This is a genomic window from Maribacter chungangensis (assembly GCF_042676845.1).
Taxonomy (GTDB): Bacteria; Bacteroidota; Bacteroidia; order Flavobacteriales; family Flavobacteriaceae; genus Maribacter; species Maribacter chungangensis.
The window spans coordinates 230686-288356 of sequence record NZ_JBHTHY010000003.1 but is presented as its reverse complement, the minus strand read 5'-3'; the positions used below and the strand labels follow the sequence as shown (position 1 = coordinate 288356).

Here is a 57671-nt window from a genome sequence, read left to right as displayed (position 1 = left end):
TGCTGGGAAAATTAAAAAAGAAACCCAAATGAGAGAAGGCTTCATCATTACCCATATCGATGGTAAAAAAGTGAAGGATATAGAAGATGTAGCGAATTTTCTTGAAGATAAACGTGGAGGCGTAATGTTAGAAGGGACCTATGAGGACAGGCCCGGTAAATACTACTACGCATTTGGAATGGACTCTTAATAAAAATGGGGCGAAAGCCCCTTTTTTATTTGTCATAGACAGGACTGAAAACGCAACAAAAATCAAAATCAATAGGTTTGACCATCCAACTGTTAATTTCTTCTCTTATCAAAAAACCGACGCAACAGATCGGCCGCTTCGTTTTCCAAAACCCCACCGGTGATGGTAGTCTTCGGATGTAGTTGCGTGCCCATTGCGCCATAGCCACGTTTGGTATCACTTGCTGCAAATACTATTTTATCTATCTGGCTCCAGTATAAAGCACCTGCACACATTTGACAAGGCTCTAGCGTAACGTACAAGGTACAGCCTTTTAAGTATTTGCCACCTAAGAAATTAGAGGCAGCGGTAATGGCCTGCATTTCTGCATGCGCGGTAACATCATTTAACTGCTCCGTTAGATTATGGCCTCTGGCGATAACACGGTCTTGGATTACGATAACGGCGCCCACCGGTATTTCGCCACGCTCAAAAGCGTACTCCGCTTCCTGCAAGGCTTTTTTCATAAAATAGGTATCGTCGTAAGGAAGTATCATAGACCCAATTTGGGCACAATACTAAGGTTTTTTGAAACTAGGCACAAAAAAACCCTCTAACAATAGAGGGTTTTAGGATTGAGTATGGTTTCGATTTAATTTTTCTCAAAAAAGATTTTGAAAAATTCATCAATAGTGCCGTCCAGATCATAGTCCTCTTCCTCGGAAATAACCATGGTCGTATCTGTTAGTTGAATTACCCCGTCAAAAATTAATTCTCCCTCTCCGTTTTCCAATAATTCGGTTTCTGTCTCACCTGCTTCGGTATAAGTGTTCTCATAAGCTACCAAAGTTAATTTTGACGTTGTTGAGCTATAGGCCCAAAATCCTTTGTATGCCTCCTTATACTCCTCATCTTCTTCAAAAACTTCTTGGCATTGCGTTGAAGAAGCCTCATAATCAATTTCCGTATCCACACCTCTAAAGTCTGTTGTAAAGCTACCATCGGACTTAAAGGTAATGTTACCCAACTCGGTCGTATAACACTCCTGATACTCAAAAGAGTCGTTATTGGAACAAAATACGCTCTCGGTAAAACAGGATTCTTCCCCTAGAACTTCAATGGTTGTTTCGCCATCTTCGGTATACTCTTGTTTTGTCATATCCCAACTTCCAACTAAATCGGCATTTCCGCCCCAGCTCCCAACAATGGCGCATACTTCTTGCGGAGCACTAATGTTTCCGTTAGCGTCATATACACATATTTCATAGCAAAACGTACCCGGTTCTATGAGCGTACTAAAGTCAATATCTAAAACCGTTACATCATTTTTGGCAGAAACCAAATTTGCACCCTTCTTTTTCGCCTTGGAAATAGTTAAACTTTTACCGTTAATGGTATTGGCAGACAGGTCAATATCATAATAAGAATCGGCCACGGTACCGTCCGCCTCCTTAAATCTTAAGTATGCCCCGGTGATGGTGGCATTCGAATTTAAGGAAATTTCAAATCCTTCGTTCAAAAACGCCGTTTTACCGGTATCACCTATATCTAGCGTAATAGCGCCATTTGGTGTTGGCGGGGCACCCATTTCCTTGCTTCCGCCTTCGATAATAACGTTATCTGAAACACTGTTTGCCTCCAAAGGGGTGTTTTCCAATTGTTCCGCCTGCTCTTCGGCTTGCTCCGCCGTGTTGTCTTTGTCGTCCTTACTACATGCAGCTGTAATTAACAAGGCTGCCATAATAGCACTTCTAAAAATAATTTTCATGACTGGTTTGTATAAATTAATGTCCAAACAAAACGCCCAAACCTTCAATATAGTACCTACACTCTCCTATTTTTAAACAATGAAGAAGGATACGCGGCCAAAAAGTAAAATCCGTAGCTTTGCAGTTCCAATACTTTCAGCATTGAAACCTATTCTAGACAGCATCTCCTCCCCAGAACTCTTGCGCAAGCTGCAGTTGGCGGATTTACCGCATTTGGCAAAGGAACTAAGGGAGTTTATCATTGGGGTCATTGCTACCAAAGAAGGGCACTTAGGAGCCAGTTTGGGTGTCGTGGAACTTACCATTGCACTCCATTATGTATTCAATACACCTGAAGACCGATTGATATGGGACGTAGGCCACCAAGCTTACGGACATAAAATACTAACGGGCCGTAAAGCGGTTTTTGAAACGAACAGACAGTTAAACGGACTTAGCGGTTTCCCCAAACGCGAAGAAAGTGAATACGATACGTTTGGAACGGGACATAGTTCTACTTCTATCTCGGCTATTTTGGGCATGGCCATAGCTTCCAAATTAAAAGGGGATGTTACAAGACAACATGTGGCGGTCATAGGCGATGCTTCCATTGCCAGCGGTATGGCTTTTGAAGGCCTAAACCATGCCGGTGTAACCGATGCGAATATCCTCATTATCCTAAACGATAATGCCATTGGTATTGACCCAAGTGTAGGTGCGTTAAAGAGATACCTGACCAATGTTAAAAAAGGAACGGCCAAGGACGAGAATATTTTTGAATGCCTGAACATGGCATATTCAGGACCCATAGACGGTCACGATATGGAAGGTCTGGTGAAGGAACTGGAACGGTTAAAGTCTGTTTCCGGGCCTAAACTGCTCCACATCATCACTACCAAAGGTAAGGGACTTAAAAAAGCGGAGGAAAACCAGGTAGCCTACCATGCCCCGGGAAAATTTAATAGTGTAACAGGGGAACTGATTAAAAAATCCGACAAGCCCCAACCCCCAAAATTTCAAGATGTATTTGGACACACTATTGTAGATCTGGCCCGTAATAATGATAAAATCATAGGCATTACCCCTGCAATGCCCACGGGAAGCTCGTTGCGCTACATGATGGACACCTTCCCCGACCGCGCTTTTGATGTGGGCATTGCGGAACAACACGCCGTAACCCTTGCCGCCGGAATGGCAACCGAAGGGATGATACCGTTTTGTAACATTTACTCTACCTTTTTGCAAAGGGCTTATGACCAGGTAATCCATGATGTAGCGCTGCAAAACCTACCTGTCATCTTCTGTTTGGACCGTGCCGGACTTGTGGGCGAAGACGGACCAACGCATCACGGTGTTTTTGACATCGCTTATTTACGCTGCATTCCCAACCTTATTATTTTTGCTCCCAAAAACGAAATTCAGCTGCGGAATATTATGTACACCGCACAACTTGGCCTGGACCAACCTATTGCCATAAGATATCCTAGAGGTCGAGGCGTTTTGTTGGATTGGAAAAAACCCTATTCAACCTTGAAAATTGGCATGTCTTTTGAGCTCAAACAAGGAAATAAAATTGCCGTATTGAGCACTGGGCCCGTAGCAATTATGATTTCTGAAATTATAAACGAACTTAATGATACCACCAGCATAGGACATTACGATTTTCCTTTTATAAAACCTTTGGATAAAAATAGGTTAAGGAGTATTTTCGCAAGTTATGACCAGATCATCACCATAGAGGACGGTTGTATTACAGGAGGTTTTGGAAGTGCGGTGCTCGAGTTCGTTAACGCGGAGAACATCACAAAAAATAGCAAGATGTTTGGTATTCCAGACGAATTTATAACACATGGCCCTGTTAAGGATCTGTACAAAATAGCCGGTATGGACAAAGAAACGGTAAAATCGTATATAGAAGAAATTTTATGAAAAGACCGCTTGTATTTAAGAAGTTTGCCACGAGTCTTGTGCTTATCATGGTTTCGACCATAGCTTTTGGCCAAGATTCCATTCCTACTCCGGTAGTTAGGGATACCATGGTATTGGATACTACGGTTACGGACACTATTGTAATCAGAAAGACCCTGACCAAAATAAAACACATACCAAGGGGGGTAAACCTCACGAACCCCGTTGTTTCCTTTAATAAAACAAAACCCCTAAAAGACAAATACAAAAGGTTTCGGGTTCCTTCGTTTTGGACCAAGGAGAATACTTTTGGAATAAACCTAAGCGAGGCGGCCTTTGTAAACTGGAATGCGGGTGGTGATAATGCCGTTAGTGGATTGGGTTTCCTGCGCTTTGTACGCAACTATAAATTCAGGTATTTTCAATGGGACAACGACCTTAATATGCGTTATGGCCTAAACGCCCAAGAAGGCAGGAGAGTACGAAAAACAGAGGATGTGTTTAGACTTAGTTCCAATTTGGGCTACCGTAGGGATACCATAAGCAATTGGTACTATTCCGCCCAACTGAACTTTAACACACAATTTTCCAATGGTTATAAATATCCCGATAGGGAAACCCCTATATCACGTTTTATGGCACCCGGCTACTTTTTCTTGGGAGCGGGAACCTCTTACATTAGTGAAAATCAAAAATTTAATTTGTATTTATCGCCCATTACCCAAAAGTCGACTTTTGTTTTGGACCAACGATTGGCCGACAGAGGTGCCTTTGGTGTAAAAAAAGCTGTGCGGGATGCCGATGGCAACATCATACGCGATGGCGAAAACCATTTTATAGAGCTAGGTTTCCTGATTACCAATAATTTTGACTGGGACGTTGCCAAAAATGTGAATATAAGGAGTAGACTGAATCTCTATACCGATTATTTGGCAAGCTTTGGAAATATTGACGTGGACTGGGAACTCAACGTTCGCTTTCGTGTAAACAAATATATATTGACCACTATTGGCACCCATCTTATTTATGATGACGATATCTTGTTTGACGAGGTAAAAGGCGACAACGGAAACGTTATAGACCCCGGAGAACCCAGGCTCCAATTTAAACAAGTACTGGGCATTGGTATCGCCTATGATTTTTAGAGCTGCCTTCCCTTGATTTTATTGTGGATATGCACTGCCGAACTATCCGACAGGCTGGCAACGTAACAACAGGTATTCAATAATATTTCATAAAGCGATAAACTCGTGCGCCTGTAGAATTCCGGTAGGGTCCGTAAGATCAAATTATGGTAATTGGACGCCTTGTTTTCTTTCTTTTTCACCAAAGCATGTACATACACGTCCAAAATATCGGCAATGATGGTATAGCCGGCAATTTCTTTTTCAACTACCTCTTGTGCCTGGTACACGTTCTGTACACTTAAAGCGATGATATCCTTGATTTGCGCATCATATTTACTTTTATCCATAAGGGAAACATGAAAATCACCGTTAAGAATAGCGGTCTCGTTCTCCATAAATATAGCTACAGCGTCTTGTATAAGCGTATTTATGGCCAATGCCCGTAGATAGCTCAATCTATCTTCTTTATAGGCCAAAGAGTGATATTTTTTTGTGTTAATGGTATCCTTTACCAACTTAATAAGATACTCCAGGGCATAATCTTCGGAGATAAGTCCAAGATTTATACCGTCCTCAAAATCGATAATGGTATAACAAATATCATCGGCCGCCTCTACCAAAAAAGTAAGTGGATGTCGTGCAAAGGAAATGGAATTCCCGTCCGAAGTTTGCTTTAGTCCCAAATCTGTTGCTACTGCGCTAAAGGTATTTTTTTCGGTCTGAAAAAACCCGAACTTTTTATCGGCAATGTGTTTCGTTGGTTTCTTGGGCAAGGACTCCTTTGGATATTTCATAAAGGCCCCAAGGGTAGCATAGCTTAGGCGGAGTCCGCCGTAAACACCTTCCCTATCTTGGGTCATCAACTTAAATCCGTTGGCATTTCCCTCAAAATCTACAATGTCCTGATACTCCTTTTCCGAGAGATGGTCTTTAAAAACCCTGCCCTTTCCAGATTTAAAATACTCGCCAATAGACTTTTCCCCACTGTGTCCAAAAGGTGGGTTTCCAATATCGTGGGACAGCGCAGCGGCAGCTACAATGGCCCCAAAATCATTGAATTGATAGCCATGTACCTCTTTAAGATAGGGGTGCTTTTCCAAAATTTTCTTTCCGGCCAATCTTCCCAAACTTCTACCAACGACGGATACTTCCAAACTATGGGTAAGCCGTGTGTGTACAAAATCTGTCTTGGAAAGCGGAATCACCTGTGTCTTGTCCTGTAGGCTCCTAAAGGCGGATGAAAAGATGATGCGGTCATAATCCACATCAAAACCCAACCGTGTTTCGTCCTGTTCGTTTCGTAGTCGTTTATTGGTATCTCCTCTTCTGCGTAAAGATAGTAATCGCTCCCAGTTCATGGTATCTATTTAAGGTTTGCAAGATACATTTTTTGACCTTTATAGCTAAGTCTATACGAATTTGTCAAAAACCTGGAAACCTAGTGTTAACGGTTACGATATATACAAATAACCCTTGGTTAACTTTAACTTAACCTTGTACATGTTTCTTTGTGGCATATTAATGTTTGCAAGTATGAAACACCTGTTTATCATTGTCTCACTACTCCTGTCCTTCCTCTTAAAAGCGCAGGAAGGCGGTTCTATAAAAGGTAAAATTCTAGACGCGGAACAATATAACGAACCCTTACTAATGGCCAATGTGGTGTTAAAAGGCACCACATGGAGCACGTGGACCAATTTTAACGGAAACTTTGAAATCGTAGACATTATCCCAGGAGAATATGTCTTGAAAGTTAGTTTTTTAGGATACGAAGATTTAGAGTTCCCCATAGTTGTACGCAATAACGGCAACACCCAAATCAATCGCAGATTGCAAGCCAAAAACATAAGCCTAACAGATGTGGCGGAGACCAATTTGGTTTCTACCAAAAATGGCACACAACCAAGTGGATTGAAATAACACCCAAAATTTTGAGATCCAATACCAAAACCGACTAAAGACTATCGGTCTTTAAATAGTTTAAAGGTGACCATAAATTCATGTCCTACTGAGGAAGTTCGAATAACACCTATAGCCAAATAATAAACCACCGTTCTATAAAACACTCAAAACAAGGTTTTAAGCGTGGATTATGTTTGTGATATTCAGTATTGAATTCCAATTTTTTATCGAACCTATTCCTGTTACAGAACGAGCTACTTAAATTCTCACCCCAACCCTACTTTAAACGAGTCATGAGCAGATGTTCGTTTTTTGTATCCCATACCAAAATCACAATCTATGAAAATCGAAATACTCGAGCATCATCGTATGATGGCCAAATCAGTGTTCGTAAAATTAAAGATTACTTAATATTGACGTTACATAAAGATCAAGCCTAAGGGCGAACTTCGTTACTGTCTTAAGACGACCGTGATTTCATTTTACTATTAGTTTTTGTCGACTGGTTTTTTTTGAAATCCGATAGCTACCTCTGGCCAAGGTAGCTTTTTTATATGCTACATCCTCGTCGGCGTTTGGCAAATCGACTTCAGCACCTATTCCATCGTTGTATCAATAGCCATTAAAAAAAGTATTTGCGACAAGACTTAATGTTTAGCCAACATTAACTTAACACTGATTTTAGTTCTTTGTGGCCGACAAAAACTAAGTACAATGAAAATAAATCATGTAGCCCTTTGGCTGTTGATTACTCTTCCACTCCTGGGTTTAACTCAAGAAACCAATGCACCCGCCTTTGGAAAAGGACTGTTTAATCTTGTAGGAAAAGATAGTTCTTGGACAATGAAGGTGGGTACCCGAATGCAAATTTTAACAATTGCAAATTGGGATGAAAATACGAACGGAAGTTTGGCAAATCCTGAACAAAATTTCCTTGTACGAAGGGCCAGGCTTAAATTCGACGGTTTTGCCTACTCCCCAAAATTGGAATACAAAATAGAGCTGGGGCTCTCCAACCGAGATCTTTCAGGAGGTTCGCAGTTTACAGGTAATGCTCCTAGATACATACTGGATGCCGTTCTAAAATGGAATTTTTATAAAAACTTTGTCCTCTGGTTTGGCCAAACAAAACTGCCGGGCAATATAGAAAGGGTCATTTCATCCGGTAATATGCAACAGGTAGACCGTTCCCTATTAAACCGTAGATTTAACATAGATCGCGATATGGGTTTTCAATTAAGGCACCACTTTAACCTTTCAAAGAAATTTGTTGTACGTGAAATTTTTGCCCTATCCCAAGGCGAAGGACGTAACATTACAACTGGAAACTTGGGAGGACACCAATATACCTCGCGGTTAGAGCTTTTACCGTTCGGCACTTTTCTCAAAAAAGGAGACTACTCGGGGTCCGATCTGGTACGGGAACAAAAACCAAAACTAATGCTGGCGGCTACGTATGACATTAACCATAATGCCGTAAAAACCAGAAGCAACCAAGGGTCGCACATGGTCAACGATACCGGATTTTACGAAACTACTATAAATACTGTATTTATTGACGCCATGTTCAAATACAATGGTTTTTCGTTTATGGGAGAATATGCATATAGATCCGCAAAAGATGCCTTGGCAAAAAACTCGGATGGCAGCCTTACCGGAGATGTGGTTCAGGTAGGAAACGGACTCAACCTTCAAACCGGTTATTTGTTCGACACCAATTGGGAGGTTTCGGGCAGATACACCAATATTATGTTGGACGAGGCGATAACAGGCAGAAACCCACGGGCGCAGTATACCTTAGGGCTTTCAAAATATATTGTAGGCCACAAATTAAAAGTACAGACAGATATGAGTTACCTTGCCGAGAACAAGGGCTCAAATGCTTTAATGTATAGGCTACAAGTAGATATTCATTTCTAAAAAAATAACATTTAGCTAACATTACAGCCGGTCGCGATAATGATATTTGCAAATTGATACTATAGATTATGGACAATATTTATTTATTAATGATTATAGCCTTGGCCGTTCTAGCGATAGCTGATCTTGTTGTGGGCGTTAGTAATGATGCGGTAAATTTTTTAAATTCCGCCATTGGGTCAAAAGCGATTTCGTTCAGAACCATTATGATCGTTGCAAGTCTGGGAATAGCCGCTGGCGCGGTATTTTCGAGCGGGATGATGGAAGTTGCCCGAAAAGGAATCTTTAACCCCAGTGAGTTCTATTTCAACGAAATCATGTTCATTTTTATGGCCGTAATGATTACGGACATCTTATTGTTGGATTTCTTTAATACCCTTGGAATGCCAACATCTACAACGGTTTCTATTGTATTTGAACTTTTGGGCGCCGCCGTAGCCATGTCATTGATAAAAATCGCCGCAGACAGTGGTAGTTTTACAGACGTGGTAAACTACATTAACAACGAAAAGGCGATTGAGATCATACTAGGCATATTGCTGTCCGTGGTTGTTGCATTTACCATAGGCGCTATCGTGCAGTGGGTGTCAAGATTGTTATTATCCTATCAATATGAAAAGAAAGCGCAATGGGTAGGAGCACTCTTTGGCGGTGTTGCATTATCTGCCATTACCTATTTCATCTTAATGAAAGGAATAAAAGGAACGGCGTTTGCCAGCAATAGTTACGCCATTACCGAGGGGCTTACTATTGCAAATTTCCTAGAGATCCACTGGCTAAGTATTGCTGCTGCCAATTTTGTGGTATGGTCGGTTCTATCCTATATCCTTACGACTTTCTTCAAGACCAACATCTACGTCCTCATTATCGGTGCCGGAACATTCGCCCTTGCATTGGCATTCGCAGGAAACGATTTGGTTAATTTCATTGGCGTACCCATTGCTGCGTGGCAATCCTATGAAGCCTGGGTAGCATCTGGCGTGCCGGCATCGGAGTTTAGCATGGAGGTTTTGGCCACAAAAGTAGCGACGCCGACCTTGCTTTTGTTCATAGCGGGAATGGTGATGGTACTTACGCTATGGTTCTCCAGCAAGGCCAAGAGCGTTGTTAAGACTTCTATAGATCTTTCTAGTCAAGAAGCCACCAAAGAACGTTTTCAGCCCAATTTCCTATCTCGAGGTTTTGTGCGCTTGGCAATTTCGATGGCACAAATGTCAAATCACATTTTACCGGACTCATGGCAGAAAAAAATTGACAAGCAGTTTGAAAAACCCGTAATCGCCTTGTCCAAGAATCGTGTCCACGAGCTACCGGCTTTTGACATGGTACGCGCGGCCGTAAACTTAATGGTAGCCGGCATATTAATATCTATTGCAACTTCTTATAAACTACCCTTATCCACCACGTACGTTACGTTTATGGTGGCAATGGGAACCTCGCTTGCAGATAGGGCCTGGGGTGCGGAAAGTGCCGTTTACCGTGTGGCAGGTGTTTTAAACGTAATCGGTGGATGGTTCGGCACTGCCATCATAGCCTTTATCGTTTCGGGCACCATACTCGCAATTATTAGTTTTGGCAAAGGGGCAGCAATAGGTGTCTTGTTGTTTGCCGCCATACTATTGCTTTCAAGAAGTTACATTTCGCACAATAAAAAAACCAAGGAACTCCGAGCCGAGGATTCCTTGAACAAAGCTGAAAGCAGCTCTATCCAAGGGGTCATCATAGAGAGTGCCAAAAACATTTCTAACGTATTAAAAAGAACCAATAAGATCTACACCAACTCTATTAACGGACTTGCAAAACAAGATCTTAATTTATTAAAGAAAAACAAAAAACAAGGAGAAAAGCTATCTAATGAAATAGACGACCTCAGAGACCATATTTTCTATTTTATCAAAAATTTGGATGAAAACAGCGTTGGCGCCAGTAACTTCTATATCAATACCTTGGGCTATCTAACCGATATCTCACAATCCTTGGATTATATAGGAAAAGTGAGCCTTAAACATGTAAACAACAATCATAAAAAATTAAAATACAACCAGATAAAAGAACTGAAGGAAATTGATCTAAAATTAGATGAAGTATTGAACCAAACCCAGAATGCGTTTACCAACCAGTCTTTTGAGGAAATTGGACTTGTACTAAACCATAAACAAGAGCTGTTCGATATGGTTTCCGATAAGATACAGACCCAAATCGCAAGAACACGTAATGAGGAATCCAGTCCAAAAAATACTACCTTGTATTTTTCATTGTTGCTTGAAACAAAAGACCTTATGACCGCAACCATGAACCTGCTGCAACAATACCATGATGAGCATGATAGCTCCGTTGCTCCCGCTACCATAGAAACACCAAAAGACGAATAAGTCCTCTTAGCGTAAAAAATATAGCTGTATCTTGTGATACCAAAAATTAAGTATGACAAGATACATTTGTATTTTATTTGCATTACAGCTACAGTTATGTGCCATAGGCCAAGAACTAAGCGGTTCGGAACTTTTGGCCAAGGCCATAGCACATCATGACCCCAACGGGAATTGGAGTACCTTTAAGGGCGCTTTAACGGTTACGATGACCACGCCAAATTCCAGTGAACGTACCACAAAAATTATTTTGGATTTTCCCGGGCAATTTTATAGTGCTACCGTAGAAAAAAATGGCAACACCATCATTTCTACACTTAAAAAAGACTCCTGCTCCTTAATGCTGAACGGTAGTGCGGAAATTCCCAAAGTGGCACAGGATAGCTTAAGAATAAGCTGTGACAGGGCCAAAATGATGCGGGACTACTACAGTTATCTTTATGGCCTGCCCATGAAACTACAAGACGCGGGCACAAACATTTACGAAACCGTTCAAAAGAAGACCTTTAAAAACAAAGAGTACCTCGTATTAAAGGTAGATTACGATGAAACGGTAGGAAAGGACACCTGGTATTTTTATTTTGACCCTAAGACTTATGCCATGGAAGTCTATCAATTTTACAAGGACGAATCCCAAAACGATGGCGAGTATATTTTATTGACCGATACAATGGATATAAACGGTATAAAAATGCCGAAAGTACGAGCATGGTATTACAACAAGGATGATGGCTATTTGGGAACGGACACCCTTACCGAAGTCAAGAAACTCGAGTAAGCACTACCTGTAAAAATTCATTTCGTCCATGTATTTCCAAACGGCATCTGGCAATAAGGGCCTTATATTTTTACCGTTCTTGTATTCTTTTCTGATGAAGGTAGAAGATATCTCTATAATTGGCGCATTGACCTTATGCACGCGCGGGTGGTCCTTAAATCGATGTTCTATTTCCCCTTTTGAAATTCTTGGATAGACAAAAAGCTCATAGTGCTCCAAAATTACCTCGTAATTCCTCCATTTATGAAAGCCCTTTAAATTATCCTCTCCCATGATGAGACAAAACTGATGTCCCTTTGGGTATTTCTCCGATAAATGCACTAAGGTATTTATAGTATAATTGGGCTGGGGAAGGTTGAACTCTATGGTACTAGGCTTTAGCTTTGGATAGTCCGTAGTAGCTTCGAATACCATTTGGTACCTATGATTATTATCCAATAAGGATTTTTTTGCCTTGAACGGACTTTGGGGCGTAACAACAAACCAAACTTCATCTAGATCGGAGAACTCTACTACATGGTTTGCAATAATCAGATGGCCAATATGAATGGGGTTAAAGGTTCCAAAATATAGCCCTACTTTTTTCATCGTTATTCCTTATTTGAATCCTGTACAAAATCTGCGACCAATTGCTCGGCTTCCTTTAAGGCTACATCCAAATCATAATTTTTGATAATCTTATCGAATTGAGGCGCGGTAGCCAACTCTACGGAGGCCTTTGCAATACGCATATTTATTTTATCGTCACTTTCCGTGCTGCGTTTCTTTAAGCGTATTTTCAGCTCATCTACACTGGGCGGTTTTACGAATACGGCCAAGGTCTGCTCTGGAAATTTCTTTTTAATGCGCAACCCGCCCACAACATCAATATCGAAAATAACATTTTTACCCTCGGACCACAGGCGCTCTACCTCACTTTTTAGCGTACCATAAAAATTATCACGGTATACCTCCTCCCATTCCAAGAAATCGTCGTTTTTTATATGTTGCTTAAACTCCGAAACAGACATGAAGTAATAATGTTCCTTGTTCTTTTCCTTTCCCCGTCTTGGTCTGGACGTGGCGGATACCGAAAACGCCAGATTAAGCTCCGGCCGCTCTAAAAGATGCCTAACAATAGTTGTTTTACCACTACCGGACGGTGCCGAAAATATGATGAGTTTACCACCTTTCATTTGTAAAGCTTCTAAATTTAACTGATTATTGTTTCTTGACCGTATACCCCTATTGCGAACCTAAAGTACGTTTAACATCTGTTCCTTTATTTTTTCCAACTCGTCCTTCATCTGCACCACCAACTGCTGCATGGGCGCATAGTTCGCCTTGGAGCCAATAGTATTGATTTCCCTACCTATTTCCTGGGCGATGAACGCCAACTTTTTACCGTTACTATCATCGGATTTCAAGGTTTTTTGAAAATAATCCAAATGGTTCTCCAACCGGACTTTCTCCTCCGTTATGTCGTATTTTTCCAAGTAATAAATAAGCTCTTGTTCAAATCGGTTGGCATCTACATCTGCCTTTATATCCTGCACTGCTTTTTCCAACCGTTCCCGAATGGTGGACTGCCTGTCCGGATCCATTTCCAATACCTGTACCAACAAACCTTTCAAGGCTACAATTCGATCTAAAAAGTCCTTCTCGAGCACACTGCCCTCTTCGGACCTAAATAAATTTATTTCTTTAAGGGCGGCATCCAAAGCTTTTAGAATGGCGGAGAACTCCTCCTCGTCTATATCTTCTTTTTCGGTTTTCATGGCATCGGGAAAACGCAAGGCCATTTCCAACAACTTAAGATCGTCCCCGTCCGCAATGCTCTTCAACTGTTTCATATACTGGCGTACCGCTGTCTCGTTAACCTGCGCCGAGGTTTCGTCACCAGTAACCTCAATGTACAGATTAAAATCTACCTTACCGCGCTGAAGCGAATTGGCAATGATCTTACGTACTTCCAGTTCCTTTTCTCGGTAACTGGATGGCATACGCGCATTTAAATCTATGCTCTTGCTGTTGAGCGATTTTATCTCAATTGTAATTTTTTTAGCTGGAAGCTGTATTACGCTCTTCCCGAATCCGGTCATGGATTGAATCATAGGTGTATTTTAAATCGCAGCAAAGATAGCCAAATTAAAAGGCGCTATTTTTGGGGTTTCCATTTTTATCGTAACGTTTGTTCAGTTGTTTTTCGCACCACCACATACCATCACCCAAACCTATGCGCAATACAAAAGTAGTACACATTAAAAACAGTATCAACAGGGTAGCGAAAAATACAGCAATGTACCCAGGAACAAAAGAACAAGCCCTAGGTTAAACACCATTTTGCCCCCTGATGGGTTAGCCACCTCCCAAATGTCTTGGTTTGCAAAACCTCTTACCGTCTTATAACCGTACTATTGGTTAATTCTTTTTTTGGGTGTTTATTACACGTATACCAAGCGGATACCCGTAATCAAGATGCCATTTACATGCGCCAAAAAGAACTGCCCAGAGTCCGTTATTAAAGTTCCCTGACCCAGATATTCCTAAAACTCACCCTACTGTTATCTTGATGGTCCTGCAGCATTAGCGGGCCTTTTCCATGTGCCGGGTTCTTGGGCCAACCAATATAAGGGGTAGTTCCCTTAATTTCAGTATGGTCCTGTATCAAGATACCATTGTGCAGCACGGTCATGGTTCCGGATTTTATCTTTTCGCCGGCCTCGTTAAACTCGGGAGAATGGTAGATGATATCATAGGTATTCCACTCCCCGGAGGGAACGGATGCCATGGCCAAAGGGGGCCCCTGCTTGTAGATAGAGCCTACCTGTCCGTTTACATAGGTTGGATTATCGTTATTGTCCAATACCTGTATCTCGTAGATTCCATTAATAAAAACACCGCTATTTGCCCTATTTTGGCCTTCGCGTTCTACTGCCGCGGGCGACCTCCATTCTATATGCAATTGCACATCTCCAAAATGTTGCTTGGTCTGTATATTACCGGTTTTGTCCTTTACCGTCATACTACCATCGTCATTTAGATGCCATTTGACCGCGGTGCTATCCTGTGTATGTATCCATCCATCAAAAGATGTCCCATCGAACAACACAATGGCATCACTGGGGGCGGACCCGTTAACGCTTGGTTTTACCACTGGTACCTTAGGTTCATAAAACTCGGTTTCCTCGGGTGTTGTAGGCTCTTCTCCCGTATACTCCTTATGCACGATTACTTTAGGGACATCAACTTGGTTATCTTGGGTAGGTTCTAACTTTTGTGCCTCGTTACAAGAACCTAAGCTAAAGGCCACTGCGGCCACTATCAATCTCTTCATGTTATAATTCCTTTATTTTAATATTACGGAAAGACACAACATCACCATGGTCCTGCAAAGCAATTTTTCCTGTCTTATACAACCCAAACCCGTCCCAATTTTCAAACTTCGAACCCTTTAAAAGTGTTTGCAGGGCTTCTCCGTTTACAGGGAACTTTGCCACCTCTACCCCGTTCAAAACCGAAGTACCTTCATTGGTTTCATGATTTATGGTGATTATAGCAGTGTTCCATTCACCCACAGGTTTGGTAACGTCGCTTGGAGGTGGTACCAAATCATAAAGGGCACCCGCTTGGCGCGTAGGACCGTTCTTGGCATCGGGATGCTTGTCGTTGTCCAATAATTGTATTTCCAAACCTGTTTGGTAAGGTTCTCCAAATTTATCGTCCTCGCTCACGCCCCACATAATGCCGCTATTGCCTTTTTCGGACATCTTCCACTCCAAAGAAAGTACAAAGTTCGTGTATTCCTTTTTGGTTACGATATTGAACGAAGCGCGCCCTCCATCCGGTTTTTCCCTTTCTTCCGCCGTTGGCGGATGAAAAACAATGGCATCGTCCTCTACCTTCCAAAACTTGGGTACCTCCCCGCCCTTGAAAGCTTGCCAATGGTCTATGGATAAGGCCGTCCATTCATTCTCGGGAACTACATCGTTTGTCGCTTCGGCCATATCGGCAGTGTCAGATTTTGCGACCTCCTTTGGACTTTCCTTACAGCTAAACGCCAGTAGCGCAACTATAGCTAAAATTGGTATTCTTTTCATTCTTCTCATTTTAAAGTCCTAATATTTTTTTTAATACGTCCTTGTCAATATCCGCACCTGCAAAATCGTCGAAGGTTTTTTCGGTAGCCTCTATGATATGGTCCTGGATAAAAATAGCTCCTTCGCGAGCACCCTGTTCCGGACTCTTAATACAGCATTCCCATTCCATTACCGCCCACACGTCACATCCGTACTGGGTGAGCTTGGAAAAAATCGTTTTAAAATCTATTTGTCCATCACCTAAAGAACGGTAACGTCCTGCCCTATCGCCCCAATCGTTATAGCCACCAAATGCACCTTTTTTACCGGTTGGGTTAAATTCCGAATCCTTTACATGGAAAGACTTTATAAACTCGTGGTAATGGTCTATGTACGCGATATAATCCAATTGTTGCAGTACAAAGTGACTTGGATCGTACAGAATATTTACTCTTTTGTGATTTCCTGTCGCTTTTAAAAAGCGTTCAAAAGTATCCCCATCGTGTAGGTCCTCCCCGGGATGGATTTCATAACAAACGTCTACCCCTTCTTTGTCAAAATGATTTAATATCGGAAGCCATCTTTTTGCCAGTTCCTCAAAACCCATTTCTACCAAGCCCGCTGGTCGCTGTGGCCAAGGGTGCATGGTGTGCCATAGAAAGGCCCCCGAAAATGTTGCGTGTGCGGAAATACCTAGGCGCCTACTCGCAGTAGCCGCTTTTTTTACGGTTTCTACCGCCCATTCTGTCCTAGCTTTTGGGTTGTTTTTTACCTTGTCCGGCGCAAAATTATCGAACATAAGATCATACGCTGGGTTTACCGCAACAAGCTGCCCTTGCAAATGTGTGGAAAGCTCCGTAATCTCAAGACCATAGGAATTTACCTTGCCTTTGAGCTCATCACAATAGGTCTGACTCTCGGCAGCCTTGTCCAAGTCTATTAAAAAATGTTCCCACGTAGGAATCTGTATACCTTTATAGCCAAGATCAGATGCCCATTTGCACATGCCGTCCAAAGAATTGAACGGTGCCTTACTATCTACGAATTGCGCCAAAAAAACGGCGGGTCCTTTTATTGTCCTCATCTTAAATACGTTACTTTGAAGTTATTGGGTTTATATCGATTTAAAGAATTTAATACTATATTTATGATTCAAAATATTCCTTTTGTTTTCTTCTCCACATGGGTTATAAATATAGGGAATACCTTAAGAAAACCACAAGAAATTTAAAATGAATACGAACGAACAATTTGATGCCATTGTTGTTGGCACCGGAATAAGCGGTGGTTGGGCGGCCAAGGAGCTATGTGAAAAAGGCCTTAAGACCTTGGTTCTGGAAAGAGGCAGAATGGTAAAACATATTGAGGATTACCCTACAATGAACGATGACCCTTGGGATATGCCTTTAAAAGGAGAGCTCTCTGTTGAAGAAAAAAAACAACAGCATGTACAGACCCGAGTGAATTGGGCGCCAAAGGCGGACAATAAGCATTTCTTCGTAAACGATTTGGAACACCCCTACGTAGAAAAAAAACGTTTCGATTGGATTCGCGGCTACCAAGTAGGCGGGCGTTCCCTTACTTGGGGCAGGCAAAGCTACAGATGGGGCAATATAGATTTTGAAGCAAACAAAAAAGACGGTTATGGTGTAGATTGGCCCGTTAGATACAAAGACATTGCCCCATGGTACGACAAAGTGGAGGAGTATATTGGCGTTAGTGGCGAGAACTTAGGTTTGTCCCAATTACCGGACGGTAAGTTTCAGCCCCCTATGGCGCTGAATTGTGTAGAGGAGGACTTTAAAAAAGCGACCGCCAAAAAGTTTGAAGATGGCCGCTTAATAACGATTGGTCGTGCCGCCCATATTACCGACCCCAACCATAATTTTGAAGGTCGCGGGGTTTGCCAAAACAGAAACCGGTGTTCCAGGGGATGCCCGTTCGGCGGGTACTTTAGCAGCAACTCCGTTACCTTGCCCGCCGCAGAACGTACAGGGAACATGACCCTAAGGGCCAATTCCATAGTGCATGAAATAATGTATGACGACACCACCAAGATGGCCACCGGCGTACAGGTAATAGATGCGGAAACAAACGAAAAACTAGAGTTTAAGGCCAAGGTTATTTTCCTTTGTGCATCGGCAATGGCATCCGTAGGGATACTATTACAGTCCCGATCGGAGCGTTTTCCCAACGGCGTGGGCAACGATTCCGATGCTCTGGGACGCGGCATTATGGACCACCACTATAAATTGGGCGCAAGTGCCAAGGTAGACGGGTATTTAGATAAATATTATAAAGGACGACGGGCCAATGGATTTTACATTCCAAGGTTCGTGAATCTAGACGAAAAAACAAAACGAAAAAACTACCTGCGCGGGTTTGGTTACCAAGGTACCGCCAGTCGCGGCGACTGGTCTTCCGGTATTGCCGAAATGGGGTACGGAAAAGGACTAAAGGATGAAATCCTGAAACCGGGATCTTGGCAAATTGGTGTAACCGGTTTTGGTGAATTTTTACCGTATGACGACAATAGGGTGCTCCTTAGCAAAACGGAAAAAGACAAATGGGGACTGCCACAACTGGAATTCGATGTAGAGTTTAAAGAGAACGAATACAATATGCGCAAGGATATAAAAGCTGAAATCGTAGCCATGTTCAAAGCGGCAGGCTTTAGAGATGTACAGCCTTATGAAGAATCCTCCGGACCCGGGCTGGGCATACACGAAATGGGCGGCGCCAGAATGGGACGCGACCCCATGACTTCGGTTGTGAACAAAAATAACCAAGTACACGCCGTACCTAATGTATATGTTACGGACGGTGCCTTTATGAGCTCCTCTAGCTGTGTAAACCCGTCCCTTACCTATATGGCCTTTACCGCAAGGGCGGCGAACCATGCAGCGGAGCAACTAAAGAAGGGACGCTTTTCTTAAACGCACTTATTTAAGCATGAATAACACGTCATATACCGAGTTTTTATTTGTAGCGGTCGCTACCCTATTTTTTTGTACTATATTTTAAGATTGAACTTGTAACGAAAAAACCGTATGGAGAATGCTTCTGCCAGAAATATGTGGGGAGACTATTTGGATAAACATTTAGAACATGCCTTTCACGAAGCACCAAAAACAGATTTTTTTGGAGATAACGAAAAAGATGCCAACGAGTTGGTTTCCTTGATACTAAGAGGTGAAAAAAAAGCGACTTCCCATTCACTTTTAGGCTTGCAGTACAGAAAGGAAGCCCTACCAAAAATCGGGGATTTTTTAGTGGTCACCAATTGGGAAAAAGAAGCAAAATGTATTATACGCACTACTGCGGTAGAACTTATCCCCTACTTCAACATTAACGAAACACATGCCGCTTTGGAAGGTGAAGGAGACAAATCCCTGGCCTATTGGAAAAAAGTGCATTGGGACTACTACACAAGGGAACTGAAAGCATTTGAACGTGTGCCCAGGGAAAGCATGATCATCGTTTTTGAGGAGTTTGAGAGGGTTTTTTAGCCGGATAACCCAAACCTTATTACTAATTTTATAAATTAAACAACTAGACCCTACTTTAAGCAGGCTAGAATTCATAGGAGTCTATCCCAGCCCGCACCCAGTGTTTAGGCTTTCGCCAGTTTAATAAGATTACCCCCGTATCCCGCAAGGCCAACTTGGAGCTTTCTTGGTAAACCGGTAATAAAAGGATTAAAGTTTTTACTCAATTTCACCGTATCGGAAACGAGCATAACAACCGCTAATGTGAGATACTATTTCCGCTAAAGCAAAGATACCCTAAAAACCGAGCACCTTTCACCAGTATTACTTGCCACACTTGTCGTTCATGTGAAGTACACCCATAAGAATCCGATAGCTTCCAAAATGAACGTTAGCGTATATTTGAAACCATTGGTATACCCGCACGGGTTATAGCAGTGCTAGCACAACAACATTTCATTAATACGGTTTTCCTGTCACCTTGGTCGAAAATGGCCCATTACCAACTATATAAGACCAAATATTCCAACTGTTCTACCAACTTAAAGACACAAACAAGGGCTACCGAAAGGGACCTTGTTCCGGCCCTATTAAACTCCCAGTAACATTTCTTTTGTTCTTCCGTAATTGTATACATCCCCAAAACCACTACGTGTATTCTAAGCACTTAAATAATGCTATATTTATTCCGGCTAACAATAAAAAAATGAAAAAACTATTCTTTACGTCCGTCCTCCTTCTACTTTTAGCATGCAATTCAGAGGATGAAAATCCAATCGTTGATCGGCCAACTGAATTTGAATATTATGATTCTATTGAGTTCGATGGCTTAGAGCGTAGCTACTATGTTCATTTACCAAAAAATTATACCAAATCGGTTTCATATCCCTTACTTTTTGCAATGCACGGAGGCGGATTATTAGGTTATGAAGGAATTGAAGCACAATCACAACTATCCGAACTTTCAGATAAGGAAAGCTTTATCGTTGTCTACCCCGAGGGAGTAAAAACACTAGGGTTTCGCACTTGGAACGCCGGCGATTGTTGCCCATCTGCCACTTTATTGAAAACCGATGACATTGGTTTTATCCATGAACTGCTTCAAAAACTTACTTCAGAACTTTCGGTAAATAGCAAAAAAGTCTATGCAACAGGCTTCTCCAATGGGGGACAATTAGCCTATACCTTAGCAAATCGCTATCCAGATAAATTTGCCGCCGTATCCGCTGTTGCAGGAGTCCTTCAAGACTTTCCGTTCAATCCTGAGCGGAATGTTCCGATTATACATTTTCATTCGTATCAAGACCAAACTGCACCGTACAATGGTGGACTTTCCGATGCCCCGAACATCACCAACAATTTTCCATCCGTAGATGCGACCCTACAATCGATAGCCAACAGCTATAACTGCAATGTTTTAAAAGAAACAATCTTTAGCGACTCCAATACTTTCGATTTTTTCAGATATTCGGATTGTAACGAGAATGTAGTAATTGAACTCTATGTAAGTCAAGATGGCGGCCATACCTGGCCTGGTGGAAAAGCTTTACCAAATATGGAAATAAGCAACCATTTTAATGCAAGCGCCCTAATGTGGGAATTCTTTAAAGAATATGAAATTCCTTAAAATTAATATCGATCAAGCATCTTAAAAACCTACAGCAATCACAAACTAAACTACCATCGGCTAAAGACCGATGGGTTTTATTTAACCTAAAAGCAACTAAAGAACCGAAACACCAAATTTTACGACCTAATAACAAATAACTATTAACCAATAACTATTCTGGGGGCTACTAAAGTCGTCGCCTGAAGGCGAGGGATTTTCCCCCAGAACGATACATTAAATGTTACCTAAAAGGCTCCTGAAAACCATGATAACCATTCCAAGGTACCAAATACTTCTCTCGTAGATTACTACCGCTAAAAAATTTATACAACCCGTTTTCCTGCCGCTTTTTAACGGGATTTCTATCTTAAATACCTGGCTGAAAGGGTAGTCTAGCTGTCAGTGAATTTCGGGAAAAATTGTAATAAGGCGCTAGCTACCCTTTTACCTGAAAACATAAGCTTTCCGTAAAAAAAAGTTTGAAACTCAAAAATTAATCGTAATATTGCAATAAACAAATTAATATGTCATGGGCGTAACCAAATCGGAAATTTTTAGCGATGAACAAAATGAAATCTCCCTTTTCGCGAAGGCTTTTGGACATCCCGCAAGGGTAGCCATATTGCAACATTTGTTCAAGATAAACGCATGTGTATGTGGCGACCTTGTAAACGAGATCGGACTTGCCCAACCTACCATTTCCCAACACCTGAAAGAACTAAAACAACTAGGCTTAATTAAAGGTAGCATAGAAGGCACCAGTGTTTGTTACTGTATAGATACCGACAATTGGGCTCAAATGAAGGCATTGTTATTACAGTTTTTACATCAAGACACATCCAAAGAAAATAGCTGCTGTTAAAGACATGAACAGATCAAACCTATAAACAAATCAAAATGAAAAACGAACAAGAATTAAAGCAGGTAGTAAAAGAACGTTACACCAAGATAGCGGAACAGGGCAAAGCTGAAAACGCGTCTTCCTGTTGCGGTGCCACCACCCCTTCCAATAAGGTCTACAATATTATGATGGACGATTACTCGGAAACCAAGGGTTATATTGAAGATGCGGACTTAGGCCTAGGATGCGGACTTCCAACACAATTTGCACAAATCAAGAAAGGGGATACCGTAATTGATCTGGGCTCCGGTGCCGGAAACGATTGCTTTATAGCCAGACACGAAACGGGAGCGGAAGGAAAGGTTCTAGGCATAGATTTTACTCCTATAATGATCGAAAAGGCACGTATAAATGCTGAAAAATTGGGGTATAACAATGTAGAATTTAGGGAAGGGGATATTGACGCCATGCCTGTAAGCGATGCTGTTGCAGATGTAATCGTGAGTAACTGCGTATTGAACCTGGTACCTAACAAACATAAGGTAATAGAAGAAATTTTTAGGGTATTAAAGCCAGGCGGCCATTTTAGTATTTCGGATATCGTGCTTATTGGGGATCTCCCCACGGCGTTAAAAAATGATGCCGAAATGTATGCCGGGTGCGTTGCAGGCGCAATTCAGAAAACGGAGTATTTACAACTGATAGAAAAACAGGGATTTGAACACATAACCATCCAAAAAGAGAAACCTATTGTTATTCCAGAGGATATTTTAAGCAAATACCTTTCGGACGAAGATGTAAAAACGTTTAACCAAAAAGCTATAGGAATTTTTAGTATTACGGTTTATGCAGAAAAGCCTGGTTCAAAACTAGATAAACCAAAAGCCGCACTTTCCGAAATTTCAAATGGCTGTGCTCCAGATTCTGGATGCTGTTAGATTCTATTTTAGGAAAAGGCAAAACCATAGAACCTCAAATAAAAAGATTACTTTCTTTTATCTAATACCAATTTAAATTCCAGATGTCGCATAAAACAAGTTTCTTTTTTACTCATTTGTTGTCATAAAATAGAACCATAGCCCATGCTATGCTTAGATTTCATTCCTAAACTGAGAAAAAATAATTCAAATTTTCAATACGACATTCAAAACTTAAATTGGTATAATTCTACCAGCTTCAAAACTAAAAAAAGAGCGGAAAATAATGTATTTGTCCGCTCTTTCCTTTTCACAAAACCGTACTTACTCCTCCAGTGCCACCCAAGTATTCCCTTCTTTATGGGACTGCACGGTGGCCTCTATGAACTCCATGCCTCGAACCCCGTCCCTCATGGTAGGGAATTCGCCGTCATTATAGTCCTCACCTCGGATAGCCCTTGCCGCTCCTAAGTAAATATTGGCCATGGAATCAAAAATACCTTCTGGATGTCCCGGTGGCAATTTGGTACCGTCCAACGAAAATTCGGAGTTATAGGCATGCCCCGGCTTATAGACCTGTGTAGGTTCGGTGTCGCTTATCTTATACAAGAAATTAGGGTTTTCCTGCTCCCATCTAAACGCACCTTTTTCACCATAAATGGCAATAGCTAGACCGTTTTCCTCGCCGGTGGCCACTTGGCTACCGCGTATCACTCCTTTTACATGGTCTCCCATTCTAATCAGCACGGTACCGTCTACATCCATTTGATTATCCTCGTATAGGTAGTTGAAATCACATAACAGCGATTTCACTTCTAGCCCGGTAGTATACTCTACCATATTGAACGCATGTACCCCAATATCGCCCATACAAGAACTGATTCCTGCTTTTTTAGGATCTAAGCGCCAAACGGAATTTCGTTTTTCCTTATCGTGGATAATGGTATTTATCCATCCTTGATAATAGCGGGCATCTACTTTATGAATTTTGCCAAGCGCCCCATCCTTGATCATTTCACGCATTTGACGCACCATAGGATATCCTGTGTACGTGTGCGTTAACGCAAAAACAGTTCCGGATTTCTGATGAGCCTCTTGCAAAATTTTAGCCTCTTCCAAGGTAGTGGTCATTGGTTTTTCGCATATCACATGAAAACCATTGTCCAACAACTTTTTCGCCATTGGAAAGTGCAGAAAATTAGGCGTAAGTACAGAACATACCTGAATGCGTTCTTCTTTAGGAAGTTTCATTTCTTCCGTTATTAAGGTATCAAAATCTTTATAGATCCGGTTTAAAGGAACATCTATCTCCTCGGCGAAGGCTTTATTCACCTCAAAATCCGGATTAAAAACCGCTCCGGTTATTTGATAGTTATCATTTATATGTGATGCTACCCTGTGCAGTACTCCTATAAGAGAATCTCCTCCTCCTCCTAAAATACCTAGTCTAATCTTTTTTGGCATGTTGTTGTCGTATTTAAATTAGTATAAATTATTTTTAAAATAAATTGAAAAACTGACCGCTCCTATAGCAAATACCTCTGTTAAGATGCAATGCACGTTTCTTTCTCCAGTTTCTGTCCATTAGTAAAATTTAAATTTAAAGACTTTCGATGTATATAAAAAATCCGGCGGCAACTGGGTTAACCTAAAAATCCAATATTTTATGCCACCTTAAAAAAGGGAATATTAAAAATGTAATTGATTCCCATTAGGGCCAGGACAAAACAAGCGTATTCAAGGAAAACCGATTAATTGTAAAATCAAGATTTGTATGCAATCTTTTCAGCCTTGAACAATAGTGCGAAAATTACCATTACACCTAGGGCAAACCATGCAGGATACAACCATATCGTTTCCCAGATATGGGAACCATCACTTAAAAGATAGGTATCGGAAATCTTTCCTGCTATCCAAAAGCCGATCAACATACCAATACCATAGGTAGCCAAAGTGATTAATCCTTGTGCCGAACTCTTATACTTTTCCCCTGCCTTGCTATCCGTATAAATCTGTCCGGAAACAAAAAAGAAATCGTAACAAATACCATGCAGGGCAATACCTATGATGAGCATAAAACCAAGTTCCCCTATATCGCCATAAGCAAACAGCACATAGCGGATTACCCAAGCCAACATGGCTACAAGTATGGTTTTCTTAAATCCGAATTTCGTAAAGAAGTAAGGGAGCAAGAGCATAAAAAGAATCTCGGAAATCTGCCCTAAGGTCATTTTACCTGTGGGGTTTTCCATGCCTATTTCTACTAAAAACGGATTGGCATTTTGATAGTAAAAAGCTAGGGGAATACAGATTAGGATAGAAGAAATAAAGAACACCAGAAAATTTCTGTCCTTGAAAAGCTCCAAGGAATCCAGCCCTAAAAGCTCCTTAATACTAGGTTTTTGATCACTTGCCGCCTTTGGGGGTGTTTTTGGCAAGGTAAAACTAAAAAACCCGAGAATGGCAGAGGCTACAGCCGTCATCAAGAACGTATTTTTTAGCAGGCCTTGACTTATACCGGCCTCGCTATCCCAACTAAACAAGTAACTGATGAGCAAACCGGCAACGACCCAGCCCAAAGTTCCAAAAACCCGCACCAAGGAAAACTCCTTTGCCGGATTTTTCATTTGATTGAAAGAAACGGAGTTGACCAGTGCCAAAGTAGGCATGTATAAAATCATATAGACAAGCACATACGGATAAAAGAGGTCGAAATTATCCGTACCGTACATCAGATATAGCAACACCGCACCGGCCAAATGTAGGATTCCCAATATTTTCTCGGCATTAAAATATCTGTCGGCTATAATACCTATTACGAAAGGTGCAACAATAGCTCCCCAAGATTGAGTAGAAAAAGCCTGGGCTATTTCCCCGCCGGTAGCGTTAACATTGTTTCCCAAAAAAGTGCCCAGGGTAACGAACCATCCGCCCCAAATAAAAAACTCCAAGAACATCATTGCACATAGTTGCACCCGAATACCAATGCTCATAAAAGTATTTTATCGTTTGTAATATACATAATCCAAAACAATGGGCTCCAAGCCATTATTCCTAAAATCGGTCGCGATCTGGCCACGATGGTTCGTTGAATGGTTAATGATATGAAAAAGCATATCCTGAAGGGTGTTGGTAAACAAACGCCCCTCGGAGTTATCATAATCTATTCTTTTTTCAAAATCCTCGGCATTGGTGGTAATCTCAAAAGAGGTACGTTGGTTCTCATAATGAATATCGCCCCAGTCTCTGATCGGATGCCTTTGCCATACTTCAAACTCGGGCGTCTTGCCCACAATCCTTGCGTTCCAAATATGATGGGCATTTAATAAATGGCTAAATAATTGCTCTGACCTGTCTAGAGTTTTATCCATGCCAACGCAGTACTCAATAATCTTCTTATTGCAATAAAAATTATAATCGAATAACTCATTGAAAAAAGGCTTCATAAAACTGGTTGGCTTTAGGGTTATTTGATTTCTTGGTTAGCCTTTAGCAATAGATCGCGCGTAGCCTTTATTCCGGCTTCCTCTCCAATTTCATTGCCTTCGTACTCCACGCCAATATATCCGGTATATCCGGCGTCTTTTACCATCTGTAGCATTCTCACATAGTCTATTCCGGTATCATAGCCCTGAGCGTCAAAATTATTGCTCTTGGCACTTACCGCCATGGCATACGGCATGAGTTCCTTTACGCCCTTGTATTTATCGTACTCCACGGCACAATCCCAACTATCGGGCTTTCTTGTAATACAAAAATTACCAAAATCCGGCAAACTGCCCACATTATCCATATTGGTCATTTTCATAACTTCGGCATGCAAGGCACCGTTAGAGGATAAGCCTCCATGGTTCTCTACCAAGACATTAATGTTTTTTGTCTTCGCATAGGTTCCTAACTTGGTAAGACCATCTACAGAATTCTTTTTCCATATTTCGGGATCGGAGCTTCCATTAAGATTTACCCTTATAGCATGGCAACCCATTGCAGCGGCGGCATCTACCCATCGTTTATGTTTCTCTACGGTTTCATTGCGCTCTGTTTCATCATCGGCGGCCAAATTACCCTGGCCGTCTATCATGATAAGCACATTTGTCATCCCGTGCTTTTTGGCTTCGGCATTGCTCTTAGAAACAAAAGCTGCCATTGCCTCTTCAGAATAATTGGCATCGGACAACTCCGGATTGTACAATTGGCTTACATATTCCAGGCCGGTAAAACCCCATTCCTTAGCTTTTTCTGCGAACGTATAAGGGTCAACACTATCCTGACGTATCATTTTATGCATCGACCACTGTGCCAAGGAAAGCTTAAAAAAAGGATCAGCGCTTTCTTCTTGTACAATTTCGGCTGTTTTTTCCTCTTTGGCCTCCTTTGTTTCCTTACAAGAATACGTTCCCAAAACGGCAAATACCGCAAAAAATGCTACTGATTTTTTAATACTCAAGATTTTTCTCATGATAAAAAGTTTCTTTAATAAATTGGTTTAAAGTCTGTCCTTGCCAGCAACAGTTCAAATGAAGAATAGTTTAAAACAACTCTTGGCATCGAAACAAAACTTTAGCAAGAATAAGCTTTAAATGTATTGAATTAATTTTATATTTAATAAATTTAGGAAATAAACAAACCAAATGAGTAAATTTTATTACAACGAAGAACAAGAATCCTATGATGCGATCGTAGTAGGCACGGGTATCAGCGGAGGCTGGGCTGCAAAGGAACTATGTGAAAAAGGATTGAAGACCTTGGTACTGGAGCGCGGTAGAATGGTAACCCATATAGAGGATTATAAAACCGCAAATATGGACCCTTGGGACTTTTCCAATGGCGGACAGCCAACGAAAGAAATCCTTGAAAAACAACCAAAACAAAGTAGGACGGGATACACTACTAGCCAGGCTAGCCATATGTGGTTCGTTAACGACTTGGAGCATCCGTACAATGAAACGAAGCGATTTGATTGGATGCGTGGCTATCACGTGGGAGGAAGGTCATTACAATGGGGGCGGCATAGCTACCGTTGGAACCAAATGGATTTTGAAGCAAATAAAGCAGAGGGGGTTTCAATAGACTGGCCCGTGCGCTACAAGGACATAGCACCATGGTATGACAAAGTGGAGGCCTATATAGGAGTAAGTGGTGAAAACTTAGGCATACCGCAACATCCGGATGGAATTCTATTGCCAAAATTAGAGCTTAACTGTGTAGAACAGGATATCCGAGAAAAGATTGCCGAAAACTTCGATGGCCGAGTAGTCACCTCGGGGCGCGTAGCCCATCTAACCGGCACAAAACAATTTGACGGCAGAAGCAAATGCCAGTTCAGGAACAGATGTATACGGGGTTGTCCTTTTGGAGCCTACTTCAGTAGCCTTTCATCAACATTACCGGCTGCCGAGGCAACAGGAAACATGACGCTTAGACCAGATTCCATTGTACATGAAATTATGTACGATGCCGATACTAAAAAGGCTACCGGTGTAAAGGTAATAGACCGGTTGACTAAAGAGACTTTCGAATTTAAGGCAAAAGTAATTTTCCTATGTGCGTCCGCCATTCCATCCACGTCTATATTAATGCAATCCAAATCAGACAGATTCCCCAACGGCATGGGCAACGATTCGGACCAGTTGGGACGTAATATCATGGACCACCAGCTACAAGTAGGCGCATCTGGAAAACATGATGGTTTTAGTGACAAGTATTATAAAGGAAGAAAGCCGGCGGGTATTTACATCCCAAGATTTAGAAACCTAGGAGGCAGCACAAATCGCAGTGACTATAAAAGAGGCTTTGGATACCAAGGAGGAGCTTCTAGAAGTAATTGGGAAGAAACGATTGCAGAGTTAAGTCATGGCAAAAATTTAAAAGATGCTATCTTAAAACCTGGGGGATGGAACTTTGGCATGATGGGCTTCGGGGAAGTATTGCCTTATGAAGAAAACAGATTTACGTTAGACTACGACAATAAAGACCAATGGGGTCTCCCTACGGTAACATTTGATGCAGAACTAAGAGATAACGAACTAAAAATGCGGAAAGATATACAAGAGTCCGCTGTAGAGATGCTGGAAAAAGCCGGTTTACGGGATGTAAAAGGTTTCGACAATCCTAGTGCTTTAGGTCTTGGTATCCATGAAATGGGTACGGCACGTATGGGAAGGGATAGAAAGACTTCTGTATTGGACGGTAACAATGCGTTACACGACGTTCCAAATGTTTACGTCACGGACGGGTCGTTTATGACATCGGCCAGTTGTGTAAACCCATCACTGACTTACATGGCGTTTACTGCCAGAGCTGCGAACCACGCAGTGGAACAACTTAAAAAAGGAAACATATAATGGATAGAAGAAAAGCAATTAGGAATATGGGGCTGGCTTTGGGATATACCGTAGCCACGCCAACGTTAGTAAGCCTAGTACAAAGCTGTAAAACAGAACCAGCGATTACTTGGGCTCCGGAATTTTTCACAAACGAGCAAGGTAGCGCACTTACAAAGCTAGTGGACATAATCTTACCAAAAACGGATACGCCATCTGCGTCGGAAGTTCAGGTCGATATTTTTATAGACCGTTTTGCGAACGAAGTAATGGAAAAGGAACAACAAGATTTTCTGCAAATGTCCATGTCCAAATTTATGGACAAAGCATTGGCCGATAGCGGTAAGGAAAAAATAGAAAGCCTTACTTCTGAAGACCTAGAACCAGTTTTGGCTGCCGCCCTTAAAGTAAGCAAAGAAGAGAAGGTAACCTATATGGATATGGTCAATACCTATAACGAAGCTATCGCGGAAGGGCAGTCCACCAACCTAGATGATGGGGTTTCACGTTTTGCCTTTGCCGATAATTTACGTGGATTGACAATTTGGGGCTACAAAACCTCTGAGTATGTTGGCGAGGAAGTACTGGCATACCTGCCTGTACCAGGAGAGTATATTGCTTGTGGCGACACCCAAGAACTTACCGGTGGTAAGGCTTGGTCTTTATAACAAAAAACGATTACCACAATATACCTCACTATACTGGAAAATCTAGTCTGTCAACACCTAACAACAATAGACCCATGAAAAGAAGAAGTTTTATACAAAAAACCGCCTTAACCAGCGGAGCACTGTCCCTTGGCGGAGCTTTTTCGTATGCACAAACCCATAACAGTAAAAAAATGGCACATAGTTTTAACCTAAAATATGCACCGCATTTGGGAATGTTCAAAAATCTGGCCGGTGAAGACCCAATAGATCAATTAAATTTCATGGCAGACCAAGGTTTTACGGCTTATGAGGACAATGGTATGAAAAGTCGGGAGGTTGCCCTACAGGAAAAAATGGCAGAGACCATGCAGAAAAGAGGTATGGAAATGGGGGTTTTTGTAGCGCACAAGATTTACTGGACAGAGCCCAACTTGGCCTCTGGGGATACGGAAAAAAGGGCAGAGTTCCTAAATGATATCAAAAGCTCCATCGAAGTGGCCAAACGAGTAAACGCCAAATGGATGACCGTGGTTCCCGGGCATGTAGACCTTCGGCTAAATATGGGATACCAGACAACCAATGTAGTAGAATCACTTAAACAGGCTTCTGCCCTATTGGAGCCGCATAATATTACAATGGTACTTGAACCTTTAAATTTTAGGAACCATCCAGGCCTATTCCTAACAGAATCTCCGCAAGCGTATGAAATTTGTAAAGCAGTAGATTCTCCTTCCTGTAAAATACTATTTGATATCTATCATCAGCAAATACAAGAGGGCAACCTTATTCCCAATATGGAGGCCTGTTGGGACGAAATTGCCTACATACAAATTGGTGACAATCCTGGTCGTAAGGAACCCACCACCGGAGAAATTAATTACAACAATGTCTTTAAGTTCATACACAGTAAAAAGTTCGATGGAATATTAGGTATGGAACACGGAAATTCCAGACCTGACAAAGCCGGGGAACAGGCCGTTATAGATGCTTATAAAAAGGTAGACGATTTTCTTTAAAAATAAGACCGGATAGCTAATGGAGCTATGCATCATATCGTTAAACGCGGCAAGTTTTAAAAACTTGACGCGTTTTTTCTATGAACCGAAGTATTGAACCTTACAATTTCTGATTATTGGCATCCGTAGTTATTTACAGAAGCTGTTAAAAATCCCCAAAACAGAAATTACCCATTCCATTTTAAGCTTTCAAGGAACTTTGATTTTATAAATTAAACTACTTCGGGGCAAGCCCTCGAGGCATTCGAAGGAAACGAACCTTTAATTTCGAGGCAAGCCTCGGGGTATTATACCCTTTGGCGGTGCCAATAAAAACAAGCCTTAAAAAGACCTTATGGCAAAGCGGCAGGCGGTTTTAGTACTTCTTAAAAAATTTGGTTTTCGAACATGGTTCGCAGTTTTTATTGTAGTGCTTTTGATTATTGGCACACTTCGGTACAACTACTTGTTACCCTTACTACAAAATTAGTGTTTTCGCTTATAAAACACTCCTAAATATACTGTTCATCGAAAAAACTAAACCTTTCGATGAACTACATGCTCTCTAAGTAAGTATTCTACTACTTTTCCGTTTATTTGTGTATGTTCCCATATATATACCTACTTATCGCCTACATCGTATTATTCTGTTCATCCAAAATAGTATTCCGATATTACCTAAAACGAAAATTACGTTTAAAAACTACGGTTCCATTTTCAGGGCCGAAAACACGAACCAAAAATGATGTGTCCTGGTTTTTTAGTATATTTTATCGTGATTTGATAAAATTCCCGTAATCCAAACTAGGTTATTTCACGTATGTATTTAAAACTTAATACTGTGGACAAATACATTATCATTCTGTTGGTTTACATAGCGGTTATGGGTTTTATGCGCATACTAAAGCACTACACAATCGACTAAAAACAATGTCCGTGCGAATCTTTGCATGATAAAAAGTTCACATCTACGGTGGACTTTCTTTGGTTTATATAACCGCACCCGTACTATAGTTTCAATTTTTCAACTGTTAACAGAGGTCAAATTCTTTTAAGCACATCGTTAAAAAAGTGGGTATGTTCCAAAATAATCGGAATTGCGGTTTCAATATTCCAAACCTGCTGGGTGTATTACCAGAGTTTAAGAGTCCATAGTATACGGCTCCTCTATGCCTCATTAAGAATGAAAATGCGCGTCAAGTGCTAACGTAAGGTAGTTCCCCCGAAACCTATCATTAGATCGGTAACCGAATAGACAAGCCATCCGTTTACCTCTTATATTTGACGCTCAAAACATAGTTACAGAGCCGTATTTCTTTATATGGCTAAAATATTATCTCGCATCAAAATCCCCTTTGATGTTTATTGTTTCTCCCTTAGAATTTAAAAGAACCATACTCAATGTTCCCTTAACATTAGTATTAGAGACATGGGTTATACGTACACCTCCCTTTTTTGTAAAAAATAGTTTCTCCCCTAAGGTGTTACTGCTAAACGCCCCAAAAACACCATCAGAGGGATTCAAGAAACTCTCTACTGTGTTTACCTTATAATTACCCAAAGGCAAGCTATTAGTTTTACTCTCTTTACACACAACGATCTCCATATCGTGGGGTAGTTCTGATTTCTCACCATTAAAATTTAGTTTTAGAACACTAAAAACAGTTCCCGTTGAGGAAATTTTGTTCAAGGACCTGAAGCTTATATCTCCGGCTATTTTATAATCTGTATTCCCATCGACCTCCAATAGGTATGTTCCACTTAGTACCAAAGGCATTAGTTCTGTGTCCTTGCTTGTATTTGAAATCAAAAGCAAGGGCAAAAAACCCAAAAAGATAATTTTTATCGTTTTAATCGCTACTGTGTACATGCTTATTCTGGACCAATTTTACTGCTATTCAGATTGCTGACAATGGTATTTTGCGGCTCATTATTCTCAATATTCTTTTCATCGAGTCTGCCAACAAACAATGACGTAACAAGTGACAGCAGTAGGAGAAGAAACATAATAAAACATTTTTTCATCACTATATATTTAGGGTTGCTTCTACGTTATTTTTATATTGAACAAAAACCTTGAAATTAAATGTTAGTCCAAATTAAGACATGATCTGGCAAAAATGCCGTGCGATGTATAGTCTGTAGATTTTATTGTATAAACGGGAGAATGTATAGAAAACAAGTCCTCATACGATTACATATAAAAATAAAATCCTATATTCAATAGCTTTCTATACGTATATCCATTTGTTTACTATTTATGCCAGTTATACCAAATTAGCTTCCATTGACACATAAATTCCTTTCATATAAGACCTTAGAATTATTTTTAACTAACTTTCGTTTTTAGATGTTCATAGATTATGTTAGAAGCGGTAATAGTAGATGATGAAATCAAGGCCTTGCAGAGCCTTTCATGGGAGCTCACTAATTTCAGTGATGAAATTAGTGTGACAGCATCGTTCACAAATCCTTTCGAAGCTTTGGAATATCTAAAAAAAAACACCCCGGATTGCCTGTTTTTGGATATAGAAATGCCAACAATGGACGGATTTCAGTTTATTCAAAAACTGACGAATAAGAATTTCCCTGTTGTAATTACCACGGCGTACAACCAATACGCGATAAAAGCATTAAAGAACGAAGCTATAGACTACCTTTTAAAACCTATAGATACAGATGATCTTAAAGAAACTATCGTAAAGATCAAAAAGTTCATCAATAGAAATTTTACGGCGGAAAAATTAGAACAAATACTCCTTAATTTCAACTCTAGATCCATCAACAAGAGAATAACCTTGAATACAGATGGGAAATTAATTTTCTTGGAGAGCGACGAAATCCTATATGCAGAATCGGATGGCAACTACAGCACCGTTTTTCTATCGGATGGACACAAAATCGTTCTCACTAAGAAGCTAAAAGAGGTTAATGCACTGCTCCCGGAGGACTCCTTTTTCAGAATACATAATTCATACATCATCAACCTTAACAAAATCAAGGAATTTCTAAAGACCGATGGCTACGTTGTATTGAAGTCCAACCATAAAATTCCTGTGTCCCGACAAAAAAAATCGGACTTCTTAGATTTGTTGTAAATGGTTTTTATGCATGTACTTATGGCCATAAACAAGACCAGCACGTATCCTAACCGTAAAAAACAAGGTGCACAACTGGTTTTATTGGCTTTTGCCTATATAATTTTTACAACGCCGCTGGCGGCACAGAACGTTACAGAACCGTTCAAATACCTTACCGATAGTCTTATTACCGCGGCTCCAAATTCATTTACGGCCATCCATAAAGTGATGCGTAAACACAGAACCGACACACTTTATATGCGTTTTCTTAGTCAAGAATCGAAAAAAAAAGGATACTTGGCGGGCCAATCCTATGCCTTAGGCGAACTAGGACGCACCTACAGGAATATTTCCAATTATAGTAAAGCCATACAGTTGCACCAAGAAGCATTGGCAATTGCCAATGCAGCCAACAACATTGAGCTTAAGATATCCAATCTTAACTACTTAGGGGTGGTATATAGGCGTACCTCCTCGGTGCGAACGGCAATGGACTTTAACCAACAAGCATTGGAGCTTGCAGAAGCCATTAAAACACCATCGGAAGGTATAAAACGGAGCATCAATGTTTCCCTGAACAGTATAGGAAACCTATATCTTACCCTAAAGCAATATGATCTGGCCATTTCGTACTTTGAGCGCTCCATGAAATTAGAAGCGGAATTGAACAATATTTTGGGGCTAGCGATCAACCATCAAAATATTGGCAAATGCCAAGAAGAAATGGGAATGCTGGACAAAGCCATGGAAAACTATACGACCTCCCTATCCTACAATAACACCTTGAATAACGATATGGGGCGCGTAATCTGTAAAAACAGTATTGCCAAGGTTTATATCAAAAAAGAACAATACCAGGAAGCATTGACTCTCCTTAAAGAAACAATACCCATGGCCGTGCAAATGGGCAACAGCTTTATAATCGCAAGATTATACAACAACTTAGGGTGGGCACAACTACTGGTCAACCAAAACGAAAACGCCGAAAAAAGCCTATTGGAAGGTTACGCAGTAGCCGAGGATCATGATCTTAGAGATGAACTGGCACAAGCAAGTCATTTATTGGCACAACTTTATGAGGTAAAAGAGGACTACCAAAAGGCACTTAACTACCAAACCAAAGCTGTTAACTTAGATCAAGAGATCTTAAACGATGGTACCATACGCTATGTAAACGATATTTTGTTTAGATACGACTATGAGAAAAAAGGTAATGAGATCGCAGTTTTAGCAAAACAGAACGAAATCGTAAACCTTAAACTAAGAAAGAACAGAACCCTATTACTTATTGGCGTTTTGTCCCTTATCCTCTTAACAGGAATTCTATACATTCTATACCGCCAATACCAGTTGAGCAACGAGAAAAAAATGTTGACCTTGGAGCAGACCATGCTACGCAGTCAAATGAATCCCCATTTTCTATTTAACTCCTTGAATTCCATAAAATTATACATCATCAATAACGAGAAAAAAAACGCGGTCCACTACCTCAACAAATTCTCTAAGCTGGTGCGAAAAATCTTAGAAGCATCTTCCCAACGAGAGATTCCGTTAGCGGAGGAGCTGGAAACAGTGGAGCTTTACATGAACATAGAGAATATTCGATTTTCGAACGAAATCAATTTTAAAATAAATGTACACGAAGCTATTGATGCACATACCGTAAAGATTCCTTCCCTTATTCTACAGCCCTTTTTAGAAAACGCACTCTGGCACGGACTATCTTCCAAAGAGGGTGAAAAACGAATTATATTGGACGTAACACCCGGCGAGGATGGTTTTATTAATATTGCCATAACGGATAATGGCGTAGGACGGGATATGGCAGAAAAAATCAAAGAGGGAAAGGTATTAAAACGAAAGTCTATAGGTATCGATATTACAAAGGAACGTCTTGCTAATTTCTCCAAAGACTATCAAAACTCCTTTCATGTAGAGATCATAGATATTTATGATGATTCCAATTCGCCTGCTGGCACAAAAATATTACTTCACATACCTACTATTTAAGATGTTGCTCGGCTACAGTTTCCAATTCTGAGTACCAATCGGGGCCAAATTTACGTATTAACGCTTCTTTCACAAATTTGTATACGGGTACCTGTAACTCTTCCCCTAAAGAACAAGCAGGATCACAAATTTGCCATTTGTGATAGTTCACCGCGGTCAACGCTGTATATTCCCGTATTCTTACAGGGTACAAATGACAGGAAACAGGCTTTTTCCATTTGATTTTCCCCTGATTGTAGGCTTCCTCTATACCACATTTGGCGGTGTTCTTCTCATCAAAAAAAACGTAGGCACACGCACTCCCGTTTACCAGAGGAGTTTCCCATTCGCCATCATCGCCTTTTACAAAAGCTCCAACATCTTCTATAACCTTTATACCTTCGGGTGTTAAAAATGGTTTTACCTTGGCGTAGATATCGACCAAAATCTCGGTTTCCTTAGCCTCAAGTGGGGCACCCGCATCGCCATCTACGCAACAAGCGCCCTTGCAGGCCGAAAGGTTGCAAACAAAATCGTTTTCAATGATTTCCTCCGATACAATGGTCTTTCCTAGTTGGAACATGTGTTTTTTTTTAGGATGGCAAGATACATTTTTTTGAGGGCAAGCTCCCTAATGATATTTTTGATAATTCAAATCCAAATCGTTTTATTCAACGTAAATTTGCAAAAAATTTCAATAGAATGACATTTCAATTCGACCTTAGACAGATTGCAACATCAAGCATGGTACTTTTTGCCGTAATAGATATTTTGGGCAGTCTTCCCATTATTATAGGACTCCGAAAAAAAGTGGGCCATATACAATCTGAAAAAGCATCTATTGTAGCCGCCTGCCTTATGGTAGCGTTCCTATTTGTAGGCGAAGAACTACTGAAGCTTATTGGGATAGATGTTAACTCATTTGCAGTGGCGGGAGCATTTATTATATTTTTTCTTGCCATTGAGATGATATTGGGCATTACCCTATATAAGGACGATCAACCGGAGAGTGCTTCTATCGTGCCTATAGCCTTCCCATTAATTGCCGGTGCCGGAACACTAACGACCTTACTGTCTATGCGTGCGGAGTACCATGTAGAAAACATTATTGTATCGATAGTCATCAATATTATTTTTGTATTCATCGTTCTAAAGTCCTCTGCAAGAATAGAAAGATTCTTGGGAAAGAACGGGGTAAACGTTATACGTAAAGTCTTTGGGGTAATTCTTTTGGCCATTGCTGTTAAATTATTCACTGCGAACATCAACGAACTTTTTAACAAGTAAAAAAGGCCGTATTTTTACCGTAATACTTGGTGATATGAACAGAATTTTTTCGATTGTACTAATTGTGCTGGCATTGGCACTTATTGCATATAATGTAACCTTGGTAGATTTTGCCGCCCCTTTTCAAGGGGATAGTACCGTAGCATTAATTGGAATTATAGCTCCTTTATGCGCTATTGTACTACTGCTGTTATTTATAACGAGCAAAAAAGTGCAGAAAAAAATTAATGAGGACTAGCTAGCTAAGCGTTTTTTCAATAGGACGGTAGGTGTTTGAATGGTAAAGACGAACGTTCTATCGGTTAAGGAAGATTTTTAGTTAGTGGCTTTAATGGCGTCTTCCTCTGTTCGGCTTACGGCGGGTTTGTCTAGCTCCAGTACCTTTTGAAGCATCGCATCCCTGGTACCCTTTATCTTGGCATGGGCATTGGCGTCGAACAATTGTTCTCCCAAGGCGGCTTTTAAATAAAGCTTAATACCTTCTTGGTTGCCATAAAAATCCATAGAAAGCTCTCTTTTAAGGGAGTAGTCAACAAACTCCTGAAACAGGATGTCATCTACTTTAAAATCAGTGATAAATTCTTCTTCGGAATATTGTTCGTATCTCCCCCTGTCCGCGTCTAAATGCTCAAAAACAAAGAAAGAAAGAAAACCGTAACTGTCCATACTCCGTACCGCTTCCTCTTCATTGCTGCCAATAGGGACAAAAACATCTGGAATAATACCGCCGCCGCCATAGACCACTTTGCCTTTTGGCGTTTTAAACTTTAAGGAATCGGCCACTTTAATACTATCAACAGAAAACAATTCCCCGTTATGATACCGTTCTGTAAAACGCTTATAGTAATCCTTGTTCCCTTTTTGGTAATCTTTTTGGATACTGCGACCGGTAGGCGTGTAATACCTGGATACGGTTAAACGCACGGCAGAACCGTCTCCCAAAGCCATCTCGCGCTGTACCAAACCCTTCCCAAAAGAACGACGCCCCACAATGGTACCCACATCGTTATCTTGCAAGGCACCGGCTATTATTTCACTGGCCGATGCGGAACGCTCGTTTATGAGAACATAGATGGGTTTGTCCTCAAAACTCCCTTTGTCCGTTGCGAACGCTTTGTCTATCTTGCCTTTTTTATTTTTGGTGAAAAGAATAAGCTTGTCCTCCTTCAAAAATTCATCTGCCATTTGCTCTGCCACGCCCAAATATCCACCGGGATTATCACGTAGATCCAACACCAGTTTCTGCGCTCCATTTTTTTGTAGCTTGGTTAAGGCCGATTTGAACTCCCTGAAGGTAGATTCTGCAAACCGATTGACTTTTATATAACCCATTTCCTCCGTAAGCATGTAATGCGACTCAACGCTTTTAATTGGCACAATGCCACGTTTAACGTCTATCGTAAGCGTTTTGTCCTCGGATTTTCGATATACCGTCAACTTAACCTTGGTGCCTTCCTTTCCCTTTAGTTTTTCAACTATGGCAGAGCTTGGCATGCCCTTGCCAAAAAGGGTGTCGTTATTGGCCATTAGAATACGATCCCCTGCCCGTATACCTTTCAAGAAACTTGGCCCGCCTTTTACCGCCCTTATCACGGCAATAGAATCTTTATAGGGATAAAAATTCACCCCGATACCTACAAAGTCGCCCTTCATACTCTCCGACACGCGCGCCATGTCCGCTTCGGGAATGTAAACCGAGTGAGGATCCAATTTTTCCAGAATGCTGTTCACGGTCACATCTACAATACTGTCGGTATCAATATCATCTACATACTCATAATCTATGTAGTCTATGAGTCGGTTCAGTTTGTCCTTTTTGGAATTTGTAGTAAAAAGCCGTTCCGGAGTATCGTTAAAATGCAACTTACCCCCTACAAAAACACCCAACGCCAAAGCTGCGGCAATTAGGGAGGGTATTAAGTAGGTGTATTTCTTTTTCATTTGCTTTACTTTTGGTCCTACACTTCTATTTTGGGTATATGAACCAATTCTACCCCAGCTTTTTCCAAAAATTGTAATCCGGAATTATCTTTATATCCTCTTTGGTACACTACACGATTTATGCCAGACTGGTGAATCAACTTGCTACATTCCCTACAGGGCGACAACGTAATGTACAATGTAGCTCCCTGGCAAGACTGCGTAGAACCCGCCACCTTTAGAATGGCATTGGCCTCCGCGTGCAAAACGTACCATTTGGTATAGCCTTCGTCATCCTCGCAAAAATTCTCAAATCCGGTAGGCGTTCCATTATAACCGTCGGATATGATCATCCGGTCCTTAACGATAATGGCCCCTACCTGTTTGCGTTCGCAATAGGAGAGTTTTCCCCATTCTTGCGCCATTCTTAAATATGCCTTATCGTATTTTTCTTGTTTGTTTTTTTTCATCCATTTAGAGCTCCAATAGCCGCAGATACCCCTAAGATAAACGCTTTACGACCCTCACACAACCTGTAGGCAATATTTTAACAAAACCCGGTTACCTAGGAAACGTATGATACAACAAGGGTATTGTGATTAAAATGACAATTATACTGGTAACGGTGATAAAAACAACCTGTTTTACCTTTAGTAAGGATTGGCACAGATAGGCCAACAAAAGTACCAACAGCACAATAATGACCTGAGAAAGCTCTATACCTAGGGCAAAACCGAACAAGGGCACTACTTTTTCTTCAAGATCGGCTACCAGCATCTTAAAATAGTTGGAAAAACCAAAACCATGCACCAGACCAAAAAACGCGGTAGCAATACTATGCCAAAGCATACGCTTATGGGCCGTTTGATTTCTTAGTTTCAGGATATTGTACAACGCTGTCAAAAGGATGGTCACAGGAATCAAAAACTCGATCAGGGAAACATCTACAGTTACGATTTCAAATGCGGACAACCCCAGGGACAAACAGTGCGTCACCGTAAAAATAGTGGCCAACCATACCACGTTTACCCAGTTTTTAAAGGTAAAGGGAATGGCCAAGGCCGATAAGAATAGAATATGGTCATAGGCACTTAGATCCAACACGTGATCCAGTCCCATTTGCGTGTAAAACCAAAAATCTTGCATAGTGGTGTGTTTTTATTTATGGGTGCTCTCCATCCGCTTTCTGTGCTATCCCTAGCCTTTTACACAGAGAGGGAATGCATTTAGTTTTGATTGGATCATTTGTCAAAAAATGGCCCTTTTTGTTTTTTTATCAACCTAAGGTAAACTTCCTAGAATAAGGTCTTGTAGGTTGGTCTTTACCCAAATTGACTGTTACTCCTCTACTTTTAGTAAGTTACCCCGGTTAGGACAACGCCTAAACTAAGTATACTTTTTCATTTATTAGCACCTTCCCTAAAATCTCTCCAATTTCTTCCTAGCCCTTTTTGACCTCTCCCAAAAAGAGGAAACCGCCTTTTGTTTTTAAATTAATTTCCTTGCACAACTACTTAACCTATCTTCCCTTTAACTTGCTTCCCACAATCAAGAAAAACCAAAAACCTATCCAATTCCACGTTCCTTTTGAATGGTCTCATAAGCCTTTTGTACTTCCTTGAATTTTTCCTCTGCTCCCTTTTTAATAGCTTCGTCCTGGGTGTTTACCCTGTCTGGATGGTATTTCTTGGCCATATCCCTGTAGGCCTTTTTCACTTCCTGATCCGTGGCCGATTTTTGAATATCAAGAATTTTGTATGAATTATCGGCAGATTTAACGAACATCGCCATAATACTCTCAAAATCTCGTAAGCCAACTTTTAAATACCCGGCAATCTGTCTTAATTTAGACACTTCGGGATTGCTTATACTACCATCTGCCTGTGCAATACCAAATAGAAAATGAAGTAATTGTAGACGGACTTCATAGCGTGTTCTATGTGTCAAAAAAGTACATATCCGTTGCGCTGAAATTTCTCTTTTTTTATTTACTTCATTGAATGTCCTAAAAATGGCATTGGCCTTCTCCTTTCCATAGGTGCCCACAAAATATTGGCGCACATAGTCCATTTCGCGCTGACTTACCTGTCCGTCCGCTTTAATAACGATAGAGCAAAGCGATAAAAGGTTCAGTTCAAAATCTGCCGGTGAAACGGACTGCCGTGTTATATCCCCAAAAATACTTTGACCGCCCCCGGACTTAGATCCGAAAAGATTATCCAGCACGCTACCGGCAAAAAACCCCAACAATGCTCCGCCCAATCCCTTAATAAAAAAACCGATAACGGCACCTACCCATTTAATCATACTGTGTCTTAAGATAATTGGCAAAGATAAAATATTAAGCACACAACAAATGACTAATGAAACGTTAAGTGTTCCTGCAGGAAATTCCAAATTCATTATCTTTGAAAATTGATTTTAATTTAAAGAAAAAGACTATGTATCCTGCAGAATTAGTAAAACCTATGAGAGAAGACTTGGCATCTGCCGGGTTTGAAGAATTACATACAGTAGAGGCGGTAGAAAATGCCATAAAAAAAGAAGGAACTACACTTGTAGTGGTTAATTCTGTTTGTGGCTGTGCGGCCGCCAATGCCAGACCTGCTGCAAAAATGAGCTTGCAAAATACCAAAAAACCGGACCATGCCGTAACGGTATTCGCCGGTGTAGATACCGATGCGGTTACAGCGGCCAGAAACCTTATGGTTCCCTTCCCTCCGTCATCGCCATCTATGGCCTTGTTCAAGGACGGTGAACTGGTACACATGATAGAGCGTCACCATATAGAAGGCAGACCCGCAGAAATGATCGCTGAAAACTTGGTACAGGCGTACGAGGAATTTTGCTAGAAAGAATCAAAATGAGTTTCCTTTAAATAGGAAAAACAAAAATTAAAACCACTTCAATCGGAGTGGTTTTCTATTTTTGTACTATGCAGAAGCTACTGTCCTATCCATTAACGATTCTTTTCTTCTTCGCCTTTGGTGGGGCTTTATTGTTTTTCCATCCTGTAATTTGGTTCTGTCATCGCGTTTTTGGTTACGAGGGTATAAAACGCGCAATAAGCGTGCTTAACCTTACTTTAATGCGCACCACAAATTTGCTGGGCACCACCTACCGCTTTACGAATACCTTCGATATTCCATTGGATAGGCCCTTGATCATAGTGACCAATCACCAAAGCATGTACGATATTCCGCCCATTATCTGGTACATGCGCAAGCACCACCCAAAATTCGTGAGCAAAAAAGAACTGGGTAACGGAATACCCAGTGTTTCCTATAATTTAAGACACGGCGGTGCCGCCTTGATAGACCGGAACGATGGGAAATCGGCCATTCTTGAAATCGGTAGACTAGGTAGCTATATCGAAGAACATAAAAGGTCCGCCGTTATTTTTCCTGAAGGGACACGGAGCCGAGACGGTCAACCAAAACCCTTTAAACCCATGGGGCTGAAAATGCTCATGAAGAAATCACCATCGGCCTTAATTGTGCCCATAAGCATCAACAACTCCTGGAAATTGGTGCGCTACGGCAAATTTCCCATGGGGTTGGGTGCCAAAGTATCTTTTGACGTGCACGAACCCATAGAAAACCAAGGCGATATTGATGCGCTCATCGTCCAAATAGAAACCACCGTAAAATCCGGCATTACATCCTTTTAAATGACCAATACCGAACTTGTAGAAGAGACCATTACTTTTGTAAAAGAGACCTTACAACATGCCGAAGGCGGACACGATTGGTTCCATATACAACGTGTTTTTAACAATAGTATCCTAATCGCCAAATCAGAAAAAGTAGACCTCTTGGTCATAAGCCTAGGTGCGCTTTTACACGATATCGCAGATGCCAAGTTCCATGATGGTAACGAATCAATTGGCCCTAAAATGGCCAAAACTTTTCTGGAATCCATGGAGGTCGACAAAAAAACCATACATCATGTCATAAACGTCATCAACCATATTTCTTACAAGAATTCCTTGGAAAAGGGAAAGAAAAAGAGATTCAACTCACTGGAACTTCAAGTCGTGCAAGATGCCGATCGTCTGGATGCTATTGGTGCTATTGGTATTGCCAGAGCCTTTAATTATGGCGGCTTTAAAAACCGCGCCATGTACGACCCTGCTATTTCGCCCAATTTAAAAATGACAAAAAGTGAGTATAAGAAATCGGACGCGCCCACCATCAATCATTTTTACGAAAAATTGCTGTTGTTGAAGGATAAAATGAATACTGAAACGGGCAGACAATTGGCGCTACAACGCCACCAGTATATGTTGGATTTTTTAGAACAGTTTTACAAGGAGTGGGATCCTTTGGAGGTGAGGGAAATTGAGGGTTGAGTTTCTTGTCGTCGCAATGACATAGCACCTAGCCGTTTTATAAGTTTGTCGACTTTAGAAAGCCAAGTGGGCAAGAGCGTGACGCTCGCGCGAGCGGAGTAATTATGGAACCAGGATACATTAGGTTTGGAAATAAACCGTCATCACTTGGTAATCGCATCCATAATAGCGATATAAAGATAGGTAGCACCAATAAAAGCAATGGCCAAGGCCGCGGTTACTCCCAATAGATTACCGATGGGTTTTTTCTGTACAATATTTACAACGATTTTATACAGCATAATCAAAAGCACCACAACCTGAAAAGCAATAACCGCATAGGGTAAACTACCCCTAAAGAAATCAATATCAGAAACATAGGCAATGCAACCGTAGATAACAACTAGTACGGAACACAGAAGAGCAGCCTTTAAAAGGGTATATATCGGGTTTGTTTTCATTTGTTATGCTTAGTAGTTTGGACCGCAAGGAAATTTCCGGCAACCCATTGGTCAAAATTACTAAAATCAAAGGCAACCCCACTTATATCTAAATTCGGAATGAATTCCCATCTATCTCCCAAAATTTAAAATCCATTTGATTACATTTAAAAAAATAATTCTCGATCATGAAAAAAATAGTTCCAATTATCGTCCTGTGTCTCATTTTAATGGCTTTTGGCTCACGTGAAACCACTAATAATACTGGTTTTTCGGATACTTTGGATTCTCAGCTTGTAACAATAATTGATACTACCGGAGCCAAACAATTCTGGAATCGATTAAAAAATCATTGCGGAAAGACCTATGAAGGAAAAATAGTGAATGCCCCGGCAGGAGACGACTTTTACGGTAAACGCTTGGTAATGCATGTACTTTCCTGGCAAGAGGATGAAATCCTGATTCCCTTTAATGTAGGCGACAATCGTAGTAGAACTTGGGTTTTGAAATATAAAAATGAAAGGATAGAACTGAAGCACGACCATAGACATGAAGACGGAACATCGGACAAGGTAACTATGTACGGCGGAACTACGAGTAACGACGGACTTCCAGGACTTGCCGTTTTTCCTGCGGATGAAGAAACTGCGACCATAATCCCAGCTGCCGCTACCAATGTATGGTGGATTACCCTTGACGAGACTTCCTTTACCTACAATCTTAGGCGCATAGGTACCGACCGGTTTTTCTCGGTATCCTTTGACCTCACTACAGAAATTGAACAACCAAAACCTTCTTGGGGCTGGGAAGATTATAAAGTGACCACTAAAAAATAAAGACTAAAGATTTTGCTGTAGCTATCTGCTACATCAATTGGTTTGCAAAAAAATAGCACTTTTCAGCGGGGTATATTAAGCTTATAAAGAAGTGGTTTAAACTTTTCACGTTCAAGCGAAAATTAGCAATTTTATGACCATTTGAAGGCTTTTTTGAGTTGCATAGCACCGCTATGGAAGGAAAAAAAGACAAAAAATGGGCGAAAAAGAGCGATTTTTTAGCGAACAGAAAAAGTTTAAATGACTTCAAAACCAAGTAACTAAAAAACCGGCGGCCTCTTTCATTAAGAGGCCGCCGGTTTTTATACAAACTAACTCAGTTCTTTTCTACCCTCTTGTTAACCAACCTCTTTTGCTGGCTGTGGCTATCGCATACGGTGTAATCCAAAATAGTCCGAACGTAAACAGTACACTGTACGAATATGCCCAAAAAGATTCTGCCAAACTATAGCGTTTTGCATAGAAAATAACAGGGAACGTAGACAAGACTAGAATACTCACGAACGTTGAACTAAGGAACAACAACGGATGTGTTAACACAAAAAAGAACATGAACAACATAAACGGGTAGCTCATGATAATTTTGGTTGCCTGACTAAAGAACAGCAATCGTGTCCCTACTTTTGAGCCTTCCCTGAAATTGGTGAATACGTATTTGGACATTTGAATGTTCTCTCGAACGTTACTCCTGCCCCATCTAATGAACATTTTATAAAGTCCGGTGTACTCTTCCGGTACATTGGTGTAGGCATAAGCGTTCCTTTGGAACAACACATGATATCCTTGCTTTAAGATCATATTGGTCATGGCACGGTCCTCACCAATATCGGAAGGTTGTCCCATGAACGTTTGATTGATCCATTCCGGCAAACAGGCAAATACAGCCTCGCTACGATAAGCGGCCAAAGCTCCTGGCGTACACAACACAGAATTTAAACTGCTCTCCGCAGAACGCACAAATTCAAAACTCAAAACAAAACTTACGTCCAACATTTTAGGCAACAAGGCCTTTTCATTATTCAAGACGCGAATATTTCCGGCAACGGCACCACATTTTTCGTTGGTTACGAACGGACTCACCAAATTACGCAAAGTGTCTTTTTTTACGATGGAATCACTATCTACCGTCACAAAAACTTCTCCCGTACCTTCGTTAAAACCACGGTATAGCGCATGGCGTTTTCCCATATTTTTAGGTTGTTGGCAAATGGATACTCGGTCTCCCAATTGCTCTTTCGCCTCTTGCATCCATTTCCATGTATCGTCCTTACTACCGTCATCAATAGATAACAATTGTAATTTTTCTTGCGGATAATCACTCTCTGCCAAACTTTTTAAAGTGGCCCAAACCTGTTTTCCTTCGTTATAGGCAGGAACAATAACCGTAACCGTAGGCAATTCGGCATCGGATACCGAGGCAACCGGTTTATACATAAAATAACGAACCAAAGTGTACAAAAAGAACAACGTCTTGTACAGAAACAAGCCAGACGCTATGGCCATAAAGACAAAACCAAAAGTTGAGGCTTTCCGGTCTAGACGAAACTGTGTAAAATCGTTCTGTAAAATAAAAACTAGGTAGGCAGCGCCGATCATTAAAACAAAGGTACTTCCCAAAACAAAGATGCCCCATGCATTGGCCGTTTGAAAGAATGTTCTGATAGCACCAATAATACCCTTCGTTGGCTGCGTATCGGAAGATCGGTTGGATTCCTGTACTCTTTTGATCATTTTATTTTCAATTTTCATTAACTAGATGTTCTACTAAAAGTGTTCCTTGGTTATACGGTGGGTTTCAGTTTTTGGATGTATTGTTTTAAACTATTTACCTTTATTTGTACACATTTAACCTTTCCTTCACTTTAAGCAACTGCGTATACCCATAAATGGGGTATTAAGGATCTAAGGATGATCTTATATTTGTATGCTATATGAACAAAATATCATGAAGGTACCATCTAGTCGTAATCTTAAAATCCTATGCTTTCTACTGGTACTGTACAGCGCATGTAACACTACTATGAATATCACTACCCTACCCTACAACAACGACCTTAAAAAGGTGCAATTGGACGCTATTTCATTCCAAACCGTTTCTTTAAAAAGTATACCTGCACCTTATTACAAGGACTATTCCGGCCATACGGAACCAGCCTACAAAAACTATAAGAACTATGACCGTTTTGGCTTCAGGGATGTATTTTTAGAAGTCGTATCCAAGGCATTAAAAGACACGGTACTTAAAATTATGGTTCTTACGCCAAAACATTTTGATTCGCCTTATGATGCCTTTGCTTTTTTGTCCAACAAACAAATAGCCGCGCTACACTTTAACAAAGATGAAAATTTTAGAAAATGGATGGATATTATATTTGAGAAGAACTATGAACGGTTAAAAAAAGACAAAGAAGAAGGTTTGTTCCAACGGCAACCCGAACTGAATCCGAATCCGCAATTCATGCTCGTTTTGGGGCAAGGCGAATTCTCCCAAAAATGGGTCAACTCCGGTATGATGGTAGATGAGCGACCGTATGAAAACACCGGAGCCTACCTTTATAAAAATGCGCCCCAGCAGTATAACAAGGCCAAAATTACCCGTGAAAAACAGCGCTATCTAAAAAAGTACATCGATACCAGTGGCGCTTACCAAGACCCCGTAGTAGTAACCGGACATTTTAACGATTTTATCAAAGCTAGAAAGCTGGTTCCCAATACCCCGACCAACAATAAAACTACCTATAAAAAGTTTGAACAAGATACCGGTTTTCAGTTTCCCAAGGAACTTAAAATCCTATTGAGCGGACATAACGGAGTGCCAACTACCGGATTTTTAACCGCTGACGAAATTCTAACGGAATGGCAAAACTGGAAAACAATTTATGATGATTGGATGTTGGCCGATTTAAAGGGAAACAACCTCCCTGACGGACAAAAAACCCTAGGAATGTACACCAACCCCTATTGGATACCTTTTTTTAGCACTAGCGGCGGTAACTTTATAGCGCTAGACTATGCCCCGGGAAGCCAAGGCACATCCGGTCAAATCATCGCTTTTGGTGCGGACGAGCAGAAAATTCGTTTTATCGCAAAAGACCTCAGCGATTTTTTAGCGCAACTAAGCAAGGGAGACGCTATTTTGGATACTGGTTTTTAATTGATTGCGCTACCAACATTACCCATCTTTAGAATATATTATATACCATAAGGTATTTTTAAATACGCTGCACATAACATGCCTAAAAACAATATATTAGGTGTAGTTCTATTCTAGTACGAATCTACCTTAAAAGCTTCCCTTCCGCCCACAATAGGAATCGTTAGATTGGTTTTATCCAAATCTATGGTGAGTTCCGTTCCGGGTGCCGGCCAAAGGGTAAATTCCCGATCGCTAGAAAAAATGAGTAATCCAATTTGCTGGCCTTTTGAAATTATCTGATCGTCCGGCATCAAGTCAAAGTTAACCGTGTAGAATTTGCCCGGCACCAGTGGGTTGCTTTCTGTTATGGATGTATAGTTTTGCGGATCAGCCCAACCTCTTGTGATGATGTTATCCGTGATTTTTGCATTTTTACTATCGTTCCAAGGAAGCGACACCAACCAAACGGAAAGGTTGGCGGCGGGTTTACTACTGGCCAAGGTAACAGTCACTTTAGGGGTTCCCGATATATGTATGTCCTCTGCCAGTTTTGGTGTTACATAGATTAAGCGATGGTCGGTTATTTCTGCCTTGGCCAAAGTTTCTCCCGAAAAAGAATAGTTATCCACCAACGTCTCTGTGACTTTAGCAGCTGGCTTGCTCAAAAGTAACTGTCCCTGCTCGGGCGCACCAGCGCCTAAATATAACCTTATGTCCTCCGCAGCGGGATTTGGGTAATCTGCATACGAAGTAGGGTTTTCCTGTGTGTCGTTTTCCCTTACGATCCATGCTTTTGCATCGTTTTCCACTCCGTTTTCCACACCATGTAAGTATCGGGTAAACCAGCGGTTCATTAATTTAATAGGCGGTGGGCCACCGTGTCCGTCTTGGTGGTAGTAAATCTGACTCGGAATTCCTTTTTCCTTGGCCGCTTTATAAATCCTGTAACTGTGTTCCGGCATTACGTTCCAATCGTTAAAACCGTGTGCCATCAATAAGGCGGCTTTCATGGGCTCCATATCGTTCAGGTAATCCCTGCCCGCCCAAAATTCATTGTAATCCCCGGTAAGCCGGTCCATACCCTTCTTCATTTCCGTATCCCGAACGCGTGCGTTGTTACCTGCGCGCTTGGACTCATCACCACTATGGATAAAATCGTAAAGCACATCAATGTCCTCGCCCAAATAACCTCCCGGCGAACGTACCAAACCATTGGAACGGTAATAATGGTAGTACGATGTGTTCGGTGCAATGGGGATAATGGCTTCCAACCCTTCTACGCCGGTAGTCGCGGCCGCCAAAGGAAGCGTACCATTATAGGATGTTCCCGTCATCCCTACTTTTCCCGTAGACCAAAATGCGGTGACTTCTTCGCCGCCCGTAGGCTCGGAATATCCTTTTGCCCTGCCACACAACCAATCTATAACCGCTTTTGGTGCCAAGGACTCGTTATCTCCCCCCACCGTAGGCGCCCCTTGGGAAAGACCTGTTCCCGGAGAGGACGAGTGTACCACAATATAGCCCCTGGGCACCCATTTTTTAATGTGGGAATTGGAGATGATGGGGCGCTCACCTGTGCGGGTTACTTCTACCTGTGCCCGAGGTTCTGCAGTTGCACCCAGTTCGTGCTTCACGTTCCAAAACAATCCGTCTACAAAAGGTGCTACACCAGCAAAATAGGGACTCGTAACATAAATAACAGGAAGTTTTAATTGTTCTGTTTCCGTTTGTTCCGGTCGGGTGACGCTTACGTGCATCCGATCCAAGCTTCCATCTTGGTCGCTGTCAAATTCCGTTTCTACCCAAAGATCGTGGCGTATCCATTTGGTGTCGTCCTCAAAAGCGGGGATTAGCTGTGCCTCACCGTCCTTGAACATAGGTTTTGCTATGGAGGTATCTTGGGCATAAGAGAAAAAATGACTTACCAAGATGATGGCTAACGAAAGGTATGTACGAAGTATTTTCATATGTATGGGTTGTTTCTTGTCCTCGTTGATGTATCCAAACAGTTTGTAAAGATAATTGAACGAGATTAAATGTACTTAGATCAATGCAACAAGGAAGGCCTGTGGAGCCTTAAAACTTACTAATGCTCAATTCTTTTAATTTCCGCTTCGTTTAAAAGTGGCTCGTTCCGTAATCTTAGAAAGACCTGTGCCGTGGTAATGACATCCAACTCACAGTAGCGTACAATCCTATCTACATCTTTGTCCTTGTAGTATACGTCGCGTACCATACTACCATCTATATCTTCTTTTGGGGAAGCGATACCGAGTACCTTGGCCAGCAGTTTTAACGAGGTATAATTTTTATAGTCGCCGAATTTCCAGAGATCCATGGTATCCAAATGATTCACCTCCCACGGTTTTTTTCCGAACAGGTCCAAATGATAGGGCAAGGTAATACCGTGGATGATCATCCGCCTTGCGATATACGGAAAATCGAACTCCTTGCCATTATGTGCGCACAACATGTGCTTGGCCAAACCAAAATGATTTTCCAAAAGGGTCTTAAAGTCTTCAAGCAGTTGTGGTTCGTCACCCTTAAAAGTCGTTACCCGAAACGACTTTGTTTCTCCTTCCAGCTTAAAGTAGCCCACGGATATACACACAATCTTTCCAAATTCCGCCCAAATCCCGGCTCGGTCATAATACGCTTCCGGGGTAGCTCCGTCTTTACGATGGTAGTCTGTTTTTTGTGCCCAAAGTTCCTGTGTTTCAGCATCAATAAGCCTAAAGTCTTCGTATTGCGGTACCGTTTCTATATCCAGAAACAAGATGTACTCCAGGTTCATTTTATACAGCATATTACAAAAATTGATTCTTTAATTTATAACATTATTTTTACATAGCAAGAAGCGCTGCTATCAAAAACAGGTCGCTACAAACCTAATCTACGCCCCTACCGATGGTTTTAAGATGCGATTATAGGACGGGGCTGAACACTATCAAAATAGAACAACAACTTCCAATTATCAATATGACATTTAAAACCTACATTGGCATTAGGCTAAAACGGTATTCATTTTTACAACACAGCTATTGTTTTTGATCGTGTTCTCCCTTGGGTTTTAATAATCTTTAAAAAAAGGGGTACCGACCAATCGGTCTGTTATTTATAGGCCCCCTGTAGATGAATGATTACAAGGTGGTGTTTTCCGGACAAAAAGTGCCGACAAACTGCATTATTTAAGCCCTTGTGCGTGTAGGGATTCTAAACTACCGACCAACCGGTCTAAAACGAACCGTCAAATACTTAGATAACTATACCATATCTGTATGTGAAACTGGCTGGCATTTAGGCTAAAAATTAAAATGAATATATCCCTTGAAGATGCTAAAACAACGACTGTTGTTTTACAGGACTTTCATGCTCCAAAAGCCATTTTTTACGGGATAATCCTCCTGCATAACCCGTAAGCGAACCATCGCTCCCAATAACCCTGTGGCAGGGCACTACGATCCAAAGCGGATTTTTACCGTTGGCCGCCGCTACAGCCCTAATTGCCTTTACATCTCCTAATGATTTTGATAATTCCAAGTAGGAAACCGTTTTACCGTAAGGAATTTCCAAGAGTCCCTTCCAGACCTTTTGCTGAAAAGTGGTACCCTCTGGGTTTAACACCAGATCAAACTCGGTTCGTTTGCCTTCAAAATACTCGTTTAATTGGTACACGGCATCTTCCAAGACCTCCGGAATAATAGGGGTAACTGCCGCATTGCTATTTAACACCGTTATAGCGGAAACACCAAAACCATCTCCGCAAACCTTGGCAATTCCTAAAGGGGTTTTTATGAAGGCTTCTTCCATATTACAGGGATTGCTCTTCTTTTGGTGGGTCTGGGGTATTTTCTATGATTCCTGCTTGTTTTGCCCTACTTTTCCAATTTCTGCGTGCCAAGCTTTGAAGATCGGCAATGCTGTCGCTTTCATCCATAATTTCGAGTCCTAGTAGAGTTTCGATAACGTCTTCCATGGTTACCAGTCCGGCTACGGAGCCATATTCATCTACCACTAAGGCTATGTGCACCCTTTTTTCAATAAACGTATCAAATAATTTAGGAATGGGAGTATTTCTGCGCGTCATCAAAATATCCCTACGTATTTCGGACAAGGGTTTATCCCCATTTTTATTGATGATTTCCTCGTAAACATTATCCTTTAATACAAAACCGGTAATATTGTCCACTTTTTCATTAAAGATGGGAATCCTGGAAAACCTTAGTTTAGGATTATCCTCAAAGAACTGTTGTATAGAAGTAGCATCGGAAGCGATTTTTACCACGGCCCTAGGTGTCATAACATCTTTGGCGAGCACCTGATCAAAACGTAAAAGGTTTTTAATAATGGTCGACTCCGATTTTTCAAAAACACCCTCTTCGTGCGCCATGTCGGTCATTACGGTAAAATCCTCCCTGCTTAACACACTTCCGTGATGTCCTTTTCCGCCTACCAGTCTGGTAAAAAGTTGTAAGATCCAAAGTAAGCCGGTGTATTTTAAGGCTAAAACCAAAATTTTTAAAGCCTTGGCCGTAAAATTGGCTAATTGCCTCCAGTAGGTAGCACCAATGGTTTTGGGAATAATTTCGGATGCTACCAAAATAAGAATAGTCATAATGGTCGATACGATCCCTACCATGAGCTCTTCTGAAAACGGAATACCGAACAAAGTACTTGTGCTAGAACCATAGAGGTCCACGTAGGCCACCTTTGCCTGCACCCCCACCAAAATAGCACCTACGGTATGTGCAATGGTATTTACCGTAAGGATGGCGATCAAGGGCTTGTCCACGTCCTTTTTAAGTTCCTCCAAGGTTTCCGCATACGCTTTCCCCTCTCTTCTTTTGACATTGACAAAAGTTGGGGTAATACTAAGCAGAACGGCCTCTAAAATAGAGCACAGAAAAGAAAAAAAGATGGAAACAACTGCGTAAAAAACTAATAAGCCCATTAGATAAATTTAAGGTGGAAAGATACCAATTTAAAAAATGTTATGCCATATTGATATTGTTGCCGCACGCTATTATGCAATTATTGACTTGAATCCAGCGCTTTATAAAAAACCTGTTGCACGGCCGAACGAATATTCAAGGTATACAAATTCCTATGCTCTCGTGTGGGGTACACCCTGTTGGACAAAAATATATAGACCAACTGGTTCTTAGGGTCTGCCCATACAAAGGTACCCGTAAAACCGCTGTGGCCAAAGCTATCCGGACTTACCTCAGGGGCCGGATAGGTTTCCGCTAAGGTACGCTCGCCGTTATTCAACAAAGGCTTATCAAAACCAAGCCCCCTCCTATTTTCATTCTCCGGATATTGTACCGTTATAAAATCGCGAACTGTTTCTTCAGAAATTAATTGATTTCCGTTCAAACGTCCAAAATTCACAAAAAACTGCATCATTTTAGCCAAATCCTCCGCAGTACCAAAGAGTCCGGCATTACCGGATATACCTCCCAAAAGCGATGCATTCTCGTCATGCACCCACGCCTTCGTCAAATCATGTCTATATAGGGTATCCAATTCTGTTGGAACAATACGGTTGGAGAAATTTTTGGATTTGGGCAAAAAACCCAAAGTGGTCGCTCCTATTGGCTCGTAAAACGTATCGTTTAGATAATTTTCATAGGACTTACCTGTCAATTGTGTGATCAGTTCGGGAAAAATAAGAAAGGTAAGTCCGGAATACACATATTTTTTCTCTTCGGATACCTTGGATCTATTTATCATCCGGTACATTTTCCTATTGAATCTGTTTTTCACATAAATTCCCGGATAGGCTTCGGCATCAAAACCCTTTCTTTTTGTTGGTTTTACAAACCTTGTTTTTAACTTACCATTTTTCTTAAGCACTTCATTCAAAAAGATGATATAAGGTTGTAATCCCGATTGATGCGCTAAAATCTCACGCAGTGTAAGATCTCGTTTGTTTTTCATTCGCCTCCATGGCTTCCAATAGGTACTAAAGGGTACATCTAAGTCCAATTTACCTTCATCTACCAATTTCATCAGCGCAGGTAAAGGCCCTAAAATTTTAGTTACCGAAGCCAGATCATATATATCCGTTAAGCTCACAGGCTGAATACTATCATAGGTGTGAAATCCAAAAGCTTCATGATAAACAACCGTACCCTTGTGCGCTACCAAGACCTGTGCACCGGGAAACGCTTGGTTTTTTATACCGTTCGTTATAATAGAATCCACTTTTTTGTCCACCCATACACTATCAAAGGCAATTGGATTTAATTGACTGATATCCAAACTTTGTGAACGTACAAGCAGATGAAATAAACCAATAAGTATTACGACTAAAGACCTCATATTATCTAAACTATAAATTCACGTTCTCTTCAAAAGACACAAAATGGGAACATCTCTATATTTTTTGGTGGTTGACTAAAATAAGTACTAAGCGTTCGGGTTTTTATTCCTGATGCGCTTGTACAGCTTTATGCCCAACATAAGCAGTACGCCCAGCACCACAATGCCCAACACCCCAAAAATCCAGTTGAAGGTGCCCTTTAAGATCACCAAGAAGACCACGGCAAAAAGGATCAGGGTGGCCCCCTCGTTCCAAATGCGCATGTAATTGGAGGTATACTTAATTTCGTCTTGCTGAAATTTTTTGAAAATCCAGTGGTTTCTTAGGTGATAGGCGATCAAAAGCACGACAAATAGTAATTTGATATGCATCCACGGCTGTTGTAACCAAAAGGGCTGTAAAACTAAAAGCCAAATCGCAAAAATAGTAGCCAATACCGCCGAGGGCCATGTGATAATGTACCAGAGCCGTTTGGTCATCAATTTCAATTGATCGCTTAAAATCTCCCTGTCCGGTGATGGTTTTTGCCAAGCTTCTATGTGATAGATAAACAATCTGGGAATGTAGAAAAGCCCCGCAAACCAAGTGATGACAAAGATGAGGTGCAGTGCTTTTATGTAGTTGTAGTATTCCATAGTGCTAATACAAAATCAAATGTCGCGTTCAAGTCAAGTATCAAGCCTGCCCGCCATAGGAGGGTTCAAGCTCAAATTCAAATTTAGTGACTTTTGAAGTATCGAAGGATAATAATCTAACTTCAAGAGGCAGAAGACGAGAAACAAGAGACAAGAAACAGGACTACTAAATTCAACAGATTGCTTCGGCCAAAAAGGCCTCGCAATGACGTTTATAGGACAATCCTTGAACCTGCAGCCCTGAACCCTAATTAAAATCGAATAGCCCCAATGCCGGCCTCCCAAAGCATTTTGTTAAAATTGGGGATGTCTGTTTTCATCAAGGCCTCACCGGTTGCCTTCAGTCCTATCCATTGTTCATCCAGCTCGGCCTTTCTTGCCAATGCCGAAGCGTTTACACGCGGTATGCCGCTGTTGGTCTGGTTGATCAAAAACAGGTATTCCGCCGTAAATTTATTGGGAAAATTCTCCACGTCGTCATAAGCTTGCGATTTACGCTGTACCATATCGGTGTCCCACGATTTCATTTTGGCCAAAAGGGCTTCCCCGTTCGCTTTCAAGTCCCCCTCCGGTAGGTCCTTGATGATGCCGGACAACTGCCCTTGTGCTTTGTACAACGTGTTCACCATCTGATGCATCTTTGTAACCTTTTCTTCCATTTCTGTCATAAGGGCATCAAAGGCTTCGTACTGTCCGGGTTTGGTCTCGTACAACGGAATCTCCTTGATTTCCCCAGTGGTGCTTGTGCTTTCGCCCTTGCTTTTAAGGGTAAGTGTGTAAGTGCCGGGCGGCGCTTTATGCCCTCTAAATCCAGCTTCAATATACACTCCGGGTACTCCGGGCATAATGGAATGCCGCATGTCCCAAACAAATCGGTTCAGCCCTTCGTTCTTTGTTAGCGTAGGGGTTGGCGGGGCGCCACCGCCATGGTGCGGTACGTAAGCGGTATCTTTTTCGGAGCTGATGCTGCGGATCAACTTTCCGTCCTTATTGCGGATTTCCAAGTGAATGCCATCCCCTTCCGCCAGTTTGGGAAGTTGGTAGTAGAGCACCATGCCATTGGCAGGGTTTACGCCCTCAAAAGGATGTGTACCATTAAACTTGTCCGTTTTCCCACTCAAGGGACTGCCCCAGGAACCGTTGTAAGCCGTCTCTGGCTCAAAAAGCCTCAAGCCCTTTTCCGAAGGTTCGTATTGGGCAATGGCGGCCAAATCGTCCAAAATCCAAAAAGAACGGCCGGAGGTGGCCACGATAAGATCGCCTTGGTGCACTTTTAAATCCAACAACGGTGTTTTGGGGAGGTTCAACTGAAAGGACTCCCATGTTTTTCCATCATTGTAGGAGATGTACATGCCCTTCTCCGTACCCGCGTACAACAGTCCTTTTCGTTCCGGATCCTCGCGCACTACGCGAGTAAAGGCACCGTAGGGAATTTCGCCACTGATGTTGGTCCAGGTTTTCCCATAATCGGTGGTTTTGTACAAAGCAGGCGTATAATCGTTAAACTTGTAGCGCGTGGTGGCTATGTAAGCCGTGGCCGGATCGTGCGGCGATACTTCAATGGCATTGACCAAGGTTTCCCCAAAGCCTTTTGGGGTTACGTTTTCCCAGGTAGCACCGCCGTTTTTAGTGAGGTGCACCAGTCCGTCGTCACTGCCCGTCCAGAACACCCCTTTTTCGTGCGGCGATTCCACCATATAGGCAATGGTGCCGTAGTTTTCCGCTCCAACCGCTTCATTGGTGTAGGGGCCGCCACCGTTACCTTGTTTTTCGTCGATATCCCTAGTTAAATCGGGAGAAATTTCCTCCCAGGTAAGGCCCATATCGGTAGTTTTTAAAACCAATTGGGCAGCGTGGTAATAGGTTTCTGGCTCGTGCACGGAACGAATAATAGGCGCGTTCCAATTGTACAGGTATTTCATGTTTCGTGCTTCCCTGCCCAAATACTGTATGGGGGCGGCCATGATCTTTGTGGAGACCTTCGACTCCATATCCAAGACCTCTATGGTGCCCAAATAACTTCCGCCCATGACATACCTGGGATTGTCCGGATCAAAGGCCAAAAAGGCGCTTTCCCCGCCGGCGGCATACGTCCAATCGCGCTCGGTGATGCTGCTTCTTCCTAAAGAAAGGCTAGCAATGCGCACCGAGGTATTGTCCTGTTGGCCGCCATAAATATTATACGGAAATAAATTATCGGTGCTAATCCTGTAAAACTGTGCCGTGGGCATATTGCTTTGTCTGGACCACGATTTTCCAAAATCGAAGGATATCGCGGCACCGCCATCATTGGCAATGACCATATTGTTGGAATTATCCGGATTGATCCATAGGTCATGATAATCGCCATGGGTTCCAGAAAGCGTTTCCCAGGTCTTGCCGCCATCCGTAGATCGAAGCGCGGGAGCACTGAGCACGTACACGGTATCTTCATCATTGGGGTCTGCAAAGACTTCTATATAATACCAAGCGCGCTGCACCAAACGGTTGTCACCACTGATCATGCTCCAGGATTCCCCGGCATCGTTGGAGACGAACAGACCCCCTTTATCGGCATTGGAATCGCTTTCCACCAGGGCATAGACCTTGTTGGAATTGGCCGCACTTACCGCTATGGCCATTTTGCCCTTTTCCTCCGGCAGGCCCTTGTGTATCTTTTTCCAGGTTTCCCCGGCGTCCGTGGATTTGTAGAGGCCACTGCCCTCACCGCCGCTGACCACCATATTGGGTTTGCGTTGGTGCTCCCACATAGCCGCGTACATGATCTCCGGATAATTGGCATCCATGGACAGTTCCGAAGCGCCCGTAAGCTGGTTCACGAACAGTGTGTTTTTCCAAGTTTTGCCCCCGTCAACCGATTTATAGATGCCACGCTCGGGATTACCGCCGAA

At 41.6% G+C, this 57671-nt stretch carries 52 protein-coding genes and 1 pseudogene (2 of these 53 only partly in view); 24 read left to right on the top strand and 29 right to left on the bottom strand.

Translation table 11 applies throughout. From position 1 onward, the window contains the following. Positions 1-190, top strand: the 3' portion of a protein-coding gene (locus tag ACFQZJ_RS01270) for a Do family serine endopeptidase (protein WP_379931744.1). The gene continues 1343 nt to the left of window position 1, outside the view; only the last 190 of its 1533 coding nucleotides appear in the window; the start codon falls outside the window, past its left edge; it ends in the stop codon at positions 188-190. 92 nt (positions 191-282) lie between these two features. On the opposite strand, the gene ACFQZJ_RS01265 is transcribed toward ACFQZJ_RS01270, so the two are convergent. Both ACFQZJ_RS01265 and ACFQZJ_RS01260 read right to left on the bottom strand, forming a co-directional pair. Continuing rightward, the gene (locus ACFQZJ_RS01265) at positions 283-726 is read right to left on the bottom strand and encodes a nucleoside deaminase (protein ID WP_379931743.1); all 444 of its coding nucleotides are present in this window, start codon (positions 724-726) and stop codon (positions 283-285) included. 95 nt (positions 727-821) lie between these two features. Beyond that, on the bottom strand, positions 822-1937 hold the full coding sequence (locus tag ACFQZJ_RS01260) for a hypothetical protein (RefSeq protein ID WP_379931742.1): 1116 nt from the start codon (positions 1935-1937) through the stop codon (positions 822-824). 79 nt (positions 1938-2016) lie between these two features. On the opposite strand from ACFQZJ_RS01260, the gene ACFQZJ_RS01255 reads away from it, so the two are divergent. Continuing rightward, on the top strand, positions 2017-3846 hold the full coding sequence (locus ACFQZJ_RS01255; protein WP_379931741.1) for a 1-deoxy-D-xylulose-5-phosphate synthase: 1830 nt from the start codon (positions 2017-2019) through the stop codon (positions 3844-3846). After that, positions 3843-4970: a DUF3078 domain-containing protein gene (locus tag ACFQZJ_RS01250; RefSeq protein ID WP_379931740.1), complete on the top strand. Its 1128-nt coding sequence runs from the start codon at positions 3843-3845 to the stop codon at positions 4968-4970. Before ACFQZJ_RS01255 ends, ACFQZJ_RS01250 begins: the two co-directional genes overlap by 4 nt. Here the strand turns inward: ACFQZJ_RS01250 and dgt are convergent. Next, a complete protein-coding gene (dgt, locus tag ACFQZJ_RS01245; RefSeq protein WP_379931739.1) occupies positions 4967-6310 on the bottom strand; it encodes a dGTP triphosphohydrolase in 1344 nt (447 codons plus the stop codon). The two genes, ACFQZJ_RS01250 and dgt, sit on opposite strands and share 4 nt — an antisense overlap. A gap of 175 nt (positions 6311-6485) precedes the next feature. On the opposite strand from dgt, the gene ACFQZJ_RS01240 reads away from it, so the two are divergent. The 4 genes from ACFQZJ_RS01240 (at position 6486) to ACFQZJ_RS01225 (ending at position 11921) form a co-directional block, all read left to right on the top strand. Next, a complete protein-coding gene (locus ACFQZJ_RS01240; RefSeq protein ID WP_379931738.1) occupies positions 6486-6872 on the top strand; it encodes a carboxypeptidase-like regulatory domain-containing protein in 387 nt (128 codons plus the stop codon). 696 nt (positions 6873-7568) lie between these two features. Further along, the gene (locus tag ACFQZJ_RS01235; protein WP_379931737.1) at positions 7569-8774 is read left to right on the top strand and encodes a porin; all 1206 of its coding nucleotides are present in this window, start codon (positions 7569-7571) and stop codon (positions 8772-8774) included. A gap of 68 nt (positions 8775-8842) precedes the next feature. Further along, complete coding sequence (locus tag ACFQZJ_RS01230; protein WP_379931736.1) at positions 8843-11146, top strand: inorganic phosphate transporter; 2304 nt, start codon at positions 8843-8845, stop codon at positions 11144-11146. A gap of 52 nt (positions 11147-11198) precedes the next feature. Next, entirely contained in the window at positions 11199-11921 is a 723-nt protein-coding gene (locus ACFQZJ_RS01225) for a DUF6503 family protein (RefSeq protein WP_379931735.1), read from the top strand. 3 nt (positions 11922-11924) lie between these two features. Here ACFQZJ_RS01225 and nadD read toward each other — a convergent pair whose 3' ends face one another. From nadD to ACFQZJ_RS01190, 7 genes and pseudogenes are all read right to left on the bottom strand, one after another. Continuing rightward, positions 11925-12509, bottom strand: a complete 585-nt coding sequence (gene nadD / locus ACFQZJ_RS01220; protein WP_379931734.1) for a nicotinate (nicotinamide) nucleotide adenylyltransferase — start codon at positions 12507-12509, stop codon at positions 11925-11927. 2 nt (positions 12510-12511) lie between these two features. Then, the gene (gmk, locus tag ACFQZJ_RS01215; RefSeq protein WP_379931733.1) at positions 12512-13096 is read right to left on the bottom strand and encodes a guanylate kinase; all 585 of its coding nucleotides are present in this window, start codon (positions 13094-13096) and stop codon (positions 12512-12514) included. 60 nt (positions 13097-13156) lie between these two features. Continuing rightward, the gene (locus ACFQZJ_RS01210) at positions 13157-14014 is read right to left on the bottom strand and encodes a YicC/YloC family endoribonuclease (RefSeq protein ID WP_379931732.1); all 858 of its coding nucleotides are present in this window, start codon (positions 14012-14014) and stop codon (positions 13157-13159) included. Positions 14015-14173: 159 nt separating this feature from the next. Then, positions 14174-14302, bottom strand: a pseudogene (locus ACFQZJ_RS01205) (hypothetical protein); the annotation flags it as partial. 119 nt (positions 14303-14421) lie between these two features. After that, positions 14422-15237 (bottom strand): 3-keto-disaccharide hydrolase, encoded by an 816-nt coding sequence (locus ACFQZJ_RS01200; RefSeq protein WP_379931731.1) that lies wholly within the window; start codon positions 15235-15237, stop codon positions 14422-14424. Position 15238: 1 nt separating this feature from the next. Beyond that, positions 15239-16000, bottom strand: a complete 762-nt coding sequence (locus ACFQZJ_RS01195; protein ID WP_379931730.1) for a 3-keto-disaccharide hydrolase — start codon at positions 15998-16000, stop codon at positions 15239-15241. Between the two features lie 10 nt (positions 16001-16010). Then, on the bottom strand, positions 16011-17063 hold the full coding sequence (locus tag ACFQZJ_RS01190) for a sugar phosphate isomerase/epimerase family protein (protein WP_379931729.1): 1053 nt from the start codon (positions 17061-17063) through the stop codon (positions 16011-16013). Between the two features lie 148 nt (positions 17064-17211). Between ACFQZJ_RS01190 and ACFQZJ_RS01185 the strand changes: the two genes are divergently transcribed. From ACFQZJ_RS01185 to ACFQZJ_RS01165, 5 genes are all read left to right on the top strand, one after another. Continuing rightward, on the top strand, positions 17212-18915 hold the full coding sequence (locus ACFQZJ_RS01185; protein WP_379931728.1) for a GMC oxidoreductase: 1704 nt from the start codon (positions 17212-17214) through the stop codon (positions 18913-18915). Positions 18916-19029: 114 nt separating this feature from the next. Next, a complete protein-coding gene (locus tag ACFQZJ_RS01180; RefSeq protein WP_379931727.1) occupies positions 19030-19488 on the top strand; it encodes an ASCH domain-containing protein in 459 nt (152 codons plus the stop codon). A gap of 685 nt (positions 19489-20173) precedes the next feature. Then, on the top strand, positions 20174-21094 hold the full coding sequence (locus ACFQZJ_RS01175) for an alpha/beta hydrolase family esterase (RefSeq protein WP_379931726.1): 921 nt from the start codon (positions 20174-20176) through the stop codon (positions 21092-21094). Positions 21095-21605: 511 nt separating this feature from the next. After that, positions 21606-21938: an ArsR/SmtB family transcription factor gene (locus ACFQZJ_RS01170; RefSeq protein ID WP_379931725.1), complete on the top strand. Its 333-nt coding sequence runs from the start codon at positions 21606-21608 to the stop codon at positions 21936-21938. 35 nt (positions 21939-21973) lie between these two features. Next, on the top strand, positions 21974-22855 hold the full coding sequence (locus ACFQZJ_RS01165; RefSeq protein WP_379931724.1) for an arsenite methyltransferase: 882 nt from the start codon (positions 21974-21976) through the stop codon (positions 22853-22855). 303 nt (positions 22856-23158) lie between these two features. Here ACFQZJ_RS01165 and ACFQZJ_RS01160 read toward each other — a convergent pair whose 3' ends face one another. The 4 genes from ACFQZJ_RS01160 to ACFQZJ_RS01145 all read right to left on the bottom strand — a co-directional run bounded on the left by ACFQZJ_RS01160 (position 23159) and on the right by ACFQZJ_RS01145 (position 27293). Then, the gene (locus ACFQZJ_RS01160; RefSeq protein ID WP_379931723.1) at positions 23159-24298 is read right to left on the bottom strand and encodes a Gfo/Idh/MocA family protein; all 1140 of its coding nucleotides are present in this window, start codon (positions 24296-24298) and stop codon (positions 23159-23161) included. 299 nt (positions 24299-24597) lie between these two features. Next, entirely contained in the window at positions 24598-25827 is a 1230-nt protein-coding gene (locus ACFQZJ_RS01155; RefSeq protein WP_379931722.1) for a nucleoside permease, read from the bottom strand. A gap of 9 nt (positions 25828-25836) precedes the next feature. Next, a complete protein-coding gene (locus ACFQZJ_RS01150; RefSeq protein ID WP_379931721.1) occupies positions 25837-26205 on the bottom strand; it encodes a DinB family protein in 369 nt (122 codons plus the stop codon). 95 nt (positions 26206-26300) lie between these two features. After that, on the bottom strand, positions 26301-27293 hold the full coding sequence (locus ACFQZJ_RS01145) for a sugar phosphate isomerase/epimerase family protein (protein ID WP_379931720.1): 993 nt from the start codon (positions 27291-27293) through the stop codon (positions 26301-26303). A 172-nt stretch (positions 27294-27465) separates the two neighbouring features. Between ACFQZJ_RS01145 and ACFQZJ_RS01140 the strand changes: the two genes are divergently transcribed. The 3 genes from ACFQZJ_RS01140 to ACFQZJ_RS01130 all read left to right on the top strand — a co-directional run bounded on the left by ACFQZJ_RS01140 (position 27466) and on the right by ACFQZJ_RS01130 (position 30823). Further along, complete coding sequence (locus ACFQZJ_RS01140; protein WP_379931719.1) at positions 27466-29178, top strand: GMC oxidoreductase; 1713 nt, start codon at positions 27466-27468, stop codon at positions 29176-29178. Then, positions 29178-29825, top strand: a complete 648-nt coding sequence (locus ACFQZJ_RS01135) for a gluconate 2-dehydrogenase subunit 3 family protein (RefSeq protein WP_379931718.1) — start codon at positions 29178-29180, stop codon at positions 29823-29825. The genes ACFQZJ_RS01140 and ACFQZJ_RS01135 overlap by 1 nt, the downstream gene beginning before the upstream one ends. Before the next feature lie 74 nt (positions 29826-29899). After that, entirely contained in the window at positions 29900-30823 is a 924-nt protein-coding gene (locus tag ACFQZJ_RS01130) for a hydroxypyruvate isomerase family protein (RefSeq protein WP_379931717.1), read from the top strand. A gap of 1312 nt (positions 30824-32135) precedes the next feature. On the opposite strand, the gene ACFQZJ_RS01125 is transcribed toward ACFQZJ_RS01130, so the two are convergent. Further along, the gene (locus ACFQZJ_RS01125; RefSeq protein WP_379931716.1) at positions 32136-32672 is read right to left on the bottom strand and encodes a hypothetical protein; all 537 of its coding nucleotides are present in this window, start codon (positions 32670-32672) and stop codon (positions 32136-32138) included. Between the two features lie 493 nt (positions 32673-33165). On the opposite strand from ACFQZJ_RS01125, the gene ACFQZJ_RS01120 reads away from it, so the two are divergent. Together ACFQZJ_RS01120 and ACFQZJ_RS01115 are read left to right on the top strand one after the other, a co-directional pair. Beyond that, positions 33166-33900 (top strand): LytR/AlgR family response regulator transcription factor, encoded by a 735-nt coding sequence (locus ACFQZJ_RS01120; protein WP_379931715.1) that lies wholly within the window; start codon positions 33166-33168, stop codon positions 33898-33900. A 9-nt stretch (positions 33901-33909) separates the two neighbouring features. Beyond that, complete coding sequence (locus tag ACFQZJ_RS01115; protein ID WP_379931714.1) at positions 33910-35892, top strand: tetratricopeptide repeat-containing sensor histidine kinase; 1983 nt, start codon at positions 33910-33912, stop codon at positions 35890-35892. On the opposite strand, the gene ACFQZJ_RS01110 is transcribed toward ACFQZJ_RS01115, so the two are convergent. After that, on the bottom strand, positions 35885-36454 hold the full coding sequence (locus tag ACFQZJ_RS01110) for a DUF3109 family protein (RefSeq protein WP_379931713.1): 570 nt from the start codon (positions 36452-36454) through the stop codon (positions 35885-35887). The genes ACFQZJ_RS01115 and ACFQZJ_RS01110 overlap by 8 nt on opposite strands. A 119-nt stretch (positions 36455-36573) precedes the next feature. Between ACFQZJ_RS01110 and ACFQZJ_RS01105 the strand changes: the two genes are divergently transcribed. Beyond that, positions 36574-37158 carry a MarC family protein gene (locus ACFQZJ_RS01105; protein WP_379931712.1) on the top strand — a complete coding sequence of 195 codons (585 nt, stop codon included), beginning with the start codon at positions 36574-36576 and terminating at the stop codon, positions 37156-37158. Between the two features lie 34 nt (positions 37159-37192). Continuing rightward, a complete protein-coding gene (locus tag ACFQZJ_RS01100; protein ID WP_379931711.1) occupies positions 37193-37396 on the top strand; it encodes a hypothetical protein in 204 nt (67 codons plus the stop codon). Positions 37397-37473: 77 nt separating this feature from the next. Here ACFQZJ_RS01100 and ACFQZJ_RS01095 read toward each other — a convergent pair whose 3' ends face one another. The 4 genes from ACFQZJ_RS01095 to ACFQZJ_RS01080 all read right to left on the bottom strand — a co-directional run bounded on the left by ACFQZJ_RS01095 (position 37474) and on the right by ACFQZJ_RS01080 (position 41385). Then, positions 37474-39099 (bottom strand): S41 family peptidase, encoded by a 1626-nt coding sequence (locus ACFQZJ_RS01095; RefSeq protein ID WP_379931710.1) that lies wholly within the window; start codon positions 39097-39099, stop codon positions 37474-37476. Positions 39100-39116: 17 nt separating this feature from the next. After that, positions 39117-39548, bottom strand: coding sequence for a deoxycytidylate deaminase (locus ACFQZJ_RS01090; RefSeq protein WP_379931709.1), 432 nt, complete (start codon positions 39546-39548; stop codon positions 39117-39119). Between the two features lie 91 nt (positions 39549-39639). After that, a complete protein-coding gene (locus tag ACFQZJ_RS01085; RefSeq protein ID WP_379931708.1) occupies positions 39640-40224 on the bottom strand; it encodes a HupE/UreJ family protein in 585 nt (194 codons plus the stop codon). A gap of 420 nt (positions 40225-40644) precedes the next feature. After that, on the bottom strand, positions 40645-41385 hold the full coding sequence (locus ACFQZJ_RS01080) for a TerB family tellurite resistance protein (RefSeq protein WP_379931707.1): 741 nt from the start codon (positions 41383-41385) through the stop codon (positions 40645-40647). 134 nt (positions 41386-41519) lie between these two features. On the opposite strand from ACFQZJ_RS01080, the gene ACFQZJ_RS01075 reads away from it, so the two are divergent. The 3 genes from ACFQZJ_RS01075 to ACFQZJ_RS01065 all read left to right on the top strand — a co-directional run bounded on the left by ACFQZJ_RS01075 (position 41520) and on the right by ACFQZJ_RS01065 (position 43429). Further along, positions 41520-41930, top strand: a complete 411-nt coding sequence (locus tag ACFQZJ_RS01075; RefSeq protein WP_379933101.1) for a BrxA/BrxB family bacilliredoxin — start codon at positions 41520-41522, stop codon at positions 41928-41930. A gap of 83 nt (positions 41931-42013) precedes the next feature. After that, a complete protein-coding gene (locus ACFQZJ_RS01070) occupies positions 42014-42748 on the top strand; it encodes a lysophospholipid acyltransferase family protein (protein ID WP_379931706.1) in 735 nt (244 codons plus the stop codon). Continuing rightward, on the top strand, positions 42749-43429 hold the full coding sequence (locus tag ACFQZJ_RS01065; RefSeq protein ID WP_379931705.1) for an HD domain-containing protein: 681 nt from the start codon (positions 42749-42751) through the stop codon (positions 43427-43429). Positions 43430-43572: 143 nt separating this feature from the next. On the opposite strand, the gene ACFQZJ_RS01060 is transcribed toward ACFQZJ_RS01065, so the two are convergent. Next, positions 43573-43869 (bottom strand): hypothetical protein, encoded by a 297-nt coding sequence (locus ACFQZJ_RS01060; RefSeq protein ID WP_379931704.1) that lies wholly within the window; start codon positions 43867-43869, stop codon positions 43573-43575. A 167-nt stretch (positions 43870-44036) separates the two neighbouring features. Between ACFQZJ_RS01060 and ACFQZJ_RS01055 the strand changes: the two genes are divergently transcribed. Beyond that, positions 44037-44684, top strand: a complete 648-nt coding sequence (locus tag ACFQZJ_RS01055; protein WP_379931703.1) for a hypothetical protein — start codon at positions 44037-44039, stop codon at positions 44682-44684. A gap of 327 nt (positions 44685-45011) precedes the next feature. On the opposite strand, the gene ACFQZJ_RS01050 is transcribed toward ACFQZJ_RS01055, so the two are convergent. Next, entirely contained in the window at positions 45012-46415 is a 1404-nt protein-coding gene (locus tag ACFQZJ_RS01050) for a glycosyltransferase (protein WP_379931702.1), read from the bottom strand. 214 nt (positions 46416-46629) lie between these two features. On the opposite strand from ACFQZJ_RS01050, the gene ACFQZJ_RS01045 reads away from it, so the two are divergent. Further along, on the top strand, positions 46630-47838 hold the full coding sequence (locus tag ACFQZJ_RS01045; RefSeq protein ID WP_379931701.1) for an SMI1/KNR4 family protein: 1209 nt from the start codon (positions 46630-46632) through the stop codon (positions 47836-47838). A 113-nt stretch (positions 47839-47951) separates the two neighbouring features. Here ACFQZJ_RS01045 and ACFQZJ_RS01040 read toward each other — a convergent pair whose 3' ends face one another. The 7 genes from ACFQZJ_RS01040 to ACFQZJ_RS01010 form a co-directional block, all read right to left on the bottom strand. Beyond that, on the bottom strand, positions 47952-49787 hold the full coding sequence (locus tag ACFQZJ_RS01040; protein WP_379931700.1) for a Xaa-Pro dipeptidyl-peptidase: 1836 nt from the start codon (positions 49785-49787) through the stop codon (positions 47952-47954). Between the two features lie 119 nt (positions 49788-49906). Then, the gene (locus ACFQZJ_RS01035) at positions 49907-50626 is read right to left on the bottom strand and encodes a 3'-5' exonuclease (RefSeq protein ID WP_379931699.1); all 720 of its coding nucleotides are present in this window, start codon (positions 50624-50626) and stop codon (positions 49907-49909) included. Positions 50627-51156: 530 nt separating this feature from the next. Beyond that, a complete protein-coding gene (locus ACFQZJ_RS01030; RefSeq protein ID WP_379931698.1) occupies positions 51157-51630 on the bottom strand; it encodes a methylated-DNA--[protein]-cysteine S-methyltransferase in 474 nt (157 codons plus the stop codon). Between the two features lies 1 nt (position 51631). Further along, positions 51632-52771 (bottom strand): CNNM domain-containing protein, encoded by a 1140-nt coding sequence (locus ACFQZJ_RS01025; RefSeq protein WP_379931697.1) that lies wholly within the window; start codon positions 52769-52771, stop codon positions 51632-51634. Between the two features lie 80 nt (positions 52772-52851). Then, on the bottom strand, positions 52852-54144 hold the full coding sequence (locus tag ACFQZJ_RS01020; RefSeq protein ID WP_379931696.1) for a serine hydrolase domain-containing protein: 1293 nt from the start codon (positions 54142-54144) through the stop codon (positions 52852-52854). Positions 54145-54231: 87 nt separating this feature from the next. Continuing rightward, a complete protein-coding gene (locus tag ACFQZJ_RS01015) occupies positions 54232-54780 on the bottom strand; it encodes a CopD family protein (RefSeq protein WP_379931695.1) in 549 nt (182 codons plus the stop codon). Positions 54781-55031: 251 nt separating this feature from the next. After that, positions 55032-57671: the 3' portion of a WD40/YVTN/BNR-like repeat-containing protein gene (locus ACFQZJ_RS01010; RefSeq protein WP_379931694.1), read on the bottom strand. Its footprint extends 486 nt past the window's final position; only the last 2640 of its 3126 coding nucleotides appear in the window; its start codon lies off the right edge, out of view; it ends in the stop codon at positions 55032-55034.

Excerpts from the sequence above, each read along its gene's own strand:
- ACFQZJ_RS01020 (WP_379931696.1), bottom strand. The coding sequence starts at position 54,144 with ATGAGGTCTTTAGTCGTAATACTTATTGGTTTATTTCATCTGCTTGTA.
- ACFQZJ_RS01240 (WP_379931738.1), top strand. The coding sequence starts at position 6,486 with ATGAAACACCTGTTTATCATTGTCTCACTACTCCTGTCCTTCCTCTTA.
- ACFQZJ_RS01165 (WP_379931724.1), top strand. The coding sequence starts at position 21,974 with ATGAAAAACGAACAAGAATTAAAGCAGGTAGTAAAAGAACGTTACACC.
- ACFQZJ_RS01195 (WP_379931730.1), bottom strand. The coding sequence starts at position 16,000 with ATGAAAAGAATACCAATTTTAGCTATAGTTGCGCTACTGGCGTTTAGC.
- ACFQZJ_RS01110 (WP_379931713.1), bottom strand. The coding sequence starts at position 36,454 with ATGTTCCAACTAGGAAAGACCATTGTATCGGAGGAAATCATTGAAAAC.
- ACFQZJ_RS01180 (WP_379931727.1), top strand. The coding sequence starts at position 19,030 with ATGGAGAATGCTTCTGCCAGAAATATGTGGGGAGACTATTTGGATAAA.
- ACFQZJ_RS01255 (WP_379931741.1), top strand. The coding sequence starts at position 2,017 with ATGAAGAAGGATACGCGGCCAAAAAGTAAAATCCGTAGCTTTGCAGTT.
- ACFQZJ_RS01185 (WP_379931728.1), top strand. The coding sequence starts at position 17,212 with ATGAATACGAACGAACAATTTGATGCCATTGTTGTTGGCACCGGAATA.
- ACFQZJ_RS01140 (WP_379931719.1), top strand. The coding sequence starts at position 27,466 with ATGAGTAAATTTTATTACAACGAAGAACAAGAATCCTATGATGCGATC.
- ACFQZJ_RS01090 (WP_379931709.1), bottom strand. The coding sequence starts at position 39,548 with ATGAAAAAAAACAAACAAGAAAAATACGATAAGGCATATTTAAGAATG.
- ACFQZJ_RS01170 (WP_379931725.1), top strand. The coding sequence starts at position 21,606 with ATGGGCGTAACCAAATCGGAAATTTTTAGCGATGAACAAAATGAAATC.
- ACFQZJ_RS01130 (WP_379931717.1), top strand. The coding sequence starts at position 29,900 with ATGAAAAGAAGAAGTTTTATACAAAAAACCGCCTTAACCAGCGGAGCA.
- ACFQZJ_RS01150 (WP_379931721.1), bottom strand. The coding sequence starts at position 26,205 with ATGGATAAAACTCTAGACAGGTCAGAGCAATTATTTAGCCATTTATTA.
- ACFQZJ_RS01035 (WP_379931699.1), bottom strand. The coding sequence starts at position 50,626 with ATGCTGTATAAAATGAACCTGGAGTACATCTTGTTTCTGGATATAGAA.
- ACFQZJ_RS01210 (WP_379931732.1), bottom strand. The coding sequence starts at position 14,014 with ATGATTCAATCCATGACCGGATTCGGGAAGAGCGTAATACAGCTTCCA.
- ACFQZJ_RS01260 (WP_379931742.1), bottom strand. The coding sequence starts at position 1,937 with ATGAAAATTATTTTTAGAAGTGCTATTATGGCAGCCTTGTTAATTACA.
- ACFQZJ_RS01265 (WP_379931743.1), bottom strand. The coding sequence starts at position 726 with ATGATACTTCCTTACGACGATACCTATTTTATGAAAAAAGCCTTGCAG.
- ACFQZJ_RS01155 (WP_379931722.1), bottom strand. The coding sequence starts at position 25,827 with ATGAGCATTGGTATTCGGGTGCAACTATGTGCAATGATGTTCTTGGAG.
- ACFQZJ_RS01250 (WP_379931740.1), top strand. The coding sequence starts at position 3,843 with ATGAAAAGACCGCTTGTATTTAAGAAGTTTGCCACGAGTCTTGTGCTT.
- ACFQZJ_RS01175 (WP_379931726.1), top strand. The coding sequence starts at position 20,174 with ATGAAAAAACTATTCTTTACGTCCGTCCTCCTTCTACTTTTAGCATGC.
- ACFQZJ_RS01055 (WP_379931703.1), top strand. The coding sequence starts at position 44,037 with ATGAAAAAAATAGTTCCAATTATCGTCCTGTGTCTCATTTTAATGGCT.
- ACFQZJ_RS01070 (WP_379931706.1), top strand. The coding sequence starts at position 42,014 with ATGCAGAAGCTACTGTCCTATCCATTAACGATTCTTTTCTTCTTCGCC.
- gmk (WP_379931733.1), bottom strand. The coding sequence starts at position 13,096 with ATGAAAGGTGGTAAACTCATCATATTTTCGGCACCGTCCGGTAGTGGT.
- ACFQZJ_RS01015 (WP_379931695.1), bottom strand. The coding sequence starts at position 54,780 with ATGGAATACTACAACTACATAAAAGCACTGCACCTCATCTTTGTCATC.
- ACFQZJ_RS01085 (WP_379931708.1), bottom strand. The coding sequence starts at position 40,224 with ATGCAAGATTTTTGGTTTTACACGCAAATGGGACTGGATCACGTGTTG.
- ACFQZJ_RS01120 (WP_379931715.1), top strand. The coding sequence starts at position 33,166 with ATGTTAGAAGCGGTAATAGTAGATGATGAAATCAAGGCCTTGCAGAGC.
- ACFQZJ_RS01080 (WP_379931707.1), bottom strand. The coding sequence starts at position 41,385 with ATGATTAAATGGGTAGGTGCCGTTATCGGTTTTTTTATTAAGGGATTG.
- ACFQZJ_RS01040 (WP_379931700.1), bottom strand. The coding sequence starts at position 49,787 with ATGAAAATACTTCGTACATACCTTTCGTTAGCCATCATCTTGGTAAGT.
- ACFQZJ_RS01235 (WP_379931737.1), top strand. The coding sequence starts at position 7,569 with ATGAAAATAAATCATGTAGCCCTTTGGCTGTTGATTACTCTTCCACTC.
- ACFQZJ_RS01230 (WP_379931736.1), top strand. The coding sequence starts at position 8,843 with ATGGACAATATTTATTTATTAATGATTATAGCCTTGGCCGTTCTAGCG.
- ACFQZJ_RS01145 (WP_379931720.1), bottom strand. The coding sequence starts at position 27,293 with ATGAGAAAAATCTTGAGTATTAAAAAATCAGTAGCATTTTTTGCGGTA.
- ACFQZJ_RS01045 (WP_379931701.1), top strand. The coding sequence starts at position 46,630 with ATGAAGGTACCATCTAGTCGTAATCTTAAAATCCTATGCTTTCTACTG.
- ACFQZJ_RS01050 (WP_379931702.1), bottom strand. The coding sequence starts at position 46,415 with ATGATCAAAAGAGTACAGGAATCCAACCGATCTTCCGATACGCAGCCA.
- dgt (WP_379931739.1), bottom strand. The coding sequence starts at position 6,310 with ATGAACTGGGAGCGATTACTATCTTTACGCAGAAGAGGAGATACCAAT.
- ACFQZJ_RS01100 (WP_379931711.1), top strand. The coding sequence starts at position 37,193 with ATGAACAGAATTTTTTCGATTGTACTAATTGTGCTGGCATTGGCACTT.
- ACFQZJ_RS01115 (WP_379931714.1), top strand. The coding sequence starts at position 33,910 with ATGCATGTACTTATGGCCATAAACAAGACCAGCACGTATCCTAACCGT.
- ACFQZJ_RS01030 (WP_379931698.1), bottom strand. The coding sequence starts at position 51,630 with ATGGAAGAAGCCTTCATAAAAACCCCTTTAGGAATTGCCAAGGTTTGC.
- ACFQZJ_RS01060 (WP_379931704.1), bottom strand. The coding sequence starts at position 43,869 with ATGAAAACAAACCCGATATATACCCTTTTAAAGGCTGCTCTTCTGTGT.
- ACFQZJ_RS01160 (WP_379931723.1), bottom strand. The coding sequence starts at position 24,298 with ATGCCAAAAAAGATTAGACTAGGTATTTTAGGAGGAGGAGGAGATTCT.
- ACFQZJ_RS01065 (WP_379931705.1), top strand. The coding sequence starts at position 42,749 with ATGACCAATACCGAACTTGTAGAAGAGACCATTACTTTTGTAAAAGAG.
- ACFQZJ_RS01095 (WP_379931710.1), bottom strand. The coding sequence starts at position 39,099 with ATGAAAAAGAAATACACCTACTTAATACCCTCCCTAATTGCCGCAGCT.
- ACFQZJ_RS01075 (WP_379933101.1), top strand. The coding sequence starts at position 41,520 with ATGTATCCTGCAGAATTAGTAAAACCTATGAGAGAAGACTTGGCATCT.
- ACFQZJ_RS01125 (WP_379931716.1), bottom strand. The coding sequence starts at position 32,672 with ATGTACACAGTAGCGATTAAAACGATAAAAATTATCTTTTTGGGTTTT.
- ACFQZJ_RS01190 (WP_379931729.1), bottom strand. The coding sequence starts at position 17,063 with ATGAGGACAATAAAAGGACCCGCCGTTTTTTTGGCGCAATTCGTAGAT.
- ACFQZJ_RS01025 (WP_379931697.1), bottom strand. The coding sequence starts at position 52,771 with ATGGGCTTATTAGTTTTTTACGCAGTTGTTTCCATCTTTTTTTCTTTT.
- ACFQZJ_RS01225 (WP_379931735.1), top strand. The coding sequence starts at position 11,199 with ATGACAAGATACATTTGTATTTTATTTGCATTACAGCTACAGTTATGT.
- ACFQZJ_RS01200 (WP_379931731.1), bottom strand. The coding sequence starts at position 15,237 with ATGAAGAGATTGATAGTGGCCGCAGTGGCCTTTAGCTTAGGTTCTTGT.
- nadD (WP_379931734.1), bottom strand. The coding sequence starts at position 12,509 with ATGAAAAAAGTAGGGCTATATTTTGGAACCTTTAACCCCATTCATATT.
- ACFQZJ_RS01135 (WP_379931718.1), top strand. The coding sequence starts at position 29,178 with ATGGATAGAAGAAAAGCAATTAGGAATATGGGGCTGGCTTTGGGATAT.
- ACFQZJ_RS01105 (WP_379931712.1), top strand. The coding sequence starts at position 36,574 with ATGACATTTCAATTCGACCTTAGACAGATTGCAACATCAAGCATGGTA.